The following is a 56,372-nucleotide window of genomic DNA, read 5'->3' on the forward strand; positions in this document are numbered from 1 at the left end:
TTGCCGCGCGGCAGAAGCATTTTCCGGAGACGGTCGAAGTCGAGCCCGATCTTTTCACGGTGGATGGGGAGATCGCTTCCGATATCTCCATCACGATCTAAGATCGGTTGCTTCGGCGCGTCCTGCGCTCTATCAAATGTCTTGGGGGACAGGGCCGCCAGGCCCGGGCATTCGGACGTTTCATGCGTTTCACCTCGCTCGTTGTCGAACTGATCCGCGCCCGGCCGCGGCTGGTGGTCTTGCTCGTGGTGCTGGTCCAGGCCGGACTCTGGTTGTTCCTGCCGATGCTGCTCTATCGCAGCCCGCCGGGCGACCTCGCGACTGTGCTGGCCTTCGGCCGGGAATATCAGGTCGGAACCTCGCTCGGTCCGCCGCTGGCGTTCTGGCTCGCCGACATCGCCTTTCGCGCCGCCGGCAACAGCATGTTCGGCGTCTATCTCCTGGCGCAGGTCTGCGCGGTCGTCACTTTCTGGATCTACTATCAACTGGCGCGCGCGATTGTCGGCGGGCAGCAGGCGGTGCTCGCGGTGCTGCTGTCGATGACGGTCGTGGCCTTCAGCTCGCCCGGCGTCGAATTCGGACCCATGGTGCTGGCGCGTCCGCTATGGGCGCTGCTGCTCCTCCATTCCTGGCAATTGATCGGCCAGAACCGGCGCAACGCCTGGTTCGCCTGGTCGATCGAGGCCGGGCTGTTGCTGCTGACGACGCCGGCGGCGCTCGGATTGTTGCTGCTGCTCGCCGGATTTGCCGTGGCCACGGAGCGGAGGCGGCGCGTCTTGATGTCGCTCGATCCACTCTATGCGCTGCTCGTGATCGCCGTCCTGGTCTTGCCCTATCTGATCTGGCTGATCCGCGCCGATGCGCTCGCGATGCCGCCATGGCCGGCGTTCTCCGACCTTGGCGCGCGCGCGATGCAATGGGGCTGGCTGCTCGTCGGCCTGGTGCTGGCGATGTCCGCCATCGTGATGCTGGCGCTCCTCAACTCCGGCTGGTTCGCCCGTCACGCCGAGGATGCGCCAATCATCTACCGGCCGCCGGTCGATCCGCTGGCGCGCGACTTCGTCTATTTCTTCGCATTGGCGCCCGCGCTGCTTGGAAGCCTGATTGCGGGTATCTTCAACCTCGATCATGTGGTGGGCGGGGCCGGCGTCGCCCTGTTGATGTCGGGGCTGGCCGTGATCGTGGCGACCGGCGATCTGCTTCATCTGCGGCGCCAGCGCCTGTTGCGAACGGTATGGGCAGCGGCCGTTATCGCACCGGCCGTGGCGACGATTGCGACGAGCCTGTTCCTGCCCTGGACCGGGGACAACGAAGTGCCGACCGCGCTGCCGGCGAAGGCGATCGCGAGTTTCTTCGGCGACAACTTTGAGCGTCGAACCAACCAGCGGCTGCGCGCGGTGGCCGGCGATCCGCAACTGGCGAGCTTCATCGCCATGAACCGCGGACGTCCGCATCTGTTGCTCGATGCCACGCCGGAAAAAACCCCGTGGCTGTCGGTTGCGAAATTCAACGAAACCGGCGGCGTCGTGGTCTGGCGCGCTTCCGACACCTCAGGCGCGCCGCCGCCCGATATCGCCCAACGCTTTCCCGGCCTGGTGCCCGAAGTGCCGCGCGTCTTCGAGTGGATGGTGAACGGTCGTCAGCCCTTGCTGCGGGTCGGCTGGGCGATCGTGCGGCCGAAGACGCCGTAGCGTCTCTGCGGTGACAAGGGTGGGCACAGCGAAGCGTGCCCACCATCACGGCACCGATGGGAGCGGGGGCACGGCGCGTTCGCGCCTTTGCCTACCCTACGAAGCTACGAAGCTACGAAGCCTCCAACACCTTCGCGATCGCGCGCAGGTCCTGCCACGACATTCGCTTGTAGGACGGCGAACGCAGCAGATACGCCGGGTGGAACGTCGCCATGGCGCGGATGGTGCGGGTGCCGGTGTCGTAATCGAACCATTTTCCGCGGGTTCTCATGATGCCCTCGCGGGTCGACAGCAGCGTCTGCGTCGAGGGATTGCCGAGCGTCACCAGCACGTCGGGATTCACCAGCTCGATCTGCCGCTGGACGAAGGGCAGGCAGATTTGGGTTTCCTGCGGCGTCGGCGTTCGGTTGCCCGGCGGCCGCCAGGGGATCACGTTGGCGATGTAGGCCTTGCTGCGGTCGAGACCGATCGCCGCGATCATCCGGTCGAGCAATTTTCCCGAGCGGCCGACGAAGGGCAGGCCCTCGATGTCCTCGTCGCGCCCGGGCGCCTCGCCGACGAACATGATCCGCGCCTTGGGATTGCCGTCGGCAAATACCAGCCGCGTCGCGGTGTTCCTCAGCGCGCAGCCTTCGAATTTTTCCAGGAGCGCGCGCAGCGCTTCCAGCGTCGGCGCGCTTCGTGCCGCTTCGCGGGCGGAAGCAATCGCGACTTCCGGAGCGGGCGCGATTTCGCTGCGCGGAACAGCCGGCATCGCCGCCGGCATTTCCCGGACCGGAGGAGGTGGCGCAGTCTCACGCGCCACGACCGCGGGGGCGGGCGCATCCGCTTCGGCAAGGCGGTCGACCGGATCCTCCGCCAGCGTGCAATCGACCCCGGCCTCCAGATAAAAGGCCAGCAATTGCCTGACATTAGGTGCAGGTTCGGGGATGAAATCCATTATGCCAATCTAGGATGGATCGGGCGGATGGGAAACCGCCTCACATTGCATTTCCATGGTTGTCCTCCCTCCAAAAATCGTAAACAAGGACGCCTTAGAGCCGTTCTCAATTGGGCTGAGATCAGATCATGAGCGCAGAAGAACTCCCTCCCCGCGAATCCATGGAATTCGACGTCGTGATCGTCGGTGCCGGGCCGTCCGGCCTCGCCGCGGCGATCCGGCTGAAGCAGCTCAATGCGGACCTCAGCATCGTGGTGGTGGAGAAGGGTTCCGAGGTTGGCGCGCACATCCTGTCGGGCGCGGTGATCGATCCGGTGTCGCTCGACAAACTGATCCCGGATTGGCGTGAGGACGCCGATTGTCCGCTGAAGACGCAGGTCAAGGACGACCGCTTCTACTGGACCACCGCGACCAGCGCGATCCGGCTGCCGAACTTCGCGATGCCGCCGCTGATGGACAATCATCACTGCTATATCGGCTCGCTCGGCGATGTCTGCCGCTGGCTGGGGCCGAAGGCGGAGGCGCTCGGCGTCGAAATCTATCCGGGCTTTGCTGCCGCCGAGGTACTTTATGACGACAAGGGCGCGGTGCGGGGTATCGCGACCGGCGACATGGGCATCGCCAGGGATGGCAGCCTCAAGGATTCTTTCACGCGCGGCATGGAGCTGCTCGGCAAGTACACGCTGTTCGCTGAAGGCGCGCGCGGCAGCCTGAGCAAGCAATTGATCGCGAAATACTCGCTCGATGCCAACAGCGAGCCGTCGAAATTCGGCATCGGGCTCAAGGAAGTCTGGGAGATCGATCCCGCCAAACACCACAAGGGCCTGATCCAGCATTCGTTCGGCTGGCCGCTGAACAACAAGACCGGCGGCGGCTCGTTCCTCTACCATTACGACGACAACAAGGTGGCGGTAGGTTTCGTCGTGCATCTCAATTACGACGATCCGTATCTGTCGCCGTTCGACGAATTCCAGCGCTTCAAGACGCATCCCGCCATTCGCACCGTGTTCGAAGGCGGTAAGCGCATCTCCTATGGCGCGCGCGCCATCACCGAGGGCGGCTATCAGTCGGTGCCGCGCCTGAGTTTCCCGGGCGGCGCGCTGATCGGCTGCGCGGCGGGTTTTGTGAATGTGCCGCGCATCAAGGGCGTGCACAACGCGATGGGCAGCGGCATGCTCGCGGCCGAACATGTCGCGGAAGCGCTCGGCGCGGGCCGCGCCAATGACGAACTGGTCAGTTACGAAAACGCTTGGCGTGATTCCGCCGTCGGCAAGGATTTGCACCGGGTACGCAACGTCAAGCCGCTGTGGTCGAAGTTTGGCACCATCATCGGCGTGGCGCTCGGCGGCTTCGACATGTGGTGCAACACGCTGGGCTTCTCACTGTTCGGAACCCAGTCGCACGCCAAGCCCGACCGCAAGACGCTGGATGCGGCGAAGGCGCACACCCCGATCGCCTACCCGAAGCCGGATGGCAAGCTGACCTTCGACAAACTGTCCTCGGTGTTCCTTTCCAACACCAACCACGAAGAGGACCAGCCGGTTCATCTCAAGGTCGCCGACATGAGCCTGCAGAAGACGTCGGAGCACGACGTCTATGCCGGTCCGTCGAACCGCTATTGCCCGGCCGGCGTCTATGAATGGGTCGAGGAGACCTCCGGTCCGCGCTTCCAGATCAACGCCCAGAACTGCGTCCACTGCAAAACCTGCGACGTGAAAGACCCGAACGGCAATATCACCTGGGTTCCGCCGGAAGGCGGCGGCGGCCCCAACTACCAGGGCATGTAGAGAGGCCGGATCAACCACGATTGCGTGAGATGGAGGAGGGTGATACCGCCTCCAGCCACGATACCGCCACAGTAAGAGCGTTTCCGGGTTAGGCCGGCGAAATCGGAGCCCTAAGGGCCTCATCTGCCAATCGATTCGCCAGCCCGTATCCTTGCGGTTGAGGGCCAAACGCGGCATTGTCGCTGCCCGAGATGCCGCCGCTTGGGTTTGCATTCGAGACCGATCGTAACGATCCCGCCATCATCCTGGAGCTAGGCGAACCGTGATGCTTTCCACCCGTATGAATCGTTGGACCATCGCCGCAATCACTTTCGCCGCACTGGCCGCACCGGCTGCGGTCTCGGCGCAGACGCCCGACCATCCGGCCGATAGCGCTGCGCAATTTCCCACCAAGGCCGACCTGAAATCGCTGACGACGGCGGGCAGCTATCTCGCCGCGCGGCATGCCAGCGTCGAGCGCGACGCGGCCTCGGCTGCGGCCTTCTATCGCTCCGCGCTACGCACCGATCCGAAGAATAACGAGCTCTTGGATCGCGCCTTCATTTCCTCGCTCGCCGATGGCGACATCGACGAAGCGGTTAAGCTTGCCGATCGCATCCTGACGATGGACAAGGCCAACCGCGTCGCGCGGCTGGTGGTCGGCGTCCGCGACCTCAAGCAGAAGAAATATCCGGCCGCGCAGCTCAACATCAACCAGTCGATCCGCGGACCGATCACGGACCTGGTGGCGACGTTGCTGTCGGGATGGGCGAGCTACGGCGCCGGCGACGCCAAGGCCGCGGTTGCCAGCATCGACAAGCTCACCGGCCCCGAATGGTATCCGATCTTCAAGGATCTCCACACCGGCATGATCATGGAGATCTCGGGCAAGGACAAGGAAGCCGGCACGCGGTTCGAGCGCGCCTACAAGCTCGACGATTCGATGCTGCGCGTTTCCGATGCCTATGCGCGTTGGCTGTCGCGCAACAAGGATGGCGCGGCGGCGGCCGGCATCTACGAAGCCTTCGACAAGAAATTGCCGCGGCACCCGCTGGTGCAGGAAGGCCTGCGCGACACCCGGGCCGGCAAGAAACTGCCGCCGCTGGTGGATTCGGCGCAAGCCGGCGCGGCCGAGGCGCTCTACGGCATCGGCGCCACGCTGACCCGCCGCGGCGGCGAGGATCTGGCGCTGGTCTATCTGCAGCTCGCGCTCTACCTGCAGCCCAATCATCCACTGGCGCTGCTCTCGCTCGCCGATCTCTATGAATCGGTCAAGAAGCCGAAGATGGCGATCAAGGTCTACGAGCGCATGCCGGCCACTTCGCCGCTCAAGCGCAACGCGCAGATCCAGCTTGCCACCAATCTCGACGCCGCCGACCGCAGCGACGAGGCGATCAAGATCCTGAAGGGCGTCACCGCAGAGGCTCCGAAGGACATCGAGGCGATCATGGCGCTCGGCAATATTGAGCGCGGCCGCAAGAAATTCAACGATTGCGCCAACACCTATTCGCTGGCGATCGACGCGCAGCCCGGCGTGACCGACAAGAATACCTGGGTCACCTACTATTATCGCGGCATCTGCGAGGAGCGTTCCAAGCAGTGGAACAAGGCCGAGGCCGACATGCGCAAGGCGCTCGAACTGCAGCCCGAGCAGCCGCATGTCCTGAACTATCTCGGCTATTCCTGGATCGACCAGGGCATCAATCTCGACGAAGGCATGAAGATGATCCGCCGCGCCGTCGATCAGCGCCCGGATGACGGCTACATCGTCGATTCGCTGGGCTGGGCGTTCTACCGGATCGGCAATTTCGAAGACGCGGTGAAGCATCTCGAGCGCGCGATCGATCTCAAGCCCGAGGATCCGACTATCAACGACCATCTCGGCGATGCCTATTGGCGCGTCGGCCGGACGCTGGAAGCGAAATTCCAGTGGGCCCATGCCCGCGACCTCAAGCCCGAGGCGGAAGAGCTGCCGAAGATCGAAGCCAAGATTGCCAATGGCCTGCCCGAAGACACTTCTTCTGCGGCTTCTGCCGACAAGAAGAAAGAAGACGGCAAGGGCGGCTGACAAGAGTTTGGGGGCTGTTCGGCAATGCCGCTATTGAGTGACGAGGGACGCGCCAAGGTCAACCTGACCTTGCGGGTCAATGGACGCCGCGCCGACGGCTATCATGATCTCGAAAGCGTGGTGGCGTTCGCCGATTGCGCCGACCGCCTGACGCTGTCGCTGGGCTCCGATCTGGATTTGAAGATGTCCGGACCGCTGGCGCAGGCCTGCGGCGACACCTCGGACAATCTGGTAATCAAGGCCGCGCGTCTGTTGGCTGAACGCGTGCCCGGCATGAAGGCGGGCAGCTTCACGCTCGACAAGGTCCTGCCGGTGGCGGCCGGCATCGGCGGCGGCTCGGCCGATGCCGCGGCGGCGCTGCGGCTGCTTGCGCAGGTGAACGGGCTCTCGCTCGACGATCCCCGCATCATCGAGGTCGCGCAACTGACCGGCGCCGACGTGCCGGTCTGCGTCAACTCGCGCGGCTGCGTCATGACCGGCGTCGGCGAAGCGCTGCAGCCGCTCAGCCTGCCGAAAATGCCCTGCGTGATGGTCAATCCGGGCGTTCCCGTCGCAACCCGCGACGTGTTCAACGCGCTGGGCTTACGCAATGGCGAACTATTGGTCGGCGTCACCGACGTGCTGCTGAGGGATCGCTGGCCCGACGACAAGGCATCGCTGGAAGAATGGGTTGAAGCGCTCGCTGCCAACTCCAACGATCTAGAGGCGCCGGCCATGCGCGTCCAGCCCGTGATCGGCGACGTCATCGCGGCGCTCAACGCCACCAACGGCGCCTGGCTGGCGCGGATGTCCGGATCGGGCGCCACCTGCTTTGCAATCTACGAGAACACCGCCGAAGCCGGCCGTGCGGCAGAGAAGATCCGCCGCGATCACCCTGGCTGGTGGGTGCATGCGGGCACGCTGAGCTAGCTCGCGGGCCGCCGCGCCAGCGCCAGCGAAATGCCGAGGCCGGCGATGAACAGCCCCGACCCCTGCCGCAACCGTTGAAGCAAATTCGGCCTGCGCGTGAGACTATCGCGCGCGGTCGTGGCCATCATCACCACAATGACATCGACGAGCGTATTCAGCGCCACCGAGATCAGTCCCAGCACCATGAACTGGAGCGCCGGATAGCTGCCGGCCGGGTCGAGGAATTGCGGAATGAAGGCCAGAAAGAACGCGGCGGTCTTCGGATTTAAGGCTTCGACCAGCACGCCTTCCCGAAATACGCGTTGCGTGCCGACGGCGCTGTTCTGCTCCAACACCCATTTCCCGGCTTCGCGAAATGTCCTGATGCCGAGCCACACGAGATAGATGGCGCCAGCGAATTTCAGCGCAGTAAACAGCTCGGCACTGGCAAGGATGATCGCCGAGACGCCAAGCCCGCCTGCGATGACATGCACGAGCCCGCCGAGCGCCGTACCGAATGTCGAGGCGATGCCGGCTCGCTTGCCGCCGGAAAGCGTGCGTGCCGCGACGTAAAAGATTCCCGGGCCGGGGACGGCGGCGATGACGAGGGCCGCTGCAAGAAATAGCGTGAAGCTAGCGCCGTTCATTTAATCGCCTTTCGTAGGGTGGGCAAAGCGAAGCGTGCCCACCAAAGCATGTCCTCAAATCGGGTGAAATTGGTGGGCACGGCGCTGCGCGCCTTTGCCCACCGGACTTAATGCGACCGCGCCAGGCAGAACGCCACCACCTGCTCGAGCGCGGTCTTCATCGGCGAGGCCGGGAATAGCGCCAGCGCATCCACCGCCATCGCGCCGTAATGCTGGGCGCGGCTGATCGTGTCTTCCAGCGCGCGGTGCTTGGTCATCAACCCGATGGCATGATCGAGGTCGCTGTCGCCGATCTCGCCGCGCTCCAGTGCCTTGATCCAGAACTTGCGCTCGCTGTCATTGCCGCGGCGGAACGCCAACACCACCGGCAGCGTGATCTTGCCCTCGCGGAAATCGTCGCCGATGTTCTTGCCGAGTTTCGCGGCCTTGCCGCCATAGTCGAGCACGTCATCGACGAGCTGGAACGCGATGCCGAGATTCATGCCGACCGAGCGGCACGCGGTCTGTTCGGCCTTGGGCCGGTTCGCGATTACGGGACCGACCTCGCAGGCGGCGGCGAACAGTTCGGCCGTCTTGCCGCGGATGACGGCAAGGTATTCGTCCTCAGTGGTCGCGGTGTTCTTGGCCGCCGCAAGCTGCATCACTTCGCCTTCGGCGATGGTGGCGGCTGCGGAGGAGAGGATGTCCAGCGCGCGCAGCGAGCCGACCTCGACCATCATGCGGAAGGCCTGGCCGAGCAGGAAGTCGCCGACCAGCACGCTGGCCTCATTGCCCCACAGCATCCGCGCCGACAGCTTGCCGCGGCGCAGCTCGCTCTCGTCGACGACGTCATCATGCAAGAGCGTCGCGGTGTGCATGAATTCGACCGCGGCGGCGAGCTTGATATGACCATCGCCGGAATAGTTGGAGAGCTGGGCCATCGCCAGCGTCAGCATCGGACGCAGGCGTTTGCCGCCGGAGGAGATCAGGTGATTGGCGACCTCCGGGATCATGGTGACTTCCGACCCGGTCCGCGACAGTATTGTGGCGTTGACCCGTTCCATGTCGGCGGCGACGAGCCCGACCAGCGCGTCTATCGAAGCGTTCGGGCTCTCGAAGGGTACAATAACCGCCACGCGGGTCTCCAATTTTGGCCAATTCGCACTATCCTTGTTCTACAATAGAAAGTGCCGGTGATGGCGGCAAGGGCACGAAGCGGTTGACAGGCCCGGTGCCGCCGTCGCACCCGGGGCAAAAAGGAGCACATCCATTGCGGGAATTGGTCAGGACCAACGATATCGTGCTGGTTTCCGCGATCGGCGCGCTGCTCGACGGCGCCAATATCCATCATCTGGTGTTGGATCAGAACATGAGCGTGATCGAGGGATCGCTCGGCATCCTGCCGCGCCGCATCCTGGTTCACGAGGACGACAATCGCGCGGCCCGCCAATTGCTGTCGGAAGCGGGCCTGGCCCACGAATTGCGCCCCGATGAGTGACCCCGTTCTCGAACTCACCGAGGATGCGTTTCTCGGCGGGCAATTGCGTCTGAAGCAACTGAAATCGGGACACCGCGCCGGTCACGATGCGGTGCTGCTGGCGGCGGCGAGTTCGGCCCGTCCGGGCGACCGCGTTGCCGATCTCGGCGCCGGCATCGGGGCCGCGGGACTGGCAGTGGCGAGGCGTATCGCCGGCATCGATCTGATCCTGGTCGAGATCGATCCGGCGCTGGCGGGCCTTGCGCGCGCCAATGCGGAGACGAATGCGATTCAAGCCGACGTGATCGTGCTCGATGTCGAAGCCGATGCCACAGCTTTTGCTGCGGCCGGCCTGGCTCCCGACAGCGTCGATGCAGTGCTGATGAATCCGCCCTTCAACGATCCGGCGCGGCACCGCGTTTCGCCGGACACCGCACGCGGCATCGCGCACATGGCGACCGCGACGACGCTTCCAAAATGGGTGCACGCGGCGCGGCGCATCCTCAAATCGAGGGGAGCGTTGACGCTGATCTGGCGCGCCGATGGTCTTGCCGAGGTGCTCTCGGCGCTCGATCACGGTTTCGGGAGCGTGCAACTTTTGCCGGTTCACGGCGACGCACGCTCGCCCGCCAACCGCATTCTCGTCCGCGCCATCAAGGGTGGCCGGGCGCCGACCCAAATCCGTCCCGCCTTGATGCTCAATGACGAGCCAGGCGTACCCAATCAAAGGGTGCAGGACATTCTGGCCGGAAAGGGAACCTTGCCGCTTGCGAGCCCGTAAGCGGTCCGCGCCTCCCAAATTCGCCGTGCAGGACGCTATTGCGGAAGCGTCTCTGACTGTTGTTTGGGCGACGATGTAAAGTGGATCGCGGCCAGAAGGCTGCCGATGAGCATTATCAGCAGGTAGATTTTCATGTCAGTCTCCGCTGCACCATTGCAGCTTTAACATCTGCAAGGCAAAAGGCGTTCCGGCCGAAAACGGCGTTTCGTCTTTGCAATGCCACCGGTGCGATAAAAAAATGGTTAATTCGAGGTAACGGCATGAGTGAACAATTAAGTGATCGCGCGGGATTGCCGAACCTCATTGACCGGATGAAGCAACTCATTCCGGCAAGATTCCGGCGCGACGCCGCGGTCGTCCCCGTCGTGCGCCTGTCGGGTGTCATCGGTGCGGTGACGCCGTTGCGGCCAGGCCTGACGCTGGCCAGCATTGCCAAGACGCTCGAACGCGCCTTCGCCACCCGCCATGCCAAGGCCGTGGCGCTGGTAATCAACTCGCCCGGCGGCTCGCCGGTGCAATCGCGGCAAATCTATTTGCGGATCAGGCAGCTTGCCGCGGAAAAGAAGCTGCCGGTGCTGGTGTTTGTCGAGGATGTCGCGGCGTCCGGCGGCTACATGATCGCCTGTGCGGGCGATGAGATTTTTTGCGACCCGTCCTCGATCCTCGGCTCGATCGGCGTGGTCGGCGGCAGTTTCGGCTTTCAGGACCTGATCAAGCGGATCGGCGTGGAACGGCGGCTCTACACGGCAGGCGAGCACAAGGCGATGCTGGATCCGTTCCTGCCCGAGGACCCCGATGATGTGGCGCGCCTCAAGACGCTTCAGCGCGAGATCCACGCCATCTTCATCGCACTGGTCAAAGGCAGCCGCGGCGCGCGCCTCAATGGCGGCGACGATGTCCTGTTCACCGGCGAGTACTGGGCGGGCGAGAAGTCGGTCTCGCTGGGCCTGGCCGACAAGGTCGGCGATATCAGATCGACGCTGCGCGAGCGTTACGGCGAGAAAGTGCTGACGCCGGTCATCGCGCCGGCAAGCGGGATGCTGGCCGGGCTGCTCGGCCGCAGATCGCCGGGTGCGGGCTCCCTGGGAGCATTCGACGGTATCGGAGGACTGCCGGACGACCTGATTTCCGCGCTGGAGACAAGGGCGATTTGGGCCAAATTCGGATTCTAACGCGTAAGTGAGCGCGCCATTTAGTCCCAAAAGCGCAATTGCGGCGCAGCCCGGCTTCGGCGAGAATGCGCTTATTGGGGGCTGATACGTGAACGACAAGGATCGACCGATGCCGCCGCTGATCGCATTCGCGGGTGCCCTGGGAGGGCTCGCCGTGGTCCGCTGGGCCTACAAGACTGCTATCCGCATCAACAGGGAACTGGAAGAAGCGCGGCTGGCACGCGTTGCCGAGACTACGCAAACCGCCGACATTCCGACATTGCGCCGCGACCCGGTCACCGGGGCGTATCGGCCGGGCTAGCCTGAATTCGTCATGCCCGGGCAAAAAGCGCGAAGCGCGTCTTCGCGCTGGATGTCCCGGGCATCCACGTCTTTGGCTCGACGATAAAAAGAACGTGGATGGCCGGGCATAGGCGAGCGGAAGCGACGCCGTCCTTCAGACGGCTAAGCCCGGCCATGACGGAGAGAAGGCGAATTCTGACGCTTTAGCCCCCCGCCATCGCCTTGATTCCCTGCCTCCGCGCCGATACGGTCCCGCGCTTCTAAAACCCCCTCGCGAGCCCGATTCCGCCGATGGACGCCCTGCCTGACCACATGCGCCCGGAACGTTCGTTCCAGGGCTTTATTCTTGCCCTCCAGCGGTTCTGGGCGGAGCAGGGCTGCGTGATCCTGCAGCCCTACGACATGGAAATGGGCGCGGGCACCTTTCATCCGGCGACGACGCTCCGCGCGCTCGGGCCGAAGCGCTGGAACGCGGCCTATGTGCAGCCCTCGCGCCGGCCCAAGGACGGCCGCTATGGCGAAAATCCCAACCGGATGCAGCACTATTACCAGTTTCAGGTGATCATGAAGCCGTCGCCGCCGAACTTGCAGGACCTGTACCTGAAGTCGCTCGCCGCCATCGGCATCGATTCCAGTGTCCATGACATCCGCTTTGTCGAGGACGATTGGGAAAGTCCGACGCTCGGCGCTTGGGGGCTCGGCTGGGAATGCTGGTGCGACGGCATGGAAGTCAGCCAGTTCACTTACTTCCAGCAGGTCGCGGGCGTCGAATGCGCGCCGGTCTCCGGCGAACTCACCTACGGGCTCGAACGCCTCGCGATGTATGTGCAGGGCGTCGACCGCGTCTACGATCTCAATTTCAACGGCCGCGAGGGCGACGAGAAAGTCACCTATGGCGACGTCTTCCTGCAGGCCGAGCAGGAATATTCCCGGCATAATTTCGAGCACGCCGACACCGCAATGCTGTTCGAGCAGTTCAGGATGGCGGAAGACGCCTGCAAAAAATATCTCGCGGCTGGCTGGAAGGAGGGCGGCAATCAGAAGGAGCATCTGATGGCGCTGCCGGCCTATGATCAGTGCATCAAGGCGAGCCATGTCTTCAACCTGCTGGATGCCCGCGGCGTGATCTCGGTGACGGAGCGGCAGAGCTACATCATGCGGGTGCGCGAACTGGCAAAAGCCTGCGGTGACGCCTGGGTCCACACCGAAGCGGGCAGGGCGGTCTGATGCCTGATCTTCTGCTGGAACTGTTTTCCGAGGAAATCCCCGCGCGCATGCAGGCGAAGGCGGCGGACGATCTGCGCCGCATGGTCACCGACAAGCTCGTCGCCGAGGGCCTCGTCTATGAAGGCGCAAAAGCGTTCGCGACGCCGCGGCGGCTGGCGCTGACCGTGCACGGCATTCCCCAGCGGCAATCCGACCTGAAGGAAGAACGCCGCGGCCCGCGCGTCGGCGGCCCCGATGCCGCGATCCAGGGTTTCCTGAAGGCGACAGGCCTTGCCCGGATCGAAGACGCCAAGGTTCAAACCGACCCGAAGAAGGGTGATTTCTATATCGCGCTGATCGAAAAGCCGGGACGCGCCACGATCGACGTCCTCGCCGAGATATTGCCGGTCATTGTGAGAACCTTCCCGTGGCCGAAATCGATGCGCTGGGGCGAGCGGTCGGCCAAATCGGGCTCGCTCTCCTGGGTGCGGCCGCTGCATTCGATCATCGCGACCTTCGGTCCCGAGACCGAAGACCCCGATGTCGTGAAGTTTGCCGTCGACGGCATCGAGACCGGGCAGACCACGTTCGGCCACCGCTTCATGGCGCCGGCTGCGATCTCCGTGCGCCGCTTCGAGGATTACGAAGCCAAGCTGAAGGCCGCAAAGGTCGTGCTCGATCCGCAGGCGCGCAAGGACATCATCCTCGCGGATGCCACGGAGCTGGCGTTCGCCCAGGGCTATGAACTGGTCGAGGATCAGGTACTGCTGGATGAGGTCGCCGGCCTCGTCGAATGGCCGGTCGCGCTGATGGGATCGTTCGACGAGGAATTTTTGTCGATCCCGGACGAGGTGATCCGCGCCACCATCAGAAACAACCAGAAATGTTTTGTGGTGCGCGATCCCAAGACGGGCAAGCTCGCCAACAAGTTCATCCTGACCGCCAACATCGAGGCGACCGACAGCGGCAAGGTGATCGTCGCCGGCAACGAGCGCGTCATCCGCGCGCGTCTGTCGGACGCGAAATTCTTCTACGAGACCGACCTGAAGACGAAGCTGGAGAGCCGGCTGCCCAAGTTCGAGCAGATCGTGTTCCATGAGAAGCTGGGCACGCAGGCTGCGCGGATCAAGCGCATCGAACGGCTGGCCGCCGAGATCGCGCCGCTTGTCGGCGCCGACGTCGAAAAGGCCAAGCGGGCCGCGCGTCTGGCAAAGGCCGATTTGTTGACCGAAGTCGTCGGCGAATTCCCCGAGTTGCAAGGCTTGATGGGGAAGTACTACGCGCAGGCGCAGGGCGAAGACGCTGCCGTCGCCGCCGCAAGCGAGGATCATTACAAGCCGCAGGGCCCCGCCGATCGCGTTCCGACCGATGCGGTGAGCGTGGCGGTGGCGCTCGCGGACAAGATCGATACGCTGGTTGGGTTCTGGGCGATCGACGAGAAGCCGACGGGAAGCAAGGATCCGTATGCGTTGCGGCGCGCGGCGCTGGGCGTGATCAGGCTCATCGTCGACAATACGTTGCGGCTGCCGATCCTGGCCGTGGCGAAGTCGGCATTGGCTGGTTTGCCGAAAAAGGACGATGCCCAAAAACTTCCGGACGACCTCCTCGCCTTCTTCGCCGATCGCCTGAAGGTCCAGCTCCGCGACCAGGGCGCGCGGCACGATCTCGTCGACGCCGTGTTTTCGCTCGGCGGCCAGGACGATCTGCTGCTTGTCGTCCGCCGCGTCGACGCGCTTGGCAAGTTCCTCGACACCGACGACGGCAAGAACCTGCTTGCAGGGACCAAGCGCGCGAGTAACATCCTTGCGATTGAGGAAAAAAAGGACAAGCGCACGTTTGACGGCGCGCCGGATGCCGGGCTGTATAAGTTGCCCGAGGAAAAGGCGCTCGCCAAGGCTATAGATCAGGTCAAGAGCGAAGCCGGTGCTGCAGTCGCGAAGGAAGATTTCGCCAGCGCAATGAGCGCGATGGCCAAGTTGCGTCCGGCCGTCGATGCGTTCTTTGACGAGGTCAAGGTCAATGACGATGAACCCAAGGTGCGCGAGAACCGACTAAAACTTCTGAACGAAATCCGCGCGGCCACCCGCGCGGTGGCGGATTTTTCCAAGATCGAAGGCTAGACCATGGATCGTCAGACGCTCGCCGCTTATGACCAGGATGCGGTGGCGTTCGCGAACGACTGGCTCGGTCAGCCGGCCCCCGTCGACCTGCAGGAAATCGTCGAGCGGTTTTTTGTGCGCGGCGGCAATTCGGCCGATATCGGCTGCGGTTGCGGCCGCGAGGTCGCCTGGCTTCAAGCGAACGGTTTTTCGGCCGCCGGCTTCGATGCCTCGGAAGGCCTGCTCAACGAAGCGCGCCGGCGTTATCCCTCCTTCAAGTTCGCGCATGCGGAATTGCCCGAGCTGCGCGGCATCGGCAGCTTCGACAACGTGCTGTGCGAAACCGTGATCATGCATCTCGACCGAAAGCAGATCGCCGCATCGGTTCGCCGTCTGCTCGATATCGTCAAGCCCAGCGGCATTCTCTATCTGAGCTGGCGCGTTACCGAGGGCGCGGATCAGCGCGACGCGCAGGGCCGGCTCTACGTCGCGTTCGATCCGGCGGTCGTGCGGGCGGAGCTGAAGGATGCGACTGTGCTGCTCGACGAAGAGGTCGTCAGCGCCTCATCGGGGAAGAAGGTCCATCGGCTCGTGGTGAAGAAGCCGGGGCTGGAAATCCGCGAGTAGCCCGTAGGGCGGGCAAAGCGCAGCGTGCCCACCATCAGAGCAATGGTTCGGAGAGATGGTGGGCACACGCCTTTGCCCACCCTACGGCACCGCGCCCGGCACACGAGTGTGTAAACGCAAAACGAAAGCCCCGCCCGGAGGGGACGCCGGGCGGGGCTTTTGTCCGGTCGTATCTCGCGCACATCCGCTTGCGCGGCGCCCGGACCGATCGTTCAGGCTACTGAGGTCTAATCGACCACCTGAACGATGCGACGTGAACGCGGTTCGACCAGCACCGTCTGGCCATTCACCACGGTGTAGCGGTAGGGCGTCATGCCGAACGATTGCGGCACATCGTAAACGGTCACGCCGGTCTCCGGCAGCACGCTACCGACGATCACGCGTTCGGAGATCGTGTAGTTCGGCACGCGTTCACGCACGATGTATTCGCGGAAGGCCGGCCGCTGATCGGCTGCGATGCCTTCATGTTCGCCGATGACGACCGTGCTGCCGCCGGCTGTGCCGATCGTGGTCTGCGCCTGAGCCGCAATAGGGACGGCCATCGCGCCGGCGATCGCCGCGATGGCAAATAGTCTGTTCCGCATGGTCTACTCCTTCGCGAGAGAGGCGCCGGCTTTGCCAGCGCACACAATGCGGGCCAATTCATCGCGTGCCGCATTGTTCCGGCAAAATGGCAGCCTCATACGCGGCATTTCTGGGGAATTGTTGCGGAGGCTGGAACCCCTTGAAGGGCTGAGCGTCTTGCTATTCCCGCACGGCGCCAGCGGCTAAGTTGCCGCCCTCGATTCGATTTCCCCCGTCATCCCGGAGATTTCAATGACTATCACTGCTGCGCACATTTCCCCGATCATCGCCCTGATCGCGGGAGTCTTGATTCTGATTATGCCGCGGTTCCTCAATTTCATCGTCGCCATCTACTTGATCGTAGTCGGCCTGGCCGGCCTGGGCGTGTTCAGGATGTTGAAGTTCTAGCGCGGGAAAGCGGGGTTTCGCGGCTTGCGCGGAACCCCTCAAAATGGTGTAAGGCGCGCAATCTTCTCCCTTTTTCGGATAGTTGGAATCCATGGCCAAAGCCGTCGCGAAGTCCAAGAAGGCTGCAGTGAAATCTGTAGCGAAATCAAAGCCATCCGCCCGATCCAAGGCCGTGCCGCAGGCTTCGGCCCGCAAGGCGCTGAACAAGGCCCCGGCCAAGCCGGTCGCCAAGGCCAAGGCCCCCAAAAAGGCTGCGGTCCGCGCGGCTGCCCCCGAAACGGTAAAATCCGGCAAGTGGGTCTATACGTTCGGGGACGGCAAGGCAGAGGGCAAAGCGGGCCTGCGCGACCTGCTTGGCGGCAAGGGCGCCAACCTCGCCGAGATGGCCAATCTCGGCCTGCCGGTGCCTCCGGGCTTCACCATTCCAACCTCGGTCTGCACCTATTTCTACGCGCACGACAAATCCTATCCGCCCGCGCTGAAGGCGCAGGTCGAGAAGGCGCTCGATCACGTCGGCAAGCTGACCGGCAAAGCGTTCGGCGATTCCAAGAATCCGCTGCTGGTGTCGGTCCGCTCCGGCGGCCGCGCCTCGATGCCGGGCATGATGGATACCGTGCTCAACCTCGGTCTCAACGACAAGACGGTCGAAGCGCTCGCCGAGCTCTCCGGCGATCGGCGTTTTGCCTATGACAGCTATCGCCGCTTCATCACGATGTATTCGGATGTGGTGCTCGGCTTCGAGCATCATCACTTCGAGGACATCCTCGACACCTTCAAGGACAGCCAGGGCTACACGCTCGACACCGATCTGTCCGGCGACGACTGGGTCGAACTGGTCGGCAAGTACAAGGAAGCGGTGGCGCGCGAGACCGGCAAGGATTTCCCGCAAGATCCGCACGAGCAATTGTGGGGCGCGATCGGCGCGGTGTTTTCATCCTGGATGAACGCGCGCGCGGTGACCTACCGCAAGCTGCACGATATTCCGGAATCCTGGGGCACGGCCGTCAACATACAGGCCATGGTGTTCGGCAACATGGGCGAGACGTCGGCGACCGGCGTCGCGTTCACGCGCAATCCCTCGACCGGCGAGAGCAAGCTCTACGGCGAATTCCTGATCAACGCGCAGGGCGAGGACGTGGTGGCGGGCATCCGCACGCCGCAGGACATCACCGAGGAAGCGCGTCAGGAATCCGGCTCCGACAAGGCATCGATGGAAAGCGCGATGCCGGAGGCGTTCAAGGAACTGACGCGCATCTACACGATGCTCGAAAAGCACTACCGCGACATGCAGGACATGGAGTTCACGGTCGAGCAGGGCAAGTTGTGGATGCTGCAGACCCGCGGCGGCAAGCGCACTGCGAAGGCGGCGCTGCGCATCGCGGTCGAGCTCGCCAATGAGGGCCTGATCTCGAAGAAGGATGCGGTGATGCGGATCGATCCGGCGTCGCTGGATCAGTTGCTGCACCCGACCATCGATCCCCAGGCCAAGCGCGACGTGATTGCGACTGGCCTGCCGGCTTCGCCCGGCGCCGCATCGGGCGAGATCGTGTTCTCATCCGATGAGGCCGCCAAGCTGCAGGCCGACGGCCGCAACGTCATTCTGGTGCGCGTCGAAACCAGCCCGGAAGACATTCACGGCATGCACGCTGCAGAGGGCATCCTCACCACGCGTGGCGGCATGACCTCGCACGCCGCCGTGGTCGCGCGCGGCATGGGCAAGCCCTGCGTCTCCGGCTGCGGCGCCATCCGCGTCGATTACGGCCGCGGCACCATGAGCGTCGGCTCGCGCACCTTCAAGACCGGCGACGTCATTACCATCGACGGTTCGCTCGGCCAGGTGCTGGCCGGCAAGATGCCGATGATCGAGCCGAAGCTGTCGGGCGAGTTCGGCACGCTGATGGGTTGGGCCGACGCCGTCCGCAAGCTCGGCGTTCGCGTCAACGGCGATACGCCCGACGATGCGCGCACCGCAGTCAAGTTCGGCGCCGAAGGCATCGGCCTGTGCCGCACCGAGCACATGTTCTTCGAGGAGACCCGCATCCGCACCGTGCGCGAGATGATCCTCTCCGAAGACGAGCAGTCGCGCCGCGCCGCATTGTCGAAGCTGTTGCCGATGCAGCGCGCGGACTTCGTCGAACTGTTCGAGATCATGAAGGGGCTGCCGGTCACGATCCGTCTGCTCGATCCGCCGTTGCACGAGTTCCTGCCGCACACCCAGGCCGAGATCGAGGAAGTCGCGCGCGCGATGAACACCGATCCGCGCAAGCTCGCCGATCGTGCCCGCGATCTTGCCGAGTTCAACCCGATGCTCGGCTTCCGCGGTTGCCGTCTTGCGATCGCGTATCCCGAGATCGCCGAGATGCAGGCGCGCGCGATCTTCGAAGCCGCGGTCGAAGCCGAGAAGCGTACCGGCAAGGCCGTCGGCCTCGAGGTGATGGTGCCGCTGATCGCGACCAAGGCCGAGTTCGACCTGGTCAAGGCGCGCATCGACGCCACCGCGCAGTCGGTGATGAAGGAGACCGGCAAGAAGCTCGCCTATCAGGTCGGCACCATGATCGAGCTGCCGCGCGCGTGCCTGATGGCCGGCGACGTGGCGCAGACCGCGGAGTTCTTCTCCTTCGGCACCAACGATCTGACCCAGACCACTTACGGCATCAGCCGCGACGACGCCGCAAGCTTCCTCGGCACCTATGTCAGCAAGGGGATTCTGGAGATCGATCCGTTCATCTCGGTCGATCGCGACGGCGTCGGCGAACTCGTGAAGATCGGCGTCACCCGCGGCCGCAAGACCCGGCCCAATCTCAAGGTCGGCATTTGCGGCGAGCACGGCGGCGACCCCGCCTCGGTGGCGTTCTGCCACGAGATCGGGCTCGACTACGTCTCGTGCTCGCCCTACCGCGTGCCGATCGCCCGTCTCGCCGCGGCGCAGGCCGCGCTCGGTAAGACGGTGGTGAGCCAGGCGTAAGCCTTCTTCGATACCGATAACTCAATACGACCTAATGCCCGGGCCCAATCCCGGGCATTAGCGTTTTATGCAGCCGTCATTGCGAGCCAACGGGTCGGCGCGAAGCGCCGCCCGATGACAGGCTCCGCGAAGCAATCCATAGCGCGGCATAACGGATAGATGGATTGCTTCGTCGCTTCCTCCTCGCAATGACGGCTTCAGCACGATGGAGTGAATAGGAACTCGCAACACCCATTGCGATGAACGCAAGCGCACGCACGCATGCGCGAAAATTTCTTCATCATCTTCGTTGACGGGATATTTACCACTTTCATCGCGCGCCTGTTTACCAACACTTCTCATGCATCTCGCAAAATTCGTGCGATGTCTTGCGTGTAGCGCACGCGCCACGCCGATTAACTCCCCGGCAACCTAAATTCGATACCAACAAAAGAGGTCGAATTGCACGGATGTACTGACGTTCGACCCGTGTAAGCGTTGCGTGAGCGTACAATGTTTGTGTTGCGTAACCAGCCGAAGGGCGCGCGGTTCGCGCTCTTCGGCTTCGGTCTCTGCATCTTCGCATTGATGCCGACCGAGATCGGATATCAGGATATCGCCTCGCTGCTGGCGCGCCAGCCGGGCGTCGCCGAGCGCTGGCAGAAGCGCGTGTTCTCTTCCACCGGCACTATACAGGTCGCGACGTTCTCCTTCGGCCGTCCGATTGGAACCTCCTCGCCGCAAACCGCGACCTACCGCCTTGCCAGCCTCGACAATCAGGGCATCGACATCACGGGTTCAGTGACCCGCAATCCGATCGTCGCGCCGCCGCCGCGCTATCACGCCGCCGACTTTCCCAAGGTAGATCGCACGCTGAAGGGCGACCGCCTCGTCATCGCGCCGCCGCCGCCGGCAGCGGAGACGACAAGCCCGGCCGAGCGCGCACCGGCGATCGAGGATCCCGCAAGCTCGAATGCATTGGTCAAGGGCGCCAGGACTGCCGAAACGGCGCCTCCGGTCGAGCGCGCGCCGCTCGATCCTGAGCTGCAGGCCGCGCTGAACGCGCCGCCGCTGGATATGTCGCTGTCGCTCGAGAGCAAACCGCAGGACGATCTCAAGATCGCGCCGAAGGCGGCCACGCCACCGCGCGATGGTTTTTCCTTCAAGACCTCAAGCCTGTTCTTCGGTTCGTCGCTCGGCTCGCCCGAGAGCATCGAACGCTGGCAGCCCGGCGAAGAGCCGGTCATCGTCATGCCGGTTACGCCTCCCGATCCCGACATGAAGGTGATGGCCTCGCTGCCGGTCGATGCCGATGGTCCGGTGCGGGCCGGCGAGATGGGCGAGAGCGTCGCGCCGAAGGGCGAGGTCAACGCCGACAACCAGCGCGCCAAGACGCCGGCCGAACGGCTCGGCCTGTTCGACGAGAAGTCGCGCGCCAAGTCGGAGAAATGTCTGGCCGAAGCGATCTATTTCGAAGCCCGCGGCGAAGCCGTGCGCGGCCAGATGGCAGTGGCGCAGGTAGTCTTGAACCGCGCCTTCTCCGGCAAATATCCGGACACCGTGTGCGGCGTCGTCTATCAGAACAAACACCGCCATCTGGCGTGCCAGTTCACCTTCGCTTGCGACAACAACAAGGACGTCATCCGCGAGCCCGACATGTGGGAGCGGGCGAAGAAGATCGCGAAGGCGATGCTCGACGGCCAGCTCTGGCTGCCGGAGGTCGACAAGTCGACGCACTATCACGCCTATTGGGTGCGCCCGTCCTGGGTCAATGAAATGAGGAAGATGTACAAGACCGGCGTACATACCTTCTATCGGCCGCGTGCGTGGGGCAATGGCAGTGATGCGCCGAGCTGGGGCAGCGCCGCCGAGACCGCCGCCATCTCCGCCAAGCTCGCCGAAGCCGCGCAAAGCTCGGCCGAGCAGGCCAGCGTGAAGCGGTAGGCAAACCGTCGTCCTTGTAGCCCGGATGTAGCGTAGCGAAATCCGGGAACGGTCGCTCTACACGTGAGATCGCCCCCGGATTGCGCTTCGCTCCATCCGGGCTACCGCTACATCCCCAATTGCTCTCATTGCCCTCGCCAATTTTGCAGAGCTGCCCTGCAGCGGAAAATTTTTCTCTTCCGCCCCTTGGGCTTTTCATGCATCTGCATTAACTCACCGTAACATTTTGCCCGCCAATGCCGGGCGTGGGTTCGCCCAGGGGGAAACCAAATGGCTGCAACGACCGGCGACACCAGTCCTTCTTCCGGCCTCGGCACCTGGCGCACGCCGCTCGTCATCATCATTTGCGGCTGCGCGATCGCGCTGTTGAGCTTCGGGCCGCGCTCCAGCCTCGGTTTCTTCGTTCAGCCGATGAGCCGCGAGTTCGCCTGGGGCCGCGACGTCTTCGGTCTTGCGCTGGCGCTGCAGAACCTGTTGTGGGGGCTGGGGCAGCCGATTGCAGGCGCCATCGCCGATCGCTTCGGCATCCTGCGGGTGATGATCGTCGGCGCGTTGCTCTATGCCGGCGGCCTAATCCTGATGCGCTACTCCACGGCGCCGCTGTCGCTCGATATCGGCGCCGGCGTCCTGATCGGCTTCGGGCTGTCGGGCTGTTCGTTCAATCTCGTGCTGTCGGCGTTCAGCAAGCTTTTGCCACCGGAGCGGCGCGGCATTGCGCTCGGCGCCGGCACCGCGGCGGGCTCATTCGGCCAGTTCCTGTTCGCGCCGTTTGGCGTCGCCATGATCGACAATTTCGGCTGGCAGGCGGCGCTGACGGTATTTGCGCTTCTGATGCTGTTGATCGTGCCGCTGTCGCTGGCGATTGCGACCCCGCCGTCGACTTCGTCGTCGTCGAACGTTTCTGCCGCCGATCAGCAATCGTTCAAGACCGCGCTGGCGGAAGCGTTCGGCCATCGCTCCTATGTTCTGCTGGTGCTGGGCTTCTTTACCTGCGGCTTTCAACTCGCCTTCATCACGGTGCATCTGCCGGCCTATCTGGCCGATCAGGGCGTGTCGTCACAGACCGGCGGCTGGGTTGTCGCGGCGATCGGCCTGTTCAACATCATCGGCTCGCTCGGCGTCGGCTGGCTACAGAATCTGTTTCCGAAGCGCTATATCCTGTCGCTGATCTATTTGACGCGCGCGCTTGCCATCGTCGCATTCATCTCGTTTCCGATCACGACATTCTCGGCGATCATGTTCGGCGCGGTCTCCGGCCTGACCTGGCTCTCGACGGTGCCGCCGACCTCGGCGCTGGTGGCGCTGATGTTCGGCACGCGCTGGTTCGCGACGCTGTATGGCTTCGCCTTTGTCAGCCATCAGGTCGGCGGTTTCCTCGGCGTCTGGCTCGGCGGCATTGTATTCGAGCAGTTCGGCTCCTACACGCCGATCTGGTGGCTCTCGATCCTGTTCGGTGTGCTGTCGGCGCTGATCAACCTGCCGATCGTCGAGCAGCCGGTCGCGCGCCCGGTTGCACAACCCGCCTGATGCGGTAAACAGCCTCTCAAACCGCTTTTCGTCATGCCCGGGCTTGTCCCGGGCATCCACGTCATTACTGTCTTCGGCAAGCAAGACGTGGATGGCCGGGACAAGCCCGGCCATGACGCGGGCGATCAACGCAAGTCCGGGGAGGTTGCCGTGGGAACGTTCAAGGCCATCAGGATCGACAAGGCGGACAAGGGCACCACCGCCGCGCTGACGCAGTTCGACGAAGCCGAGTTGATGGAAGGCGACGTCACGGTCGCGGTCGAGTGGTCGACGCTGAACTACAAGGATGGCCTTGCCGTCACCGGCAAGGCGCCGGTGGTACGACGATTCCCGATGATCGCCGGTATCGATTTCGCCGGCACCGTCCAGCAATCCTCTCACCCCGCGTGGCAGGCTGGCGACAAGGTCGTCTGCAACGGCTGGGGCATGGGGGAGACCCATCTCGGCGCCTATGCCGAGAAGGCGCGCGTCAAGGGTGACTGGCTGGTGCGACTGCCTGACGGAATCTCCACGCGCGATGCGATGGCGATCGGCACCGCCGGCTACACCGCGATGCTGTCGGTGCTGGCGCTGGAGAAGCACGGTCTGACGCCGAAGAGTGGTCCGGTTGTGGTGACGGGCGCTGCCGGCGGCGTCGGCTCGGTCGCTACCGCCGTGCTTTCGAAACTCGGCTACCACGTCATCGCTTCCACGGGGCGGATGTCGGAAGCGGACTATCTCAAGGGGCTCGGCGCCGCCGAGGTCATCGATCGCGCTGAACTCGCCGGGCCCGCCAAACCGCTGGCAAAGGAGCGTTGGGCGGGCGGCGTCGACAGCGTCGGCTCGACCACGCTCGCCAACCTGCTTTCGATGACCAAATATGGCGGCGCCATCGCCGCGTGCGGCCTCGCGGCGGGCATGGATTTACCGTCGTCGGTCGCGCCGTTTATTTTACGTGGGGTGTGCCTTCTCGGCATCGATTCCGTGATGTGTCCGATCGAGCAGCGCAAGCTTGCCTGGAACCGTCTTGCCAGCGATTTGGATAAGGGTAAACTAGCTGATATTACTCACGAAATAGGTCTGGACCAGGTGATCGGCGCAGGCGCTGAAATCCTCGCAGGCAAGGTCCGCGGTCGAATCGTGGTAAAAATTCTCTAAGGGTGTTCAGACTTTACCAACCAACGTGCTCCAATGTTGCCACGGTTGGTATGGTAAGCACGGGGTAAAGGCGGGCGCCCGCGCTATTGTTAAGTTGGAGTAGCTGCATGCTTGCGCGTTTGATTCTGGGGGCCGTCGCGGCAGTCGCGATGATCGTTCCTGCGATGGCCGGGATGATGAACGCCGACGAGGCGCGCAGGTTCGTATCCGGCAAGGTCTTCGCCTTTACCTGCTTTGACGGCACCCGCGGAGCGGGCCGCATCCTCGACGATCTCGGCGCGGCCGGTTCCATCCAGTTCAGCGGCTCGGGGCCGATCCGCCATGTCCGCCTGCCCGGTAACACGCTGCAGATTCGCGGCCAGGCCGTCTGCGCTTCCATCAAGGGGCTGCCGTTCGAGCCATGCTTCAATCTCGACAAGCGTGACGACCGTTCGTTCCGCGGTTCTGTCTCGGGCATGGGCTTCGCGTATTGCGATTTCCGCCATCAGGGCGCCTCGCAGATGCTGATGGCGCGCTCGGTTGCGCGGCCGCGCTCGCTGCATCGCCGGGAGGAGCCGTCGCGTGGAGCGGCGGATGCACGCGCCGAGGTCACCGCACGGGTCGAAACGCCCGCGGTCGAGAGTGCCAAGCTCGAGCCGGTGAAGTCCGAGCCGAAGGCGGAGCCGGCCAAGGCCGAGGGCGCGCCGGAGCTGCGCCGCTCGACCGATTGACACGCAGCAACCGGGACGGCGGACCGGCCGCCCCGCGGAGGCCATAGCGCAGCCGGCGGATCATCTACCATCCCCCACCTAATTGGCTAATGCGAACCCGTAGTCATACGGGCTGGCGCATTCATGTCCTGGTAGCGAATCTCGTTCGAAGTGGTGGCCGGCAGGGGAAGGCCGGGGCGGTCCAACACATGAGAACAATCATGCCGCTGTATTTTTTTCGGATCAGCCACGGTCGCTACACCGGCGCGTCTGATCAGGGGTCCGAATTTGAAAGCCGCGAGGCTGCCTGGTCCGAAATGACCAAGGTTTGCGGCAACCTTCTCGGCAGCCTTTCACGCAGCCTCAAACAGAACGCCGAATGGCAGATGGAGCTTCTGGACGAAGCCAAGAAGCCGGTATTCAGAATCCGGCTTGTCGCCGAATCCGTCGGTTAGCACCTCATCGCGACGGCGCTTGTATCCAGGTAGTTTTACGCATCCGGGTAATTTTACTGAGCTTCCGGTTAACCATCGCTTGGAAGATGATGCGTTACGGCTGCCGAATATTCCCGGCGCATCGAAGATTAGACGGCAGTTCCTCATAATTCAGCGGCGCCTGTCTCCAACGCTTGAGAGAGCCAGCCATGTCCGCACTTTCCATTCGCGCCAAGGTCATCGCCGTGATCGCATTCATGCTGATCGCAATGTCCGGCATGGGGCTGCTGGCAATCCGCAGCATGCAGGTGATTAACGCCCACACGGTGGAGATCGCCACGAGCTGGCTGCCGAGCGTCCGCGTGCTTGGCGAGCTGCGCGCCGACATCAACCTGTTCCGGGTTGCGCTGCGCGCCCACGTGATGGCGGAAACGCTGGAGGCGAAGGCCGCCAACGACAAGCGGCTGGCCGGAATCCTCGAGCGGATTGCGAAAGATCGTAAGGCTTACGAGCCGTTGATCTCCACTCCCGAAGAGCGCTCGATCTACGAGAACTGGGCGCGTGCCTGGGACAGGTACATCACCGGCGTTCAGGAAGTCATCGAGCTGTCGCGCCAGAGCATCGGGCGGATTCCGCATGAGGCGAGCGAGGCCATCTCCAAGAAGGTTGCGGTGATCGCCGCCGAATCCGATGCGTTCCTGGAAAAGGCGATCAACCTCAACAATGCGGGTGCGGACACCGCGATCAGGCAGGCCGCGGAAGGTTATAACTTCGCGTTCTGGATCGTCCTGGGCATTGTCGCAGGCGTCGTCATCTGCGGAGTCGGCGTCGGCATGTATCTGGTTCGCGATCTCTCGCGCGGGATTACTTCCATCGTGAAGCCGATGCAGGCGCTCGGAAGCGGGGATCTGTCCGCCGAAGTGACACGCCGCGGCGAGAAGACCGAAATCGGCGCCATGGCCGACGCCTTGCAGGTGTTCAAGGATGCGCTGATCGCCAAGAAGGCAGCCGATGAAGCCGCTGCCCGCGACGCCGAGGCCAAAATCGAGCGCGGCCGCCGCGTCGACGGCATCACGCGGAATTTCGAAGCCATGATCGGCGAGATCGTCGAAACCGTTTCCTCGGCCTCGACCGAGCTCGAGGCTTCCGCAGGCACGCTGACCTCGACCGCGGAGCGCGCGCAGGAGCTCGCCACCACGGTCTCGGCAGCCTCGGAAGAGGCCTCCACCAACGTGCAGTCGGTCGCATCCGCCACCGAGGAGATGGCGTCTTCCGTCAACGAGATCAGCCGGCAGGTTCAGGAATCCGCGCGGATGGCGAGCGATGCGGTGGATCAGGCCGCGAGGACCAACGATCGCGTCGGCGAATTGTCGAAAGCCGCTGCCCGCATCGGCGACGTGATCGAGCTGATCAATACCATCGCCGGCCAGACCAATCTGCTCGCCCTCAACGCGACGATCGAGGCGGCGCGCGCCGGTGAAGCCGGCCGCGGCTTTGCGGTCGTTGCGTCGGAAGTTAAGGCGCTCGCCGAACAGACCGCGAAGGCGACCGGCGAGATCGGCCAGCAGGTCACCGACATCCAGGCGGCAACACAGGATTCGGTGAACGCCATCCAGGAGATATCGGGAACGATCGCAAAGCTGTCTGAAATTTCCTCGGCGATCGCGGCTGCCGTGGAAGAGCAGGGCGCGGCCACGCAGGAAACCTCCCGCAACGTGCAGCAGGCGGCACAAGGCACGCAGATGGTCTCCGCCAACATCACCGACGTGCAGCGCGGCGCAACCGAAACCGAGACCGCCTCATCGCACGTTCTCTCGGCGGCGCAGTTGCTGTCGGGCGACAGCAACCGTCTCAAGGTCGAGGTTGCCAAATTCCTCGAGTCGGTGCGCGCCGCCTAGAGCTCCGTTTCGATGATATCGAAACAGAGCTCCAGATTCTTGGTTTGACGCGTTTTCTTAACGCGAACCGGTTGCCACTTCGCTTGAAAACGCTCTGGTTGATCAGCTTCCCGGGGAAGCAGCCGGCGCAGGCGGCGGCGCAGCCGCTTGCCTGCGGAACAGGATCCGCTGGTACAGCCAACCGATCGCCACCAGCACCAGGCCGAGGCACATGAACGACAGCGCGCGATAGACGCCGGTCAGTGTCGACATGTCGATCAGGAAGGCTTTCAGGATCGTCAGCCCGATCACCACCGCGGACGCCAGGCGTGCGCGTTGCGAGTTGAAGAGAATACCGACGCCGAGCAGTATGACGCCGAACGCGAGATACGCGATCGAATAGGTGTACTGCTCCGCGCCGGTGGTTGGGCCGACCGAGATCGCCGGGCCGTGGTACATTCTCCTGATCTCGAACGTCACATAGGCCAGCGCGAGAATGAGCGCCGCTCCCGCGATCGTGTTGGCGTAGGTGACCGGACGGTGGCCCGCGACCGCATAGGACAACAGCAGCGCGAGCAGGGCGGGCAGGGCGTAGCCGAGCAGCAGGAGGTTGATGACGACGCCGCCGACTTCGATCCATCGCAGCATCGGGTTATCCAGCAGCAGCAGTCCGAACACGGTCGCGAGGCCGGCAAACGCCGTGAGCAGGATCGCGCCGGCATTGTGAATAACGCTGCCGGTGCGAATGCGCAGACGCTCCAGTCCGATCGCCATCGCCAACGTAACGCAGACCTGCAGCGCGACTTCGGTGAGTCCGGCGCTCTGCTTGTACACATCGCCATTGTTGACGGCGTGGCGGATCTCCATGAATGCCAGCAGCACCGTGAAGAGGATCGCTGCCGCCTCCACCGTTCGCAGCGGCCCGTCATCGCCGCCGCGGCGCAGGAAGATGCTGCCGGCCCAGAACGACGCCGCCGGAATGCCGTAGCCCCACAGCAGCCAGTTGAAGATCGGCGTGGTGCCGACAGCGTGGCCTACGATGCGGGGCTCGTAGCCGATCCGCAGCACCACGATGCCGGCGAGGATGGCAGCGAGCGCGCGCAGGAACGGAATCGGCCGCTGTGTCGAAATCCAGGCGGTGCCTGCCGACATCAAAGCCAACGAAATCGTCAGCCAGCCTTTCTCCAGCGCAAAGGTTAGCGCCAGCGCGAGCGCGGCGAGCGTGCCGGTTGCAAACAGCGCGATCGAGGCCGGCAATCCCGGACGGTCCTCGCGCTTAGAGAGGATCTCGGTCGCGGCGGCAAAGGCCGCGGCCAGCATCACGGCGAGGATCGCGAACGGGATCGAGCGGTCGAGATGAGCGATCCGGGCGTAGAGCGCGACCAGAAGCGCCAGCGGCGTGAACACCGCCGCGGCCGACCAGATCACGGGTATGACCGGCCCCATCGAACGTCCCTGCGCGAGGAATCCCGCCACGCCGAAGCCTGTGGCGAAGATCGCGGCCGAGATCAGGTGCAGCGACACCGATCCGTCCGTGACGTTCGGCCCGATGCCTTGCGGCGGGCCGCCGGGCAGTACCAGCATGTCGGGATTGGCGCGAATGGCCCATTCGGCGAACACGACGAACACCAGCGCGGCGGCGGCGCCGACTGCACCGGCGGCGGCATCACTGCGCCAGGCAATCGCGAGGCTGCCGGCCACCAGCAGGCCGAACACGATCAGCGCGGTGTCGGCATGGAAACTGTTCAGCACGATGAGGGTCGCGCCGAGCAAATAGGCCGCCAGCGAGCCGGACGAGATCGGCTCGACCTCGCCCTGATGGGCGGGCGGGCCGAACATGAAACCGCACACCACGAGCAGCGCGGCGAGAATGAATCCGACGAGGACGTGGAACGCATGCGGCCCGACCATCGAGGGGCCGCACTGCAGGCACGGGAAGGTCCAGAGCAGTGCAAACACGATGGTGGTGACCGCGAGCCAGCGCCATAGCCTGACGCGTGCGAGGCCGAAGGCCGCAGCGGTGACGATGGCGAGATAGATGTAGAGTGCCCAGTAATCGGCATTGCCGGAGGAGACCAGGACCGGCGTCACGAAGGCGCCGACGACGCCAAGGCCGGCGAGCGCCGGGCCATGCAGGAGCGCCGCGGCCAGCGTGCCGAGCGCCACCAGCCCGAGCATGATGAACGCGGTGGCGGGCACCAGAAAGCCGTACAGCGCGTAGGCTGCGTACACCGTGGCAAACGCCACGGCCGTTCCGGCGGCGGTCAGGATCGCCGGGATATTGGCAATCGGCAGCGCGGCAATGGAAGATACGCTCTCCTTGCGGCGCGTCCATTCGCCGGCCAACAGCAGGGCCAGCGCGAACAGACCGCCGAGTGCCGTGCGGATTTCGTTGCTGAGCAGGTTCGCCTCGATCGAATAGCGGACCATGAAGAAGCCACCGAGCGCCAGCGTCAGCCCGCCGACCCACACCACCCAGCGGGTGCCGATCGTTTCTTCGAAGCCGCGGTCGGGTTGCGGCAGCGGTGGCGGCGGGGGCGTCGCGCCGCCTGCGGCTTGTGCCGGAAGCTCGGGGGGAGCAACGGGCGCGATGGATTCGACCTCGGGAAGAATGGGTGGCGGTGTTGGAGCGGTGGCCCCGGTCGAAGCCGGCGGCAGGGTCTGCTCGAATGCTTCAAATGGCGTGAGTGGTGGAGGCACGGGCGCGGCGGCGGTCGCCGGCGCCGTCTGGATCGCGCCCAGACGCTGGCGCAACTCCGCTACCTGATTCATGGCCTTTCGCGCGAAAATCAAAGCGACGATCGCGATCACAAGCGCGAAGAAAACGAAGGGGTCGTCGAACATCGGGCCTCCAGGAGGGCGCGTCAGAGCGTTAACCGGCCACGTCCGCAGCCCGGTTGCAATCCTGTGTGCGTCGTTGTCCGCTAAAAGTTCAAATCAAGCCCGTGAGGCAATGTCGCACGCTTCGCAGCAAAGGATATGGCATTTTCGTGCCATATCCTGCAGGAGCGCACAGGCTCTATTCCAGATCGAGCCGGAATGGCCGGCCTTCGACCGTCATGCTGCCCGGGCCCATTTCGTCCAGCGCGCGTAGCATCCGCCCCTCGCGCCCGAGCGCCCTGTCGGCGAGGCTGACGATCAGCCGGTTAGGGGAAGCGATCGGCGAACGGGCGCGAATTTGCCGGGCGATCTCGATCTCGTCGCGGTGCGGATTGAGCGCGCAGGCGGCGGCAAAGGCGCTCGCCGTCGAGCGGCTGATGCCGGCATAGCAATGCACCACCATCGGCGCGCTGCGGTCCCAGCCTCGGACGAAGTTCAAGACCCTCTCGATGTGCTGCTCCGACGGCGCGACAAAGCCATCCATCTGTTCGGTGATGTCGTCCATCGACACCCTTAGATGGTTGGCCTCGAGTATCGAAGCGGGGCGCAGCACTTGATCGACATTGGCCATCACGGTCAGAATGTGGCTGGCGCCGGTTGCCCTGACGGTCTCGGGAAGTGCGGCAAGCGAACAGACGTGAAGCATGGTGATCCTGCGAAGCGTTCCCTGGTGGGTTTCTTTTGGCACAATTATGCAATTATAGGCTCGCGAGTGGGGCGGTGAAAGCAGGTTTGCGGGCGGCGATCAGCCAAGCAGCAGCGTAAATCGTGCCAAAAACTGCTTCTCTGCCCGGGCCGCGGTCCACGGCGTCAGGTAGTCGCGCACCGTGGCCTCGGGCAGGCCGGGATCCCGTCCGAACAGGCGCTTTGCTTCACTGACCGAAAATCCTGCGAGATGGGTGGCTTCGAGATAGGCCGCGCCACGATCGGCCGCCTTGATGGCTTTGGTGATTTCGTCGGCGATCGTCGGCGGCAGGCCGAAGCGAATATGGATCGCCGCCAGCAGCCGTTTCTCCACCACCTTGTAGTCGCCGCCGAGCACGGCCTTGAACGGCGAAATCATGTCGCCAATGACATATTCGGGAGCGTCGTGGAGCATCGCGGCGAGGCGGAAGCGGGCATCGACGCGCGGCATCTGCTCGCGCATCACGGCTTCGACCAATAGCGTGTGCTGCGCCACAGAGAAAATATGCGCGCCGCTGGTCTGCCCGTTCCAGCGCGCCACGCGCGCCAGGCCATGGGCGATGTCGGCGATCTCGATATCGAGCGGGGAGGGGTCGAGCAGGTCGAGCCGCCGCCCCGACAGCATCCGCTGCCAGGCCCGGGTGGCGACTTGGGACGATTTTCGCGGCGTCATTTGGCCTTGAGGCGGGGCTTGCGGAGTTTGCCGCTGCAGATCTCGTGGCAGAAGCAGGTGACCAGGTGGTCGTTGACCATGCCGGTGGCCTGCATGAAGGCGTAGACGATGGTCGGACCGACGAATTTGAAGCCGCGCGCGCCGAGCTCCTTGGAGATCTTGACAGAGAGCGGCGTCGAGGCCGGCACGCTCGCGGTGGTCTTGAACTGGTTGACGACGGGCTTGCCGTCGACGAAGTCCCACAGGAATTTGGAGAAGCCCGCGCCTTCTTCCATGATCTTCAGATAGCCCTTGGCGCTGTTGACGGCGCCCTCGATCTTGGCGCGGTTGCGCACGATGCCGGCATCGTTCATCAGGGCGTGGATTTTCTTGTCGCTGTAGCGCGCGATCTTCTCGGGTTGGAAATCGTCGAATGCCTTGCGGAAGTTTTCGCGCTTGCGCAGGATCGTGATCCACGACAGTCCGGCCTGGAAGCCGTCGAGGATCAGCTTCTCGTACAGCGCACGGTCGTCATACTCGGGCACGCCCCATTCGGTGTCGTGGTAGGCCATGTAGAACGGGTCTTCGCCGGGCCACGGGCACCGAATCTTGCCGTCAGGGTGCAGGCGCGCAGATTTGCTCATGCGACGGTCTGCTTCGGCGGGACGCGAATCTCGTTCGGATCGGTCAGCTGGATCGCAAGGCCGCCGGCAGTCAACGAAAGCCCGGCATCGAGCGCATCCGCAACGCGATCGATCCGGACCAGCGCGAGGCCGTGGCCGCCGGCGGTCGATCCCATGGTGCCGACCTGCTTGTCGCCGCCGAGAACGGCGACACCGGTTTCAGGTGAAAAATCTTCAAGCGTGATCCGCACGATCCGAGTCCGCGCGGTGCCACGATGCTGCATCCGCGACACCACTTCCTGGCCGACATAGCAGCCCTTGTCGAAATCGACGCCGTGCAGACGGTCCATGTTGGTCTCATGCGGGAACGCGTCGCTGTACATGAAATCGAGCCCGCCGCGCGGCACGCCCAGCGCGATGCGATGCACCTCGTAGGCGTCGCTGCCGACGAGATCGGCGCCGATCAGGTCGGCGACCTTCTGCTTGAGATCTTCGGGTACGAGAATGCGCCAGCCGAGAGCTTCATGCCGCGGATCGGCAAAAGCCAGATCGGGCTTCATCGCGGGTTCGCCGTCCCAGGCCGCCAGCACGCCCATGCTGTCGGAGATGTTCTCCACCGCGACCTTGGCGCGCAGCTTGTAGAAGCCGAGCTTGTCAGTGAGGTTCTGCGCCAGCGCGCGGGGCGCGTCGATCAGGAAGCCGCCGCCATGGCCGGGCGGGGCTTCCGTGATCAGGAAGTCGAACGTGATCTTGCCCTGCGGCGTCAACAGCGCGCCGAACCGGCCGTGCCCGGGCTGCAGCAGCGAGACGTCGGTGGTGATGAGGCCGTTGAGGAAGTTGCGGGCATCCTCGCCGCTCACCTTGACCACGCCCCGGTCTGGAAGAAACGCTGCTTTCATAAGCTAAATCGGCCTCTTTTGACGTGTTTTTGAAGTTCCTGGGAAAACATAGGTGATGGATATCCCATGCGAAGTTAAGGCGCTAAGGTGCCGCCAACAAGCCCTGCACGAGAGCCTTAAAGCGGGCGTCGAGGACCGATGAATCAACGATTTGATACCATTCTAAAATCCGGCACCGTGGTCAATCAGGACGGCGAGGGCGTCCGCGACATCGGCATTTCCAATGGCCGGATCGCGGCGATCGGCGGGCTCGGACAGGCTTCCGCCGCCGAGACCATCGACTGCAAGGGGCTGCACATCCTGCCTGGCGTGATGGATACGCAGGTGCATTTCCGCGAGCCGGGGCTGACGCACAAGGAAGACCTCGAGACCGGCTCGCGCAGCGCCGTGATGGGCGGCGTCACCGCGGTGTTCGAGATGCCGAACACCAATCCGCTGACGGTCACCGAGGAGACGTTCACCGCCAAGATCAAGGCCGGCCACCATCGCATGCATTGCGATTTTGCCTTCTTTATCGGTGGCACCCGCGAGAATGTGAACCATCTGCCTGAACTGGAGCGCGCTCCGGGTTGCGCCGGCGTCAAAGTGTTCATCGGCTCCTCCACCGGCGCGCTGTTGGTCGAGGACGACGAAAGCCTGCGGCGCATCTTCCAGGTGATCCGCCGCCGCGCCGCCTTTCATGCCGAGGACGAATACCGCCTCAACGATCGCAAGCCGATCCGCGTCGAGGGCGATCCGCGCTCGCATCCGATATGGCGGGACGAGACCGCGGCGCTGATGGCGACCCAGCGGCTGGTCAATCTGGCGCGCGAGTCGGGAAAGCGTATCCACGTCCTGCACATCTCGACCAAGCAGGAGATCGAGTATCTGCGCGACCACAAGGACGTCGCATCCTGCGAGGCGACGCCGCATCATCTGACGATGGCCGCGCCGGAATGCTATGAGCGGCTCGGCACGCTGGCCCAAATGAACCCGCCGGTGCGCTCGGCCGATCACCGCGAAGGCATCTGGTATGGCATCGAGCAGGGCATCATCGACGTCCTGGGCTCCGACCACGCGCCGCATACGCTGGAGGAGAAGGGCAAGACCTATCCGGCTTCGCCCTCGGGCATGACCGGGGTGCAGACGCTGGTGCCGTTGATGCTCGATCACGTCAATGCCGGGCGGCTATCGCTGGCGCGTTTCGTCGATCTCACCAGCGCGGGTCCCGCGCGGCTGTTCAACATTGCCTGCAAGGGCCGCATCGCGGCCGGCTATGACGCCGATTTCACCGTCGTCGATCTGAAGCGTAGCGAGACCATCACCAACAAATGGGTGGCCTCGCGCGCGGGCTGGACGCCCTATGACGGCGTCCGCGTCACTGGCTGGCCGGTCGGCACCATCGTTCGCGGCAAGCGCGTGATGTGGCAGGGTGAGGTGACGACGCCGTCCACCGGCGAGCCGGTGCGGTTCCTGGAGACGTTGAAGGCGTAGGGCAGGATCTCACCCCGTCATTGCGAGCGCAGCGAAGCAATCCACGGCTCGGCATAACGGATGGGTGGATTGCTTCGTCGCTATCGCTCCTCGCAATTGTGCATGTTCACTAATTCGCTGATTGGATCGCTCCTCTGGAGGACGATCCGATGCGCGACAATAGCTACGACCGGACGATTGAACGCAACTATCTGCAGAAGTGGCGGTTTCTGATCCCGGAATATGAGGCGGTGAAGGCTGGTCGATCCCCGCTGTTCAAGCGGGTCGGCGACTTCTACCGCCATCACGGGACCTGCTCGCAGACCTTCCGCAAGTATTACAATCGCTATCTGCAGAGCGGTGAGGAAGCGGACCTGCTGCCGCGCCGGCGCGGGCCCAAATGGCGGGAACGGCGCGAGCCGGAAGGGATCGAGGCGGAGATCGTCGCCCACCGCAGGCGGGGGATGAACCGCTACGAGATTCATGCCGTCTTGCGTGAGAAGCGCGACACGGTACCTTCGCCCGTAACGATCTACCGGGTGCTGAGACGCTACCAGCTGAACCGCCGCACGGTGGCGATGCGTGAGGAGAAACGTCGCATTATCAAGGACAAGCTCGGGGAGCTGGGCCACGTCGATCTGCATCAATTGCCGCGCGATATGTTCCTCGCGCCACCCCCGGTCACGGCCTACATCATCAGCCTGATCGACAGCTGCTCGCGGCTGGCCTGGGCCGAGGTCCTGACGTCCAAGAAGGCGCTGCCGGTCATGTTCAAGACCCTGAAGATGATCAACACCCTCAACGTCACCTATGGGCTCGTCTTCCAGGAAATCCTGTCCGACAACGGCGCCGAGTTCGCCGCCCGCACCAAGCCGGACGAGCATCCGTTCGAGGCCATGCTGCTCGAGCTTGGCATCAAACACCGCTACTCCAGGCCCTATCGACCGCAGACCAATGGCAAGGTCGAACGCTTCTGGCGCACCCTCGACGAGGACGTTATCGAGGGCGCCACCTTCGACAATCTCGATCACTTTGCCAACGAACTGTTCGAGTACCTAATCTACTACAACAACCACAGGCCCCATCAGGCCTTGGCGGGGCAAACTCCCAAGGCCTTCGCCGCTACCAAGACCACTGCGATCCAATCAGCGAATTAGTGAACATCGACAGCAATGACGGTGGGAGCTTTAGCGGCCCTCTTACTGCTTCGCCAACGCCAGCGAAAACTCGCCGTTGCGCACGCGGGCGGACAGACCTTCCGTGAATTTCGCCACCGCATCCTCGCCATAGGTCGAGACCAGTTCGGCCAGCGCCGCAAACAGGCTCGCCTGCGCCAGGCAGTCGCCATCGACGCCGTCGTGCCGCGCTTCCGCCCAGGCTTCGCTGAGGTAACCGAGCGCAGTCTGCTTCTGTTCGTGGTCGGGAAGCGGGTCGCGGGCGAGCGGGAAGGTGGCTGGGCGGCTCATGAAGCTCAACGAAATCTGCGCGCGAACCAGGGCGGAACGCATCCTAACGCGATAAGCTGTAGCACGCGGTGCCGGCGCGCCTAGGCCACATCTTTAGGAAAGGTTAACGGCGCTGCTGATATTTGCGGCGACGGTTCCATGAGGTCGCTGAGCTCAGGAAATGCAGCCAAGAATCGCGCCCGGCGTCGCGCAAACATGGTGCGCGCCGGCGCCCAGCAATTCGTCGCGGCTGCCGTAGCCGTACAGCACGCCGATGCCCTTCATGCCGTTGTTTTTCGCGCCGACCATGTCGTGGCTGCGATCGCCGATCATCAGGTTTTTGGACGGATCGACGCCGACTTCTTTCAACGCGTATTCCAGCAGATGCGATTTGTCGGCGCGGGTGCCGTCGTACTCGGCGCCGAACACGCGCTCGAAGTGCTTGCGCAATCCGAAATGGTCGATGATGCGCTCGGCGAACACGTGCGCCTTGCTGGTGGCGACGAACAGCCGGTGACCGGACGCACGGAGCGCCGTCAGCACCTCGTCGATCCCGTCGTAGACGCCGTTCTCATAGAGGCCGATGTCGGAAAATCGCTCACGGTAGAGCGCCACCGCGCGGTCGGCGGAATGATCGCCGCCGAGCAATCTGACAAAGCTCGAGCGCAGCGGCGGGCCGATGCACCAGGTCAGGTCGTCGGCGGTCGGGATCGTTGGATGATCGAGCCGCTGCAGCGCATACTGAATCGAGCGGGTGATGCCCAGTTTCGGATCGGTCAGCGTTCCGTCGAGGTCGAAATAGATCGCGTCCATGGGCCCTCAGTTCGCGTAGCGCGCGGTGAGGTCGCGCGAGATCTTTGAACCTTCCTCAATATATCTGCGAATCGCGACCGAAGCTGCGGGGGTGCAGGTCCGGTAGGTCTGTTGAAAACCGTTATAGCCGCGGTTGAAGCCGGCGATCATGCGGGCGCGGCGGTCGCCGGAGGGGGTTTCGGCGTCGATCAGCGCCTGCATTTCGTTGCGCCATTTCGCCCCTTCGTTGGCGCCGCAAATGCCCCGGAGGTAGTGCAGGGTGCCGAGTATCTCGGCCAGCCGCTGCAGGTCGCCGTCAAATGGCGCGGCCGCATCCTGGGCCCGCGCCGGGGCCAGATGGCATGCCGAAATCAGGATAAGGGCGGCGAGGGCGTGTTTTAGCATCTGAGGGCCGATATGCCCCCTCGGGACGCCCGAGGCAAGGCGTCTAGACGAGCTTCCGGGCGGCCTCGATGACCTCCAGAAGGCCGCCGGTGACCTTGAGGTCGCCAAGCCCATCGGGGGCCAGCCATTTGAAATCGTCGTGCTCGTCGTTCAGGACCGGCTCCCGGGCCGTCCAGCGCGCCGCGAATGACATGATCAGATAGTGCCCGCCGCCGCCGGCTCCGGGCAGCACCTCGCGCCAGCCGGCCAAGCCCAAAATCTCGATTCTGAGCCCCGTTTCCTCGTCCACCTCTCGGTGGAGCGCCGCGTGCAGGGATTCGCCGAATTCGACCCGGCCGCCGGGGAGCGAGTAAAAACCCTTGCCGGGTGAGCGGGCGCGGCGGACCAGCAGCACCTTGCCGTCGCGAAAAATCGCGCCGCTGACGGCGAGCTGGGGGCGGGTCGGATGGACAGGCGAGGTCAAGGGACGGTCCGATAAGCAGGTTCCTGTGGAACGATCATGCCCGATCGGTCTGCGCAGGTCTAATTGCAGCGGCTGGAGCCAGGCGGCTTAGTTCGTCAGCGCGGATTCGATGTCGGTATCGGAATTGCCGTTGATGACGCCGCCGGCCAGCGCCACCAGCGGCTTGACCCAGGCGGTGGCCTGCTCGGCCAGCGTGGAGCGGGTCTTGTCCTGCTGGGCTTCACGCATCGCCTTGCCCACCGCTGACAGAATCGAGGTCATGGTAGCCGTGAGCTTGTCGAAATCGGCCCGGACCTTGGGGTCGGCGCATTCATAGGCCTCGATCGCGAGGTCGCGGGCCTTGAAGTTGGAGGCCCAGAAATGCTCGGCGTAGGACAGTGGCGTCCATGTGAGAAAATCCTCCGCGCATTCCGGCATGTCCGGAACCATTTCGAGCAGCATGATGGCTTCGTTGAAATGATTCAGATAGTCGGTGGCGAGCCCGGTGCGGGGATTGATGTTGGCCGCACGCAATTGCTCCGCACGGGCCTCGTCTATACGGACCGTCGTCGGTGGCGGCATCGGGCGATCGGATCGCACTTCTGTGGCGGCCGTAGCATTCATCCGTTCCACTGTTAACATGCTGGGTTAACACCCATTAAACGGAAGCTTATGTTGGTCAGATAATGTGCGGACGTTTCGTCATTACCTCGCCGCCGGCGGCGCTTCGGCAGATCTTCGGCTATATCGAGCAACCTAATTTCCCGCCGCGGTATAATATCGCGCCGACTCAACCTGTTCCGGTGGTCATTCTGGAAAATGGCGGCCGCCATTTTCGGCTGATGCGCTGGGGGCTGGTGCCGGCCTGGGTCAAAGACCCTCGTAAATTTACCCTCCTGATCAACGCGCGCTCCGAGACGGTGCTCGACAAGCCCGCGTTCAAGAACGCGATCAAGCGACGGCGCGTCCTGATCCCGGCCGACGGTTATTACGAATGGCAGGATGCTGATGGACGCAAGCGGCCGTTCTTCATCCACCGACGCGACGGCCATCCGGTCGGCTTTGCCGCGCTCGCGGAGACCTGGATGGGGCCGAACGGCGAGGAGACCGACAGCGTCGCCATCGTCACCGCGCCCGCCAGCCACGATCTCGCCACGCTGCATCATCGCGTGCCCGTGACGATCGCGCCCGAGGAATTCGAACGCTGGCTCGATGGCCGGACCAATGACGCCAACGACGTGATGCCGCTGCTGCGCGGGCCGGCCGAGGGCGAATTCGCCTGGCACGAGATTTCCACCCGCGTCAACCGTGTCGTCAATGACGACGCGCAATTGCTGCTGCCGATCACCGACGAGCAGCGGGCCGCGGAGGAGCCGAAGCCGAAGAAGGCCGCGCCGCGCAAGGCGGCATCGGTGGCGCCGGAGGATGACGGGCAGGGCTCGTTGTTTTGAGGCATCAGTTCTGTAGGGTGGGCAAAGCGCAGCGTACCCACCATTTCCACCGCGTAATTCCGCTCGCAATGGTGGGCACGCTTCGCTTTGCCCACCCTACGGCCCTTACTTAAAAATATTCAGCGCCGCGTATTGCAACAGCATGATGGTCTTGGCGTCGACGATGCGGCCGTCCGATATCATCGCGAGCGCCTGGTCGATCGGCAATTCGAGCACCTCGATGTCCTCGCCTTCCTCGACGAGGCCGCCGCCGTCACCGATGCGCATCGCGGCTTCATATTCGGCGACGAAGAAGTGCAGTTTCTCGGTGACAGAGCCCGGGCTCATGAAGGCTTCGAAGATCTTGCGGACCTCGCCGAGCCGATAGCCGATTTCTTCCTCGGCCTCGGCGCGAATGCGCTCCTCCGGTGAAGCGTCATCGAGCATGCCGGCCGCGGCCTCGATCATCAGCTCGTCGTAGCCGGCAAGGTAGGTCGGCAGGCGGAACTGGCGCGTCAGCACGACGGTGCGACTTGCGACACGATACGCCAGCAGCGCCGCGGCATGGCCGCGGTCGAACACTTCGCGCTTCATCGTCTGCCACTCGCCGCTGCCGCGGCGATACTCGAACTCGACTTCGTTCAACCGGTAATGCCGGTCGGAGAGCACGTTGATGTTCTTGACGCGGACACGATCGGAAATGGTCATGAAAATCCTTCAGCTCACCGCGGCTCGCGGCCGTCGAGCCATTTGGTGAAGAACAAGATCTTCTGCTCGCCGAAGCCGATCGACTGGTAGAACGCGGCAACGCCGGAGTTTTCGGGGCGCACCAGCAATTGCAGTTTCGGTACCCCAGCGGCGCGCAGCCAGTCCTCGGCCGCATTCATAATGGCGCGGCCATAGCCCTTCGCGCGGCGATCGGGATCGGTGGCGACGTAATAGACCCAGCCGCGGTGGCCGTCATGGCCGACCATCGCGGTGGCGACGATCGCGCCACCGTCGCGGCCGATCAGCACGGTCGAATGCGGTCCGCGACGGGCGAGGGCAATGTCAGCGGCGGGATCGTTCCAGGGTCGCGTCAGGCCGCAGGCCTGCCACAGCGCGATTACGGTCGCAACGTCAGCGTCCACGATGTCCGCGATCGCGAGCGCGGGCGTTGTCTTCATTGCAGGCGCAGTCACAGCACCTTCCCAGGATTCATAATGCCGAGAGGATCGAGCATCGCCTTGATGCCGCGCATCAGCTCGATCGCGACCTTGTCTTTCACGTCGGGCAGTTCATCGCGCTTGAGCACGCCGATGCCGTGCTCGGCCGATATCGATCCGCCCATCCGCAGCACGATCTCGAACACGACTTCGTTGACCTCATGCCAGCGCGACATGAAGTCGGCGGTGTTGCCACCGACCGGCTGGCTGACATTGTAGTGGATGTTGCCGTCGCCGAGATGGCCGAACGGCACCGGCCGCGAGCCGGGGATCAATTTCACGACGGCCGCATTGGCTTCTTCGATAAACGCAGGGACCGCGGCAACCGGCACCGAGATATCGTGCTTGATCGAGCCGCCCTCCGGCTTCTGCGCCGCCGACATTTCATCGCGCAGTTTCCAGAATCCGGCGCGCTGCGTCAGGCTAGCCGCGATCACGGCGTCGTCGACGATGCCTTCGTCCATGCCTTTTGCGAGGATCGATTCCAGCGCGGCACTGGCGTCGTCGCGCGAGGACGACAATTCCATCAACACGTACCAGGGGTGCTTGGTCGTGAGGGGATCGCGGATGTCGATGCCGTGACGCAGGCTGAAATCGACGGCGATATCGGCCAGCAATTCGAAGCTGGTCAGGCTGCCGGCGGCCTCGTTCTGCGCAATTGACAACAGTTTGAGCGCTTGCGCCGGGGATTGAAGGCCGACATAGGCGGTCTCCACCGCGTGCGGCTTCGGAAACAGTTTTAGCGTCGCCGCGGTGATGATGCCGAGCGTGCCCTCGGCGCCGATGAAGAGGTTGCGCAGATCGTAGCCGGTATTGTCCTTCTTCAGTTTTGACAATCCGTTCAGGATGCGGCCGTCGGCCAGCACGACTTCCAGCCCGAGCGCCATCTCGCGCGCCACGCCATACGCCAAGGCAGCCGTGCCGCCGGCATTGGTGGAGAGATTGCCGCCGATGGTGCAGCTTCCTTCCGCGCCGAGCGACAGCGGGAACAGGCGATCGACCTCGGCCGCGCGCTGCTGCGCGATTTGCAGCACGACGCCGGCTTCGCAGGTCATGGTGTTGGAGGCAGGATCGATTTCGCGAATCTTGTCCAGCCGTCGCAGCGAGACGACGACCTCGCCATTGTGCGGGGTCTGGCCGCCGACGAGGCCGGTATTGCCGCCCTGCGGCACCAGGGCAATCTTGTGCTCGCTGGCGAGCTTGCAGATTGCGGATACTTCCGCCGTCGAGCCGGGCCGCAGCACCAGCGGCGAGCGGCCGTGGAACAGGTCGCGTTCCTCGGTGACGTAGGGCGCAATATCGGCCGCATCGGTCACCGCATATTTGTCGCCAACGATGGCGCGGAATTTTGCGATCAGCTCGGCGGGAAGCGGCGGCACGGAATTCTGGACGACATTCATTTTCTTTTTCTCTTTCATTCTCGCCCATTCATTCTCGGCCGACTGCTGCGCGGCGCAGCCGGTCGTTAATGGCTTCGCCCAATCCCTCGTCCGGGATGGGCATCACTGCGATGGTGCGCGCCCCCTTGGCGTCGAGCGCGCGAAGATGGCCGAACAGGTTGGCGGCGGCCTCGTCGAGATCGCCGCGCTCCGACAGATTCATCACGTGAGAGGCGGCGTCAATTCCCGAAATTGCTCCGAGCCCGAACGCGAGCAATGCTTCGCCGGGCTCGAGCCCGACCGCGTTCAGCCGGACACGCGCGCGCGGTGCGTAGTGCGAGGCCAGCATGCCCGGCGCCAGCGGCTGCCCGTTGTCGCTTTCGGCATCAGCCGGCGGCTGCGCAAGGGCGCGGCCGAGCACGCGCTCAATCTCGGCGCGCGGCAGGCCGCCGGGTCGCAGCAGCATCGGCTCGCCAAAGCAGCCGACGATGGTCGATTCAACGCCGACCTCGACCGCGCCGCCGTCGACGATCAGGTCGATCCGCCCTGCGAGGTCGCTCTGCACATGGGCGGCCGCGGTCGGTGAGACGTGGCCCGAAATGTTCGCGGATGGCGCCACCACCGGGCCGCCGAACACGCGCAGAATGTCGCGTGCGATCCTGTGGGCAGGGATGCGGACCGCGACCGTATCAAGGCCCGCGGTCGCGAGATCAGCGACCGCGCAATCTTCCGTCTTCGGCAGCACCAGCGTCAGCGGACCCGGCCAGAACGCTTCGGCCAGCGCCGCCGCCGCGGCGTCAAAACGGGCGATCAGTCGCGCGGCGGTGATATCACCGACATGGGCGATCAGCGGGTTGAAGGCCGGCCGGCCCTTGGCCTGGTAGAGGCGGGCGATCGCGGCCGGATTGGTGGCGTCGGCGCCGAGGCCGTAGACGGTCTCGGTCGGGAACGCGACCAGCCCGCCTGCCGCCAGCGCGCGCGCGGCAGCCACCACGGCGGTCTCGCTGGCGGGCAAAATCTGGGTTTTCAGACCAACATTCACTGTGATTAATTTCCTTAATTCGGCTGCTTGCGGTCGCCGAAACCCAAGGCTATAAGCCGCGTTCCAAGTCGGAGTGTGGCTCAGCCCGGTAGAGCACTGCGTTCGGGACGCAGGGGTCGCAGGTTCGAATCCTGCCACTCCGACCATGAAATTCTTATGCTTTTCGTCTTTTTTCACGATAGGCAGCCAAGTCAACCCCGGGAATAACCCCAGATACGCTGTTCTCCTTTGGTTTCGATGTGATTGCGGTGGCCGCGTCGCGTAAGAACTCCGGATGGTGATGGCCGTAGGTGTCGAGCAGAACCTCGACGGACATGCCGAGGAACCCGGCCGCTTTCCAGGGATCAGCCCCGCGCTGCATCAGCCTCGTTGCAGCCGTGTGCCGCAAGGTGTGGGGCGTGACCTTTCCCTGCTCGGTGGATAGGCGCGCAAGCCTGACCGCACTCCGGGATCCGGTCTTCACGGATTTCACGGCCGCTCCATTGAACTCAACGAAGTGCGATATGATTGCATCCGTTCGAACCCAGCGCCGCATATGTGCGAGCAGGCGATCGGGTAATGGCGCCGGTGGCTGGCGCTTCTTGGTGCCTGTCTGACCCTGTGCAAGCCGGTAGAAGATGCCGTGCTCCAGATCGACATATGATCGACCTTCATCGCGATACGGCGACGCGGATGCGATGGCGCCGGCACGCGTGCCCGTGTAGAGGCCAATCAGGATGAAGCGTGCGATATGACGCAGCGGACGCCTATCCGTTTCTATTTTCTGATTTTTCAAGGCGCCGCGATGTTGCGTCTGCACCTCGCGATATCGCCAGCAGGTCCACAAAAGAGCAGCCGCTTCGCTGCGGGTTAGCCATCGGTCGCGGCCGCGCCCTTTGGCCGGCAGCGCCACACGAACCAGGCCGCGGTGAAGGCCCTCGCGCGAATGGTGGTTTATCGCGGCGCGCAGATCTTCGAGATCACGGCGGGCCCCACCTGGTCGACGGCGCGCCTTGACGTACTTTGCGCAGGTATGCGCATTCACTTCAACCAGCATCATGCCCCCAAAAAAATCGTTCAGGCGGCCAATGCGATCGGCAAATTCTGTGATGTCGGTTTGCTTGGCTTTGCGCTCGAGATAAATACCCTCGCGATGGGCGTGGTAGATTGCGAGCACGTCCGCGATATCGATATCCTCAATGTCGCGGGTCCGACGTGAAGGTCGATATTTTGAGACAATGTAGTTGGCTAGGGCGTCCTCAGCGGCCTTTGGCGGCTTTCTTTCAGCTTCGCCCGCAAAGATTCCTGTGGCAACTTCCCGGTCTCCGTCACGGATGGTCCAGACGGCGTTGGCAATGATGCGCCCGTTCTTTCGCTTCGCCTTTCGTTTGTAGAGCCTTGGGCCCTTACTGATACGCGGCATAGTTCCCTCATGCGCTCAATATGTGCCAGCGTCGTAAAATCCTTGCCCGCGATGCGCTCGATGACAAGTCGACCGCGCAATGCTTCTTTGCGAAGCCCGGAGCTGGTCATCGATCCGTCGGGAAACGCCAACGCAGCTGCTGTCGACAGTCGAATGGGATCGTCGGGCTTGACGTCGGTTCGGCGTGTTGACGATGCACTCATTGTAGCACGTTCGCGGGATGTACGCTGCGCGCACGATTGCGCACCTTTGCGATGGTGATCCTCGCGATGACGAATGAAAACGATATTTTCGCTGCATGCTAATAACCCGCATCGAGTGCCCGCGTGTTTCCTCTGGTCCGCTCGTAGACAAACGTAAATCAACCTGACGCTGCGTAGTAGAAAAACCTGCGCGTTTCGCCGAACGGATTCGACATGACGAACAGCAATTTAATCCTATGGCGCGCGACGATATGTGAATTGCGGCGCACTGGCCGCGTCAGGTTCATAACCTGAAGGCCATAGGTTCAAATCCTATCCCTCCACGCAACCGGTTATCAGGCCCTTGAGAACACATCGTTTTCGAGGGCTTTTTGCTACTCTGAACTTGGCCGGAAATTTCGCTCGTGGAAGCGGCGATAGGAAAGTGGCAGCGTAAATTCGGCGACGGCGGACGGGGCGCGATGACTCAATTGTGATCACAGCTCGATAGCTAGCGCCCCAATCACGTCAGATCAGATCTCGGCTCGAGTAGACGTCCACGATCTTTGCTGGCCGGTCACGCTGCCTCACCGATAAATTACGAATCTGGGGGACGGGAGTTCGAATCTCTTCGGCGCGCCAAACTACGAAATTCCACGACATTCTTCGATATCGCACGATGCAGCTCCGGTCTGGTAGGGATTCGTTGCAATGTTCGGTGCAGCGGATAGGGCCCTGTACAACACGGCTAGGAACAAAGCCCTATCCTCTGTATTCATTCCGGAGCAGGGTCTAGCGAGCGGCGTGAACGCGACGCTATTATTTCGAGCCGCACCCTCGGCGAGACCGGCGAGGAAGAATACGGCATCCAGTATGCGGCGCCATCCAAGCATCTGATCCGCGATGCCCGCTGCAACAACCAGTCGCAGAACCACCTCTACAAGCTTTTGCATCGCGGCTACACCGGAAGATCAATTCCGGCGAAAGCGCGCGAGGCGTCGCCGCCTGTCCCTACGATTTTTATTCGAAATTGATCGCCGATCCGGAAGGCAAGCGCGAAATGGTCGAGGCGCTGACGCGCTCCACCGCCGGCACCGAGGAATGCCCGATCGACGGCATCCCGAACGAGCTGACGGGTAGCAATTACTAGAGCCACCGCGCCATCCACCGGCTTAGTTCAGCCTCTGGGGCAGGCCAAGGCAACCAGCTTGCTCTGGACCTGACGTCAAGCGAGGACGCTGCGACAAACGTGTTCGGAATTCGCCCTGAGCATCCTGGCCGCAGGATCACGCGCGCCCAGGCGGCGCCGGGGGGCCTTCCTATCCTTGCCGACTCCTTGGCGCAAGATTTGCTTAACTTGCATCGATGGAGGCGTTTTTTGGCAGGCAAGCTGGCAAATACCTGGAAGATGCAAGCCAGCCTCGGCTGGGCTGACCAAGCTCGTTTTGGCGCCATGCTGATGCCCGACGAGAAGGCGCGGGGAGACGGCCCGGCGCCACTCTTCCAAGGTCTTTCCGAGGCGGAAATCCAGCAGGTCGTCAGCGCCAGCAAGCGCAAGGTCTACTACCGCGGTGCGCAGGTCTTCAGTCAGGGCAGCCCGCAGGACGGCATCTATCTGGTCGAGAGCGGGCGCATTCGCGTCTTCTACATCGGCCCTTCTGGACGCGAGATCACGTTGGCCTATTGGCATCCCGGCAATTTCGTCGGGGGTCCCGACGTGTTCAATCGAGGAATTCACGTCTGGTCAGGCGCGGCTGCGATCAACAGTTCCGTCCTGCATCTGCCCGGAGACGTGTTGCGCCAGATGGTCCTGAAAATCCCTGCGTTGGCGCTGGGCATCATCGAAGGTCTCAGCTTCAAGGGACGCTGTTATTCCTCGCTGGCGCAGATGCTCGGCACGCGCTCGCCAACGGAGCGGCTCGCCCATCTGCTGCTGCACTTGATGGATCTTTACGGCGTGAAGGAGCGTAGCGGCACATTGATCGCAGCCTCATTCACCCATGCCGATCTTGCAAACATGGTAGGCGTAACCCGCCAATGGGTGACCACCACGATCAAGCGCCTAACCGAGATGGGCGCGCTAGATGCACACGGGACCAATATCCTGATCAAGGATACCGCGCCGCTGGCAAAGATGCGCGACGGCAAGGCAGCCAAGGGTGGTCTTCAGGACGACGCAGACTGACAACTGGCAACCTCTCGCTTGACTTAATGCGGCGAGCCGCTCCGAGGCGCGTCATGTCGCCCAATATTTCATCAGCAGCTCCCTCGTCTCTGGCTATTTCCTGAGCAGGCGGACTTTTTCGGCAAGGATTTGCGTGCTGCCGCCGTTCCTTGTTTTAAGAACTGCTTTCCAAGCCCAGAACTCACGTCAAGCACGACAATTCGGTCGTCTTGAGGGGTTTCGCGAGTGGGCTTCATCGCCGCCGTTTCTTCCTTCGTTAATTCGGTGCGTCGCATGCGGCGGACGGGGACAACCTGTCGCGCAAGCAGGGTACAAGCTGGCTTGGCCCTTGCACCCCCGATAGCGCCGAGCGCAGCCCAACGGCGGGCTGCCATCAAAATCCGCGGCAAATTAAGGGGTTAACGTGATGAACATCGCCACACTCGTGTCTTGCGGTTCAAAGGTCGCCCCCTGGTGCGTGGCGGTGGCACTTGTGCTCCCTTCCGGGGATTCGCGCGCGCAGGTGTTGGAGATCGGCATCGGCACGCAGAACACGACGACAAATACGGTGACAGGCGGCGTCGTTATCAAGGAGCTTGGTCTTCTCGAGAAGAACCTGCCGAAGACCGGAAAGTACAAAGATTTCCAATACAAACTCAACTGGCAGAACGCGACGTCGGGTCCGCCGATTACCAACGGCATGATGGCCAACAACATCCAGATCGGGATGATGGGTGACTACCCGCTGATGGTGAACGGCGCCACCGGCCAGGCCACCAACAATCCGACCCAGCTCATCGCCATCATCGCCTACAACGCCGTCGGCGGCGGCAATGGCATCGTGGTCCACAAGGACTCGCCGTTCTATGAGCTCGCCGACCTCAAGGGCAAGAACGTCTCGGTGCCGTTCGGCTCCGCCGCGCACGGCATGATGCTGACGTCGCTGCAGAAGAAGGGGCTGCCGCCGGATTTCTGGAGCCTCGTCTCGCAGTCGCCGGAAGTCGGCACCACCAATCTGCAGGAAAAGCGCATCGACGCCCATGGCGACTTCGTGCCCTTCGCCGAGCTGCTGCCATTTAAGGGCTTCGCCCGCAAGATCTATGACGGTGCCGAGACCAAGGTGCCAACCTTCCATGGCGTCACCGTGCGTAAGGACTTTGCGGAAAAATATCCGGAGATCGTGATCGCCTACCTGAAGTCGCTGATCGAGGCCAACGAGTGGATGCGCAAGAATCCGAAGCTCGCCGCCGAGAGGATCGAGGAATGGACCAAGATCAACAAGGAAGTGGTCTATATCTTTCTCGGCCCGGGCGGCGTGCATACGCTGGACCCCACCATCAAGAAGCTGCAGATCGAATCCGCAGGCGGCAGTTATGCGATCCTGCAGAAACTCAACATGATCAAGCCGCTCGATATGGGCGCATGGATCAACGACAGCTACATCCGTCAGACTTACAAGGAGCTCGGGCTCGACTACGACAAGCAGCTCGCGGCCTTCGATACCTACAACGTCACCGGTACCGATCCCGTCTGCAACGCGCCGGTCAACGATCCAAAGCTGGTCGGCGAAGTCTGGATCCAGGGCGGCGACATCGTCCCCTTCAGCTCGCCGGTTTGCACACTGCTCGGCGTCAAGAAATACACCGGCGAAGGCAAGAAGCTCAACGCGGTTTACCTGGTCGACCATGAACTCGGGATCAAGGTGTTCGCCGACGCCGCCTTCTACGCCATCAAGCCTGATGCCAAGAAGCCGGAGGTGGTGCCGTTCCTGCTCAAGAAGGATGCCGAGGCCCATGCTGCGAAGAATGGCGGCAAGCTTGCCACCTACGCCGAAGCCTTGAGCGCGATCAACGTCGGACAATAGGGGGCGGCGATGGGCAGCATGGCGCGAGCGAAAGTTGCGGCAATCCCGATCCTCAATGGGCAAATCGATCCGGAGCGGGTCGTCGAGAGCATGATGACGTCAAAACCAGAAACCCCGGTGCCCGCACCGTCGGCCACCGAGGCATCTGGGCAGCCGAGCCCGGCCGTGGCAGCGGAGCCGGCGGCGACCGAGCCCGAGGTGGTGCCGACAACCTCCCTGCGCGATATCGCGAACGCCGTGCTCAGGCAGATCACGCGCGACCGACTCATCACGGCGGCCCTCGGCTGCATCTCGATCGGTGCGCTGTTCCTGGTCTGGTATCTCGGAACGAAGTACCGGTTCGAGTTCTACATCCGCTTCAAGAACGTTCCGACGCCGGCGGAAGTGTTTAACCAGTTGACCCAGGTCGGCCTGTCGAACAAGTACCTCGTCAACATCGCGATCTCCGTGCGCCGCATCCTGACCGGCTTCTTCATTGCGATCGCCATCGGCGTGCCGCTCGGCCTCCTGATCGGCAAATATCAGCGCGTGCGCGATTTCTTCATGCCGTGCGTCGAGATCCTGCGGCCGATCCCCGCGATCGCCTGGGTGCCGATGTCGATCATGCTGTGGCCGAACAACGAGGCCGCGATCGTCTACATCACCTTCATCGGCGCGTTCTTCCCGATCCTGCTCAACACCATCCACGGCGTGCATTCGCTCGACGGCGTGCTGGTCCGTGCAGGCAAATGCCTCGGCGCCAATGAGGCGCAATTGTTCTGGAACGTGATCCTGCCGGGCTCGCTGCCGCACATCTTTACAGGCCTTGCCGTCGGCATGGGCGTCGCATGGGTATCGCTGATCGCCGCCGAGATGATCTCGGGCCAGTTCGGCGTCGGTTACTTCACCTGGGAGGCGTACTCGCTGGTGGATTATCCCGCGATCATGCTCGGCATGATCACGATCGGCGTGCTGGGACTCGCCTGCAGCGGCGTCATCCGCATGGTCGGCGCCTTGTTGATGCCGTGGCTCGCCTTCGCACCGGGAGGGAAGCGATGACAATGACCCACGCATACGCTGCTCCGGCGGGGACCGTCAGGGATGCCGTCAATGACAACCCCAAGGGCTTCATCGACGTCCGCAACATGGGAGTCGTATTCGGCAGCAACGACAACGAGGTGGTCGCCGTCAGCGACGTTTCCCTCAACGTGAAGCCCGGCGAGTTCGTCTCCCTGATCGGACCGTCCGGCTGCGGCAAGTCGACCCTGCTCAGCGTCGTCGCCGGCTTCGTCAAGCCGACGCGTGGCGAGGCCATACTGGACGGCAAGCCGATTACCCGGCCCGGCTCGGACCGCGGTGTGGTGTTCCAGCAATACTCGCTGTTTCCGTGGCTCTCGGTGCGCAAGAACGTCGAGTTCGGGCTGAAGATGGCCGGCGTCGACAGGTACAAGCGCAGCACCACGGCGCGCTCGCTGCTCGATCTCGCCGGACTTCTCTCGTTCGAGAACCATTATCCCGACCAGCTTTCCGGCGGCATGAAACAGCGCATCGGCATCGTCCGCGCGCTGGCGACCAGCCCCCAGGTGCTGCTGATGGACGAGCCGTTCGGCGCGCTCGATACGCAGACCCGCGTCGTGATGCAGGAGATCCTGACCAACATCTGGCAGCAGTTCCGTATCTCGGTGCTGTTCATCACCCACGACATCGAGGAATCGATTTTCCTCTCTGACCGCATCTACGTCATGACGGCACGGCCCGGACGCATCAAGGCCGAGATCAAGGTGCCGCTACCGCGTCCGCGCACGCCCGAAATGACCGACACACCGGAGTTCATAAACCTGGTGCAGGAGCTCAAGGGGCTGATCCGCGAAGAGTCGCTCGCCGCCATGGCCCCCGAGATCAAGGATCGGGGTCTCTCGGGCTTTGGAATGAAAGTGGGACCGAAAGGAGTGGGCGAACTCTACTGATACCTCAGACTTCGCTGCCGGGCAGGGAGCGAAACAACAACTCAAGGAAAATGACGCGTGACCCGCGTCGTTAAGGGATTGGCGCGCTTTAGCGCCAATCGATCGGAGCGTTCTATGGCAAGGAAACCAAGCATTGTTCATGCCGGCAACTTCGGCATGGCTGAGTTCGGTGCGCCGCTCAGAGCAGTGTGGCGCCGGCTCGCCGCGATCATTGGCAGCAGATACCAGCCCGAGCGGCACTACATGCGCGGACCAGGCCCGAAATGGCAGGAAAACCATTCCGCAAGTCACGCACAACCGAAAATCAAGGACCCGGCGTGAGCAACGCCTCTAACGGAGCTACTATGGCCAAAAAACCAAACATTCTGTTCTTTCACGTCGACAACCTCGGCATGGGTGAGCTCGGCTGCTACGGCGGCGGCATGCTGCGCGGCGCCGACACCAAGCGATTTGACGCGTTCGCCAAGGAAGGCATGAAGCTGACGCATTACGTCGTCGAGCCCCAGTGCACACCGACCCGTTCTGCGCTGATGACCGGACGCTTCCCGATCCGCTCGGGCAATCACACCATCGCGCTCGGCGGCAATGGCGGAGGCATCGTCACTTGGGAGCGCACCATCGCCTCGATCTTGGCGGAGGCCGGCTATACCTCGTCGATCTACGGCAAGTGGCACATCGGCGCCGAGGACGGCCGCTTCCCCACCGATCACGGCTTTGACGAGTGGTACGGACCCTTGCGCACCTATGACGAGTGCATGTGGCTGGAAGATCCGCACTACGTGCCGGAGCGCGACGGCTATTCCCACATGCATGAGGGCGTGAAAGGCAAGGGCGCCTGGCCGGTCAAGGACCAGCAGCTCACCATGGAGACCAAGAAGACCTGCGACCTCGAATACCAGAAGCGGGCGATCAAGTTCATGGAGAAGGCGGTCAAGGACGACAAGCCGTTCTACTGCTACTTCAACCACTCGCTGATGCATTTCCCGATGAGCCCGCGCGACGAATTCGTCGGCAAGAGCGACAACGGCGACTGGGGCGATTGTCTCTTGATGCTCGACCACGATTTCGGCGTGCTGCTCGACACGCTAGACCGGCTCGGCATTCGCGACAACACCATCGTGGTCGCATGTGGCGACAACGGCGCGGAGGATCATCTTGCCGGCCGCGGCACCGGCGGCTTCTTCGACGGTTCCTACTTTTCCTCGGCGGAAGGCGGCATCCGCACTCCGCTCTTGATCCGTTACCCGAACCACATCAAGGCCGGCGCCGAGAGCAATGAGATGGTGCATGTCACCGACATGTTCACCACGCTGCTCAAGTTCGTCGGCTGCGAGGCACCGAAGGATCGCCTGATCGATGGCGTCGACCAGACCCCGTTCTTCACCGGTAAGCAGCCGGCCTCCAACCGCGAATCCTGCATCGTCTGGCTCAAGGACGAGTTGCATGCGGTGAAGTGGAAGGACTTCAAGATCAACTTCAAGCGGCAGCAGCATTTCCACGATCCGGAACTAGACCTCGGCTTTGCCCGCATCACACATCTGAAGGAGGACCCGAAGGAGCGCGAGGCGGTCAACCAGCGCTATGTGCGCTGGTGGGTCATGCAGCACGCCCATCGCGTCGTACGCGACTTCGAGAACAGCGTGAAGAAGGAAGAGCTGATCCCGCCGGGATCGCCGCTCGACTTCGTTCCGAAGAAGTTCGCTTAAACGATCAGGCGAGGCCCGGCCGTGGATATCATCGCATCGCATTGCTGTTCGAAGCGCGGCACTTCGCTGGATGCCGGTGTGTCCGTGGCCGGTGACCCGAGGACAACGGCCCGCCGGAAAGACATGGTCTTCATTCCCGGCGGAACGTTTCTTATGGGCTCCAACGCGTTCTACCGCGAGGAGCGGCCGGTGCGCAGCGAGACCGTCGACGGATTTTGGATCGACCGCTTTCCGGTGACCAATGGGGAATTCTCCCGCTTTACTGCGGCTACCGGCTACGTCACATTCTCCGAGCGCGTGCCGACCCGGAAAATGTATCCGGACGCGGCGCCCGAATTCCTCGTTCCGGGTTCGCTCGTCTTCGTCAAGCCGCCGCGCCCGGTGAGCCTTCGCGATTACCGGGCATGGTGGGCCTATGTGCCCGGCGCCAACTGGCGTCACCCCAACGGGCCAAGCTCTTCGATTCAACACAAAGACAAGTATCCCGTCGTGCATGTCACTTACGAGGACGCGCAGGCCTACGCGGCCTGGGCCGGCAAGGAATTGCCGGACGAGGCACAGTGGGAATTCGCCGCGCGCGGCGGCCTCGAGGGTGCCGCCTATGCGTGGGGCGATGCTGCCAATCCCGAAGGCCGCTACATGGCCAATACCTGGCAGGGACGTTTTCCCTTCGAGAACCTGAGCCAGGACGGCTTTGAGGGTACGTCGCCGGTCGATGCATTCCCGCCGAACGGCTTTGGGCTGCACGACATGGCCGGCAATGTCTGGGAGTGGACCTCGTCGCTTTACTCGCCGCAGGGCGGTGCCGACAAATCATGCTGCCAGCGCGACGACGCCGATCCGCGCAGGCAGCTCTACGTGGTGAAGGGCGGCTCGCATCTGTGTGCTCCCAATTACTGCCTGCGCTTTCGCCCTGCCGCGCGGCAGGGCGAGAGTACCGATTCATCGACATGTCACATCGGCTTCCGCTGCGTCGTGCGCGGGTCGAACTGAGAATCTGAGGAAAAACCTATGCGCGCATCCTATCTCTTCACCAGCGAGTCCGTGTCGGAAGGCCATCCCGACAAGGTATGCGACCGCATCTCCGACGAGATTGTCGACCTGTTCTTTCGCGAGGGCGCCAAGGCCGGCGTAGACCCCTGGAGCATCCGCGCCGCCTGCGAGACGCTCGCAACCACGAACAAGGTGGTGATCGCGGGCGAGACGCGCGGGCCATCCTCAGTGACCAACGAGCAGATCGAGCAGGTCGCGCGCGGGGCAATCAAGGACATTGGTTACGAGCAGGAGGGCTTCCATTGGAAAAATGCCGACGTGCAAGTGTTGCTGCATCCGCAGTCGGCCGATATCGCGCAGGGCGTCGACGCACACCAGCCCGGCACCAACCGCGAGGAGGGCGCCGGCGACCAGGGCATCATGTTTGGCTATGCCACCAATGAGACATCGGAGTTGATGCCTGCGCCGATCTTCTATGCGCACAAGATCCTGCGGCTGATTTCGGAAGCGCGGCGTGCAGGTGAGGAAAAGGTGCTGGGCCCCGACTCCAAGAGCCAGGTCACGGTGCAGTACGAGAGTGGCAAGCCGATCGGCATCCGCGAGATCGTGGTCTCCCACCAGCACCTGATCGAGGACATGAGTTCCAGCCAGGTGCGCGAGCGGGTCGAGCCCTATGTGCGCGCAGCGCTGCCAGAAGATTGGATCTCGGACAAGACCATCTGGCACATCAACCCGACCGGCAAATTCTTCGTCGGCGGTCCGAACGGCGATGCCGGGCTCACCGGCCGAAAGATCATCGTCGATACCTATGGCGGCGCGGCGCCACATGGCGGCGGCGCGTTCTCCGGCAAGGATTCAACCAAGGTGGACCGTTCTGCGGCCTATGCGGCGCGCTACCTCGCAAAAAACATCGTTGCCGCCGGGCTCGCCGACAGGGTGACCTTGCAGCTCTCCTACGCGATCGGGGTAGCGCGACCGCTGTCGATCTATATCAACACCCACGCCACTGGAAAGGTCGCCGACGACAAGCTGGAAAAGGCCATCGCCGAGTCGATGGATCTGACGCCACGCGGCATCCGCAGGCATCTCCAGCTCAACAAGCCGATCTATGCCCGCACCGCGGCCTATGGCCATTTCGGCCGCACGCCGGAAAGCGACGGCGGTTTCTCCTGGGAAAAAACCGATCTCACCGACGCGCTGAAGCGCGCCGTGCAATAGGGCAGTGCCATGACCGCGATCGACGACCGCACGGCGCAGAGGACATTCGAGGATTCGCCCTCGATCGGCTCGATGCTGACCTCGCCGAGGGAATTCACACGCGAGACGCTGGCTGGCGTGGTAACGGCACTCGCGCTGATCCCCGAGGTGATTTCGTTCTCCTTTGTCTCTGGCGTCGACCCCAAGGTCGCGTTGTTCTCGTCGGTCGTGCTCGGGCTTGTGATGTCCGTGCTCGGTGGCCGGCCCGCCATGGTGACGGCGGCTGCAGGCTCGATTGCGCTCGTGATCGGGCCGATGGTGAAGGCCTATGGGCCCGGCTACATCCTGCCGACCATCATCCTGGCCGGTATCGTCCAGATCGCATTTGGCCTTTTGGGGATGGCGCGACTGACCCGCTTCATCCCGCGTTCAGTGATGATCGGCTTCGTCAATTCGCTGGGCATCCTGATCTTCTTCGCCCAAGTGCCCCACATTTTGAACGTTCTCTGGATCGTCTATCCCCTGTTCGCGCTGACAATTGCAATCGTGCTGCTGGCGCCACGGGTGATCACCATAATTCCGGCGCCGCTGATCGCCATTGTCATTGTCACGGCGATCGTCATCTCAGGTCATCTCACGGTGCCCAATGTCGGCGGCAGTGGCGGCGCGATGGCGCCGGGCCTGCCGGGCATCACGCATTTCGTAGTGCCGCTCAATCTGGAGACGCTCAGCATCGTCTGGCCGACCGCGCTCAGCGTGGCTTTTGTCGGACTGCTGGAGACGCTGCTCACGGCAAAACTGGTCGATGACGTCACCGACAGCCGCTCGCACAAGGGCAAGGAATCCTGGGCGCTCGGCGTCGCCAATATCGCGGCCGGTTTCTATGGCGGCATCGCCGGCTGCGCCATGATTGCGCAGACTGTCGTCAATGTGAAGATCGGCGGCGGCCGCTCGCGGATATCGACTGTTGCTGCGGCGATCGTGCTGCTGGTGCTGGTTACGGTGCTTAGCAGTCTGATGGCGCAGATTCCGCTCGTGGCGTTGGCGGCCGTCATGATGATTGCCGCGGTGAAGACGTTCGATTGGCACAGCGTGATGCCCTCCACGCTCAAGCGCATGCCGAAGTCGGAAACCGCAGTGCTGGTAGTGACGGTGGTCATCACGGTCGCAACCGGCAATCTCGCCTTCGGCATCGCCGGCGGCGTGCTGCTTGCCATGGTGCTCTTCGCCAGACGCGTCGCTCATGTCATCCGCGTCGAGCGAGTGCCGAGCGAGGACGGCAGTTCAGTCCGCTACGCCGTGCACGGACCCTTGTTCTTCGGGAGCAGCAACGACTTCGTCGAGCGCTTTTCGTATCGTGCGGATCCAAAGGAGATCACTGTCGATCTCACATCGTCCCAGATATGGGATGCTTCAAGTGTCGCCGCACTCGACGCGATCGAAACGAAGTACCGCGCGCTGGGTCACTCCATCAAATTCACCGGGCTCGATCCGCGAAGTCTTGCCTTTCACGGAAGGCTGACGGGTCAATTGAACGGACAATAGTTACGACGAGGTAGGGCTGCGAGGCACAGTCATGGGATTCGCAATACTCTCAATCTTCGTTTTGCTCGCACTAGAACATATCGTCCTCCACTAAGAGGACCACGAAGTTCGACATCCGCACCTCCGATTTACCGCGTAAATTCGGGTGGTAGGATTTGGTTCACTGCGGTGGTGACAGGAAGGATACATCCCATAGATTGTTCGAGTTTCCTGCGAAGTCGTTAAGAATGCTCGCCGTGGCCCTCGAAGCGCGGCGGGCATTTTCTTTTGTGAGTTGCGTTGTGTCACGTATTTCCATGCCGGGGTTCATTAAGCCCCAGCTCGCCACGTTGAAGTCCAAGGCACCCAAGGGTGACCAGTAGCTGCATGAAATTAAGTACGACGGCTACCGCATTCAGCTTCATGTCAATAGGGGCAGGAAGAAAGTCTACACGCGGAGCGGCCTCGATTGGACCAAGCGTTTTTCCACCATCGCAGGCGCACTGGACATTCCTGGCGAAGCAATCATCGACGGTGAGGTGGTTGTCACCCATGAGGGGCGCACCAACTTCTCCGAATTGCAGGCAGAGCTGGCAGCGGGCAGGCAGGATCGATTGGTTTTCTACGCCTTTGACCTCCTATGGCGTGATGGTGACCTCCGCAAGCTGCCGACGATTGAACGCAAGCAGGCGCTGCTGGACTTGCTCGGCGAAAACGGCATCGAGGCTCCCATCGTGTACAGCGAACATCTTGTTGGCGACGGGCAATCGATGTTCGAGCATGCGGCCAAGCTGAATTGGGAGGGCGTCATTTCTAAGCGGGCTGACGCCCCTTATCGTTCGGAGCGCAATGAGAACGGGAGGCCCGCCTCAAGCCCCGCCCGCTCCATCATTCGAGCGAACCCGGCTGTCGTGAAC

Annotated in this window: 53 protein-coding genes, 2 tRNA genes and 1 pseudogene (2 of these 56 running past the window's edge); 36 read left to right on the forward strand and 20 right to left on the reverse strand. The window is 63.1% G+C overall.

Going from position 1 to position 56,372, the window contains the following annotated elements; translation table 11 throughout:
* A protein-coding gene (locus ACH79_RS19320) for a ribonuclease HII (protein WP_161852416.1) crosses the window boundary here: on the forward strand, positions 1-101 show its end. The gene continues 673 nt to the left of window position 1, outside the view; the window shows 101 of its 774 coding nt (coding positions 674-774); its start codon lies off the left edge, out of view; its stop codon occupies positions 99-101.
* Between the two features lie 81 nt (positions 102-182).
* Positions 183-1,691: a glycosyltransferase family 39 protein gene (locus ACH79_RS19325; RefSeq protein ID WP_161852417.1), complete on the forward strand. Its 1,509-nt coding sequence runs from the start codon at positions 183-185 to the stop codon at positions 1,689-1,691.
* A gap of 112 nt (positions 1,692-1,803) precedes the next feature.
* Here the strand turns inward: ACH79_RS19325 and ACH79_RS19330 are convergent, their stop codons facing one another.
* Complete coding sequence (locus tag ACH79_RS19330; protein WP_161852418.1) at positions 1,804-2,631, reverse strand: uracil-DNA glycosylase; 828 nt, start codon at positions 2,629-2,631, stop codon at positions 1,804-1,806.
* Between the two features lie 128 nt (positions 2,632-2,759).
* Between ACH79_RS19330 and ACH79_RS19335 the strand changes: the two genes are divergently transcribed.
* From ACH79_RS19335 to ACH79_RS19345, 3 genes are all read left to right on the forward strand, one after another.
* The gene (locus ACH79_RS19335; protein ID WP_161852419.1) at positions 2,760-4,418 is read left to right on the forward strand and encodes an electron transfer flavoprotein-ubiquinone oxidoreductase; all 1,659 of its coding nucleotides are present in this window, start codon (positions 2,760-2,762) and stop codon (positions 4,416-4,418) included.
* Positions 4,419-4,683: 265 nt separating this feature from the next.
* Positions 4,684-6,465 carry a tetratricopeptide repeat protein gene (locus ACH79_RS19340; protein WP_161852420.1) on the forward strand — a complete coding sequence of 594 codons (1,782 nt, stop codon included), beginning with the start codon at positions 4,684-4,686 and terminating at the stop codon, positions 6,463-6,465.
* A gap of 24 nt (positions 6,466-6,489) precedes the next feature.
* Complete coding sequence (locus tag ACH79_RS19345) at positions 6,490-7,374, forward strand: 4-(cytidine 5'-diphospho)-2-C-methyl-D-erythritol kinase (RefSeq protein ID WP_161852421.1); 885 nt, start codon at positions 6,490-6,492, stop codon at positions 7,372-7,374.
* Here the strand turns inward: ACH79_RS19345 and ACH79_RS19350 are convergent.
* Positions 7,371-8,000 carry a LysE family translocator gene (locus ACH79_RS19350; protein ID WP_161852422.1) on the reverse strand — a complete coding sequence of 210 codons (630 nt, stop codon included), beginning with the start codon at positions 7,998-8,000 and terminating at the stop codon, positions 7,371-7,373. The genes ACH79_RS19345 and ACH79_RS19350 overlap by 4 nt on opposite strands.
* Before the next feature lie 107 nt (positions 8,001-8,107).
* The gene (locus ACH79_RS19355) at positions 8,108-9,115 is read right to left on the reverse strand and encodes a polyprenyl synthetase family protein (protein WP_057836770.1); all 1,008 of its coding nucleotides are present in this window, start codon (positions 9,113-9,115) and stop codon (positions 8,108-8,110) included.
* A 134-nt stretch (positions 9,116-9,249) separates the two neighbouring features.
* Between ACH79_RS19355 and ACH79_RS19360 the strand changes: the two genes are divergently transcribed.
* From ACH79_RS19360 to ACH79_RS19390, 7 genes are all read left to right on the forward strand, one after another.
* Positions 9,250-9,477, forward strand: coding sequence for a DUF2007 domain-containing protein (locus ACH79_RS19360; protein WP_161852423.1), 228 nt, complete (start codon positions 9,250-9,252; stop codon positions 9,475-9,477).
* Positions 9,470-10,237 carry a tRNA1(Val) (adenine(37)-N6)-methyltransferase gene (locus ACH79_RS19365; RefSeq protein ID WP_161852424.1) on the forward strand — a complete coding sequence of 256 codons (768 nt, stop codon included), beginning with the start codon at positions 9,470-9,472 and terminating at the stop codon, positions 10,235-10,237. Before ACH79_RS19360 ends, ACH79_RS19365 begins: the two co-directional genes overlap by 8 nt.
* A gap of 260 nt (positions 10,238-10,497) precedes the next feature.
* Positions 10,498-11,409, forward strand: coding sequence for a S49 family peptidase (locus tag ACH79_RS19370; RefSeq protein ID WP_161852425.1), 912 nt, complete (start codon positions 10,498-10,500; stop codon positions 11,407-11,409).
* 109 nt (positions 11,410-11,518) lie between these two features.
* Entirely contained in the window at positions 11,519-11,710 is a 192-nt protein-coding gene (locus ACH79_RS19375) for a hypothetical protein (RefSeq protein ID WP_161856447.1), read from the forward strand.
* A 272-nt stretch (positions 11,711-11,982) separates the two neighbouring features.
* Positions 11,983-12,918, forward strand: coding sequence for a glycine--tRNA ligase subunit alpha (locus ACH79_RS19380; RefSeq protein WP_161852426.1), 936 nt, complete (start codon positions 11,983-11,985; stop codon positions 12,916-12,918).
* Positions 12,918-15,017, forward strand: coding sequence for a glycine--tRNA ligase subunit beta (gene glyS / locus ACH79_RS19385; RefSeq protein WP_161852427.1), 2,100 nt, complete (start codon positions 12,918-12,920; stop codon positions 15,015-15,017). The genes ACH79_RS19380 and glyS overlap by 1 nt, the downstream gene beginning before the upstream one ends.
* Before the next feature lie 3 nt (positions 15,018-15,020).
* Positions 15,021-15,623 carry a bifunctional 2-polyprenyl-6-hydroxyphenol methylase/3-demethylubiquinol 3-O-methyltransferase UbiG gene (locus ACH79_RS19390; RefSeq protein WP_161852428.1) on the forward strand — a complete coding sequence of 201 codons (603 nt, stop codon included), beginning with the start codon at positions 15,021-15,023 and terminating at the stop codon, positions 15,621-15,623.
* 227 nt (positions 15,624-15,850) lie between these two features.
* Here ACH79_RS19390 and ACH79_RS19395 read toward each other — a convergent pair whose 3' ends face one another.
* On the reverse strand, positions 15,851-16,207 hold the full coding sequence (locus tag ACH79_RS19395; protein WP_161852429.1) for a DUF1236 domain-containing protein: 357 nt from the start codon (positions 16,205-16,207) through the stop codon (positions 15,851-15,853).
* A 232-nt stretch (positions 16,208-16,439) separates the two neighbouring features.
* On the opposite strand from ACH79_RS19395, the gene ACH79_RS19400 reads away from it, so the two are divergent.
* Positions 16,440-16,595, forward strand: a complete 156-nt coding sequence (locus tag ACH79_RS19400; protein ID WP_161852430.1) for a DUF3096 domain-containing protein — start codon at positions 16,440-16,442, stop codon at positions 16,593-16,595.
* Positions 16,596-16,686: 91 nt separating this feature from the next.
* The gene (gene ppdK / locus ACH79_RS19405) at positions 16,687-19,560 is read left to right on the forward strand and encodes a pyruvate, phosphate dikinase (protein WP_161852431.1); all 2,874 of its coding nucleotides are present in this window, start codon (positions 16,687-16,689) and stop codon (positions 19,558-19,560) included.
* 57 nt (positions 19,561-19,617) lie between these two features.
* Here the strand turns inward: ppdK and ACH79_RS19410 are convergent, their stop codons facing one another.
* The gene (locus tag ACH79_RS19410) at positions 19,618-19,902 is read right to left on the reverse strand and encodes a hypothetical protein (RefSeq protein ID WP_161852432.1); all 285 of its coding nucleotides are present in this window, start codon (positions 19,900-19,902) and stop codon (positions 19,618-19,620) included.
* Positions 19,903-20,052: 150 nt separating this feature from the next.
* On the opposite strand from ACH79_RS19410, the gene ACH79_RS19415 reads away from it, so the two are divergent.
* The 6 genes from ACH79_RS19415 to ACH79_RS19440 all read left to right on the forward strand — a co-directional run bounded on the left by ACH79_RS19415 (position 20,053) and on the right by ACH79_RS19440 (position 27,168).
* Complete coding sequence (locus tag ACH79_RS19415) at positions 20,053-21,483, forward strand: cell wall hydrolase (RefSeq protein ID WP_161852433.1); 1,431 nt, start codon at positions 20,053-20,055, stop codon at positions 21,481-21,483.
* A 270-nt stretch (positions 21,484-21,753) separates the two neighbouring features.
* Positions 21,754-23,010 (forward strand): MFS transporter, encoded by a 1,257-nt coding sequence (locus ACH79_RS19420; protein ID WP_161852434.1) that lies wholly within the window; start codon positions 21,754-21,756, stop codon positions 23,008-23,010.
* Between the two features lie 150 nt (positions 23,011-23,160).
* A complete protein-coding gene (locus ACH79_RS19425) occupies positions 23,161-24,147 on the forward strand; it encodes an MDR family oxidoreductase (RefSeq protein WP_161856448.1) in 987 nt (328 codons plus the stop codon).
* A gap of 107 nt (positions 24,148-24,254) precedes the next feature.
* Complete coding sequence (locus tag ACH79_RS19430) at positions 24,255-24,857, forward strand: hypothetical protein (RefSeq protein ID WP_161852435.1); 603 nt, start codon at positions 24,255-24,257, stop codon at positions 24,855-24,857.
* Positions 24,858-25,057: 200 nt separating this feature from the next.
* Positions 25,058-25,291, forward strand: coding sequence for a hypothetical protein (locus tag ACH79_RS19435; protein WP_161852436.1), 234 nt, complete (start codon positions 25,058-25,060; stop codon positions 25,289-25,291).
* Positions 25,292-25,479: 188 nt separating this feature from the next.
* Positions 25,480-27,168 carry a methyl-accepting chemotaxis protein gene (locus ACH79_RS19440; RefSeq protein WP_161852437.1) on the forward strand — a complete coding sequence of 563 codons (1,689 nt, stop codon included), beginning with the start codon at positions 25,480-25,482 and terminating at the stop codon, positions 27,166-27,168.
* A 102-nt stretch (positions 27,169-27,270) separates the two neighbouring features.
* Here ACH79_RS19440 and ACH79_RS19445 read toward each other — a convergent pair whose 3' ends face one another.
* The 5 genes from ACH79_RS19445 to ACH79_RS19465 form a co-directional block, all read right to left on the reverse strand.
* On the reverse strand, positions 27,271-29,991 hold the full coding sequence (locus ACH79_RS19445; RefSeq protein WP_161852438.1) for a DUF2339 domain-containing protein: 2,721 nt from the start codon (positions 29,989-29,991) through the stop codon (positions 27,271-27,273).
* A gap of 175 nt (positions 29,992-30,166) precedes the next feature.
* Positions 30,167-30,673, reverse strand: coding sequence for a tyrosine phosphatase family protein (locus ACH79_RS19450; protein ID WP_161852439.1), 507 nt, complete (start codon positions 30,671-30,673; stop codon positions 30,167-30,169).
* Positions 30,674-30,772: 99 nt separating this feature from the next.
* Positions 30,773-31,384: a YfbR-like 5'-deoxynucleotidase gene (locus ACH79_RS19455; RefSeq protein ID WP_161852440.1), complete on the reverse strand. Its 612-nt coding sequence runs from the start codon at positions 31,382-31,384 to the stop codon at positions 30,773-30,775.
* Complete coding sequence (locus ACH79_RS19460; RefSeq protein ID WP_161852441.1) at positions 31,381-32,007, reverse strand: DNA-3-methyladenine glycosylase I; 627 nt, start codon at positions 32,005-32,007, stop codon at positions 31,381-31,383. Before ACH79_RS19460 ends, ACH79_RS19455 begins: the two co-directional genes overlap by 4 nt.
* A complete protein-coding gene (locus ACH79_RS19465) occupies positions 32,004-32,885 on the reverse strand; it encodes a folate-binding protein YgfZ (protein ID WP_161852442.1) in 882 nt (293 codons plus the stop codon). Before ACH79_RS19465 ends, ACH79_RS19460 begins: the two co-directional genes overlap by 4 nt.
* Before the next feature lie 138 nt (positions 32,886-33,023).
* Between ACH79_RS19465 and ACH79_RS19470 the strand changes: the two genes are divergently transcribed.
* Complete coding sequence (locus ACH79_RS19470) at positions 33,024-34,358, forward strand: dihydroorotase (RefSeq protein ID WP_161852443.1); 1,335 nt, start codon at positions 33,024-33,026, stop codon at positions 34,356-34,358.
* A 149-nt stretch (positions 34,359-34,507) separates the two neighbouring features.
* Positions 34,508-35,494, forward strand: a complete 987-nt coding sequence (locus ACH79_RS19475) for an integrase core domain-containing protein (RefSeq protein ID WP_161849690.1) — start codon at positions 34,508-34,510, stop codon at positions 35,492-35,494.
* A gap of 42 nt (positions 35,495-35,536) precedes the next feature.
* Here ACH79_RS19475 and ACH79_RS19480 read toward each other — a convergent pair whose 3' ends face one another.
* The 5 genes from ACH79_RS19480 to ACH79_RS19500 form a co-directional block, all read right to left on the reverse strand.
* On the reverse strand, positions 35,537-35,803 hold the full coding sequence (locus tag ACH79_RS19480) for a hypothetical protein (RefSeq protein WP_161852444.1): 267 nt from the start codon (positions 35,801-35,803) through the stop codon (positions 35,537-35,539).
* Between the two features lie 153 nt (positions 35,804-35,956).
* A complete protein-coding gene (locus ACH79_RS19485; RefSeq protein WP_161852445.1) occupies positions 35,957-36,595 on the reverse strand; it encodes an HAD family hydrolase in 639 nt (212 codons plus the stop codon).
* Between the two features lie 6 nt (positions 36,596-36,601).
* Complete coding sequence (locus ACH79_RS19490) at positions 36,602-36,979, reverse strand: TIGR02301 family protein (protein WP_065727355.1); 378 nt, start codon at positions 36,977-36,979, stop codon at positions 36,602-36,604.
* 43 nt (positions 36,980-37,022) lie between these two features.
* Positions 37,023-37,442, reverse strand: a complete 420-nt coding sequence (locus ACH79_RS19495; RefSeq protein ID WP_161852446.1) for an NUDIX hydrolase — start codon at positions 37,440-37,442, stop codon at positions 37,023-37,025.
* 87 nt (positions 37,443-37,529) lie between these two features.
* On the reverse strand, positions 37,530-38,003 hold the full coding sequence (locus ACH79_RS19500; protein ID WP_161852447.1) for a hypothetical protein: 474 nt from the start codon (positions 38,001-38,003) through the stop codon (positions 37,530-37,532).
* Positions 38,004-38,107: 104 nt separating this feature from the next.
* On the opposite strand from ACH79_RS19500, the gene ACH79_RS19505 reads away from it, so the two are divergent.
* Positions 38,108-38,872, forward strand: a complete 765-nt coding sequence (locus tag ACH79_RS19505) for an SOS response-associated peptidase (protein ID WP_161852448.1) — start codon at positions 38,108-38,110, stop codon at positions 38,870-38,872.
* A gap of 105 nt (positions 38,873-38,977) precedes the next feature.
* On the opposite strand, the gene ACH79_RS19510 is transcribed toward ACH79_RS19505, so the two are convergent.
* Genes ACH79_RS19510 through ACH79_RS19525 form a run of 4 tightly spaced genes read right to left on the reverse strand, consistent with a single transcriptional unit; the run spans position 38,978 to position 42,477 of the window.
* Positions 38,978-39,559: a GDP-mannose pyrophosphatase gene (locus ACH79_RS19510; protein ID WP_161852449.1), complete on the reverse strand. Its 582-nt coding sequence runs from the start codon at positions 39,557-39,559 to the stop codon at positions 38,978-38,980.
* 14 nt (positions 39,560-39,573) lie between these two features.
* Positions 39,574-40,017, reverse strand: a complete 444-nt coding sequence (locus ACH79_RS19515; RefSeq protein ID WP_161856449.1) for a GNAT family acetyltransferase — start codon at positions 40,015-40,017, stop codon at positions 39,574-39,576.
* Between the two features lie 11 nt (positions 40,018-40,028).
* On the reverse strand, positions 40,029-41,456 hold the full coding sequence (locus ACH79_RS19520; RefSeq protein WP_161852450.1) for an FAD-binding oxidoreductase: 1,428 nt from the start codon (positions 41,454-41,456) through the stop codon (positions 40,029-40,031).
* Positions 41,457-41,484: 28 nt separating this feature from the next.
* Complete coding sequence (locus tag ACH79_RS19525) at positions 41,485-42,477, reverse strand: L-threonylcarbamoyladenylate synthase (RefSeq protein ID WP_161852451.1); 993 nt, start codon at positions 42,475-42,477, stop codon at positions 41,485-41,487.
* Between the two features lie 69 nt (positions 42,478-42,546).
* On the opposite strand from ACH79_RS19525, the gene ACH79_RS19530 reads away from it, so the two are divergent.
* Positions 42,547-42,623, forward strand: a tRNA-Pro gene (locus ACH79_RS19530).
* A gap of 8 nt (positions 42,624-42,631) precedes the next feature.
* Here ACH79_RS19530 and ACH79_RS19535 read toward each other — a convergent pair.
* Entirely contained in the window at positions 42,632-43,879 is a 1,248-nt protein-coding gene (locus ACH79_RS19535; protein ID WP_161852452.1) for a tyrosine-type recombinase/integrase, read from the reverse strand.
* Positions 43,880-44,344: 465 nt separating this feature from the next.
* Here ACH79_RS19535 and ACH79_RS19540 point away from each other — a divergent pair.
* The 12 genes and pseudogenes from ACH79_RS19540 to ACH79_RS19590 form a co-directional block, all read left to right on the forward strand.
* Positions 44,345-44,405, forward strand: a tRNA-Met gene (locus ACH79_RS19540).
* 486 nt (positions 44,406-44,891) lie between these two features.
* Positions 44,892-45,211, forward strand: a pseudogene (gene amiE / locus ACH79_RS19545) (aliphatic amidase); the annotation flags it as partial.
* 228 nt (positions 45,212-45,439) lie between these two features.
* Positions 45,440-46,246, forward strand: coding sequence for a Crp/Fnr family transcriptional regulator (locus tag ACH79_RS19550; RefSeq protein WP_371419429.1), 807 nt, complete (start codon positions 45,440-45,442; stop codon positions 46,244-46,246).
* A 406-nt stretch (positions 46,247-46,652) separates the two neighbouring features.
* Positions 46,653-48,089: an ABC transporter substrate-binding protein gene (locus tag ACH79_RS19555; RefSeq protein ID WP_161852453.1), complete on the forward strand. Its 1,437-nt coding sequence runs from the start codon at positions 46,653-46,655 to the stop codon at positions 48,087-48,089.
* Between the two features lie 18 nt (positions 48,090-48,107).
* Positions 48,108-49,127, forward strand: coding sequence for an ABC transporter permease (locus tag ACH79_RS19560; RefSeq protein ID WP_246738598.1), 1,020 nt, complete (start codon positions 48,108-48,110; stop codon positions 49,125-49,127).
* 2 nt (positions 49,128-49,129) lie between these two features.
* Positions 49,130-50,035 carry an ABC transporter ATP-binding protein gene (locus ACH79_RS19565; RefSeq protein ID WP_161852454.1) on the forward strand — a complete coding sequence of 302 codons (906 nt, stop codon included), beginning with the start codon at positions 49,130-49,132 and terminating at the stop codon, positions 50,033-50,035.
* 114 nt (positions 50,036-50,149) lie between these two features.
* Positions 50,150-50,356, forward strand: a complete 207-nt coding sequence (locus ACH79_RS43010; RefSeq protein ID WP_202639393.1) for a hypothetical protein — start codon at positions 50,150-50,152, stop codon at positions 50,354-50,356.
* Positions 50,357-50,379: 23 nt separating this feature from the next.
* The gene (locus tag ACH79_RS19570; protein WP_161852455.1) at positions 50,380-51,741 is read left to right on the forward strand and encodes an arylsulfatase; all 1,362 of its coding nucleotides are present in this window, start codon (positions 50,380-50,382) and stop codon (positions 51,739-51,741) included.
* 21 nt (positions 51,742-51,762) lie between these two features.
* Complete coding sequence (locus tag ACH79_RS19575) at positions 51,763-52,734, forward strand: formylglycine-generating enzyme family protein (protein ID WP_371419430.1); 972 nt, start codon at positions 51,763-51,765, stop codon at positions 52,732-52,734.
* An 18-nt stretch (positions 52,735-52,752) separates the two neighbouring features.
* Entirely contained in the window at positions 52,753-53,952 is a 1,200-nt protein-coding gene (gene metK / locus ACH79_RS19580; RefSeq protein ID WP_161852456.1) for a methionine adenosyltransferase, read from the forward strand.
* 9 nt (positions 53,953-53,961) lie between these two features.
* Positions 53,962-55,476 (forward strand): SulP family inorganic anion transporter, encoded by a 1,515-nt coding sequence (locus ACH79_RS19585; RefSeq protein ID WP_161852457.1) that lies wholly within the window; start codon positions 53,962-53,964, stop codon positions 55,474-55,476.
* Positions 55,477-55,868: 392 nt separating this feature from the next.
* On the forward strand, positions 55,869-56,372 hold the 5' portion of the coding sequence (locus ACH79_RS19590) for a hypothetical protein (RefSeq protein WP_246738689.1). The gene runs 117 nt beyond the window's last position; only the first 504 of its 621 coding nucleotides appear in the window; its start codon is at positions 55,869-55,871; its stop codon lies off the right edge, out of view.

Source organism: Bradyrhizobium sp. CCBAU 051011 (genome assembly GCF_009930815.1).
Classification (GTDB): Bacteria; Pseudomonadota; Alphaproteobacteria; order Rhizobiales; family Xanthobacteraceae; genus Bradyrhizobium.

What these genes read in the sequence shown, in the direction of transcription:
- ACH79_RS19325 (WP_161852417.1), top strand. Translation starts at nt 183, where the DNA reads ATGCGTTTCACCTCGCTCGTTGTCGAACTGATCCGCGCCCGGCCGCGG.
- ACH79_RS19330 (WP_161852418.1), bottom strand. Translation starts at nt 2,631, where the DNA reads ATGGATTTCATCCCCGAACCTGCACCTAATGTCAGGCAATTGCTGGCC.
- ACH79_RS19335 (WP_161852419.1), top strand. Translation starts at nt 2,760, where the DNA reads ATGAGCGCAGAAGAACTCCCTCCCCGCGAATCCATGGAATTCGACGTC.
- ACH79_RS19340 (WP_161852420.1), top strand. Translation starts at nt 4,684, where the DNA reads ATGCTTTCCACCCGTATGAATCGTTGGACCATCGCCGCAATCACTTTC.
- ACH79_RS19345 (WP_161852421.1), top strand. Translation starts at nt 6,490, where the DNA reads ATGCCGCTATTGAGTGACGAGGGACGCGCCAAGGTCAACCTGACCTTG.
- ACH79_RS19350 (WP_161852422.1), bottom strand. Translation starts at nt 8,000, where the DNA reads ATGAACGGCGCTAGCTTCACGCTATTTCTTGCAGCGGCCCTCGTCATC.
- ACH79_RS19365 (WP_161852424.1), top strand. Translation starts at nt 9,470, where the DNA reads ATGAGTGACCCCGTTCTCGAACTCACCGAGGATGCGTTTCTCGGCGGG.
- ACH79_RS19370 (WP_161852425.1), top strand. Translation starts at nt 10,498, where the DNA reads ATGAGTGAACAATTAAGTGATCGCGCGGGATTGCCGAACCTCATTGAC.
- ACH79_RS19375 (WP_161856447.1), top strand. Translation starts at nt 11,519, where the DNA reads ATGCCGCCGCTGATCGCATTCGCGGGTGCCCTGGGAGGGCTCGCCGTG.
- ACH79_RS19380 (WP_161852426.1), top strand. Translation starts at nt 11,983, where the DNA reads ATGGACGCCCTGCCTGACCACATGCGCCCGGAACGTTCGTTCCAGGGC.
- glyS (WP_161852427.1), top strand. Translation starts at nt 12,918, where the DNA reads ATGCCTGATCTTCTGCTGGAACTGTTTTCCGAGGAAATCCCCGCGCGC.
- ACH79_RS19390 (WP_161852428.1), top strand. Translation starts at nt 15,021, where the DNA reads ATGGATCGTCAGACGCTCGCCGCTTATGACCAGGATGCGGTGGCGTTC.
- ACH79_RS19395 (WP_161852429.1), bottom strand. Translation starts at nt 16,207, where the DNA reads ATGCGGAACAGACTATTTGCCATCGCGGCGATCGCCGGCGCGATGGCC.
- ACH79_RS19400 (WP_161852430.1), top strand. Translation starts at nt 16,440, where the DNA reads ATGACTATCACTGCTGCGCACATTTCCCCGATCATCGCCCTGATCGCG.
- ppdK (WP_161852431.1), top strand. Translation starts at nt 16,687, where the DNA reads ATGGCCAAAGCCGTCGCGAAGTCCAAGAAGGCTGCAGTGAAATCTGTA.
- ACH79_RS19410 (WP_161852432.1), bottom strand. Translation starts at nt 19,902, where the DNA reads ATGAGAAGTGTTGGTAAACAGGCGCGCGATGAAAGTGGTAAATATCCC.
- ACH79_RS19415 (WP_161852433.1), top strand. Translation starts at nt 20,053, where the DNA reads ATGTTTGTGTTGCGTAACCAGCCGAAGGGCGCGCGGTTCGCGCTCTTC.
- ACH79_RS19420 (WP_161852434.1), top strand. Translation starts at nt 21,754, where the DNA reads ATGGCTGCAACGACCGGCGACACCAGTCCTTCTTCCGGCCTCGGCACC.
- ACH79_RS19430 (WP_161852435.1), top strand. Translation starts at nt 24,255, where the DNA reads ATGCTTGCGCGTTTGATTCTGGGGGCCGTCGCGGCAGTCGCGATGATC.
- ACH79_RS19435 (WP_161852436.1), top strand. Translation starts at nt 25,058, where the DNA reads ATGCCGCTGTATTTTTTTCGGATCAGCCACGGTCGCTACACCGGCGCG.
- ACH79_RS19440 (WP_161852437.1), top strand. Translation starts at nt 25,480, where the DNA reads ATGTCCGCACTTTCCATTCGCGCCAAGGTCATCGCCGTGATCGCATTC.
- ACH79_RS19445 (WP_161852438.1), bottom strand. Translation starts at nt 29,991, where the DNA reads ATGTTCGACGACCCCTTCGTTTTCTTCGCGCTTGTGATCGCGATCGTC.
- ACH79_RS19450 (WP_161852439.1), bottom strand. Translation starts at nt 30,673, where the DNA reads ATGCTTCACGTCTGTTCGCTTGCCGCACTTCCCGAGACCGTCAGGGCA.
- ACH79_RS19455 (WP_161852440.1), bottom strand. Translation starts at nt 31,384, where the DNA reads ATGACGCCGCGAAAATCGTCCCAAGTCGCCACCCGGGCCTGGCAGCGG.
- ACH79_RS19460 (WP_161852441.1), bottom strand. Translation starts at nt 32,007, where the DNA reads ATGAGCAAATCTGCGCGCCTGCACCCTGACGGCAAGATTCGGTGCCCG.
- ACH79_RS19465 (WP_161852442.1), bottom strand. Translation starts at nt 32,885, where the DNA reads ATGAAAGCAGCGTTTCTTCCAGACCGGGGCGTGGTCAAGGTGAGCGGC.
- ACH79_RS19470 (WP_161852443.1), top strand. Translation starts at nt 33,024, where the DNA reads ATGAATCAACGATTTGATACCATTCTAAAATCCGGCACCGTGGTCAAT.
- ACH79_RS19475 (WP_161849690.1), top strand. Translation starts at nt 34,508, where the DNA reads ATGCGCGACAATAGCTACGACCGGACGATTGAACGCAACTATCTGCAG.
- ACH79_RS19480 (WP_161852444.1), bottom strand. Translation starts at nt 35,803, where the DNA reads ATGAGCCGCCCAGCCACCTTCCCGCTCGCCCGCGACCCGCTTCCCGAC.
- ACH79_RS19485 (WP_161852445.1), bottom strand. Translation starts at nt 36,595, where the DNA reads ATGGACGCGATCTATTTCGACCTCGACGGAACGCTGACCGATCCGAAA.
- ACH79_RS19490 (WP_065727355.1), bottom strand. Translation starts at nt 36,979, where the DNA reads ATGCTAAAACACGCCCTCGCCGCCCTTATCCTGATTTCGGCATGCCAT.
- ACH79_RS19500 (WP_161852447.1), bottom strand. Translation starts at nt 38,003, where the DNA reads ATGCCGCCACCGACGACGGTCCGTATAGACGAGGCCCGTGCGGAGCAA.
- ACH79_RS19505 (WP_161852448.1), top strand. Translation starts at nt 38,108, where the DNA reads ATGTGCGGACGTTTCGTCATTACCTCGCCGCCGGCGGCGCTTCGGCAG.
- ACH79_RS19510 (WP_161852449.1), bottom strand. Translation starts at nt 39,559, where the DNA reads ATGACCATTTCCGATCGTGTCCGCGTCAAGAACATCAACGTGCTCTCC.
- ACH79_RS19515 (WP_161856449.1), bottom strand. Translation starts at nt 40,017, where the DNA reads ATGAAGACAACGCCCGCGCTCGCGATCGCGGACATCGTGGACGCTGAC.
- ACH79_RS19520 (WP_161852450.1), bottom strand. Translation starts at nt 41,456, where the DNA reads ATGAATGTCGTCCAGAATTCCGTGCCGCCGCTTCCCGCCGAGCTGATC.
- ACH79_RS19535 (WP_161852452.1), bottom strand. Translation starts at nt 43,879, where the DNA reads ATGCCGCGTATCAGTAAGGGCCCAAGGCTCTACAAACGAAAGGCGAAG.
- ACH79_RS19555 (WP_161852453.1), top strand. Translation starts at nt 46,653, where the DNA reads ATGAACATCGCCACACTCGTGTCTTGCGGTTCAAAGGTCGCCCCCTGG.
- ACH79_RS19560 (WP_246738598.1), top strand. Translation starts at nt 48,108, where the DNA reads ATGGCGCGAGCGAAAGTTGCGGCAATCCCGATCCTCAATGGGCAAATC.
- ACH79_RS19565 (WP_161852454.1), top strand. Translation starts at nt 49,130, where the DNA reads ATGACCCACGCATACGCTGCTCCGGCGGGGACCGTCAGGGATGCCGTC.
- ACH79_RS43010 (WP_202639393.1), top strand. Translation starts at nt 50,150, where the DNA reads ATGGCAAGGAAACCAAGCATTGTTCATGCCGGCAACTTCGGCATGGCT.
- ACH79_RS19570 (WP_161852455.1), top strand. Translation starts at nt 50,380, where the DNA reads ATGGCCAAAAAACCAAACATTCTGTTCTTTCACGTCGACAACCTCGGC.
- metK (WP_161852456.1), top strand. Translation starts at nt 52,753, where the DNA reads ATGCGCGCATCCTATCTCTTCACCAGCGAGTCCGTGTCGGAAGGCCAT.
- ACH79_RS19585 (WP_161852457.1), top strand. Translation starts at nt 53,962, where the DNA reads ATGACCGCGATCGACGACCGCACGGCGCAGAGGACATTCGAGGATTCG.